The organism is Pseudomonas sp. FW305-7 (genome assembly GCF_058786735.1).
The window spans coordinates 1-57,671 of the sequence record NZ_JBYSZA010000005.1; the positions used below are offsets into that span (position 1 = coordinate 1).

The 57,671-nt window shown below is 59.3% G+C and carries 51 protein-coding genes and 2 tRNA genes (1 of these 53 running past the window's edge); 20 read left to right on the forward strand and 33 right to left on the reverse strand.

Translation table 11 applies throughout. From position 1 onward, the window contains the following. Window positions 1-2 precede the first annotated feature (2 nt). From AC3WMT_RS08525 to rluD, 5 genes are all read right to left on the reverse strand, one after another. Window positions 3-76 (reverse strand) — tRNA-Pro (locus tag AC3WMT_RS08525). Window positions 77-85: 9 nt separating this feature from the next. Continuing rightward, window positions 86-161 (reverse strand) — tRNA-Asn (locus AC3WMT_RS08530). Between the two features lie 296 nt (window positions 162-457). Further along, a complete protein-coding gene (gene clpB / locus AC3WMT_RS08535) occupies window positions 458-3,022 on the reverse strand; it encodes an ATP-dependent chaperone ClpB (protein ID WP_103303580.1) in 2,565 nt (854 codons plus the stop codon). Between the two features lie 131 nt (window positions 3,023-3,153). Beyond that, window positions 3,154-3,876 carry a peptidoglycan editing factor PgeF gene (pgeF, locus tag AC3WMT_RS08540; protein ID WP_103303581.1) on the reverse strand — a complete coding sequence of 241 codons (723 nt, stop codon included), beginning with the start codon at window positions 3,874-3,876 and terminating at the stop codon, window positions 3,154-3,156. Then, window positions 3,873-4,835, reverse strand: coding sequence for a 23S rRNA pseudouridine(1911/1915/1917) synthase RluD (gene rluD / locus AC3WMT_RS08545; protein WP_103303582.1), 963 nt, complete (start codon window positions 4,833-4,835; stop codon window positions 3,873-3,875). Before rluD ends, pgeF begins: the two co-directional genes overlap by 4 nt. A 151-nt stretch (window positions 4,836-4,986) precedes the next feature. Here rluD and AC3WMT_RS08550 point away from each other — a divergent pair, with 151 nt between their 5' ends. The 4 genes from AC3WMT_RS08550 to AC3WMT_RS08565 all read left to right on the forward strand — a co-directional run bounded on the left by AC3WMT_RS08550 (window position 4,987) and on the right by AC3WMT_RS08565 (window position 9,285). Beyond that, window positions 4,987-6,003, forward strand: coding sequence for an outer membrane protein assembly factor BamD (locus tag AC3WMT_RS08550; RefSeq protein WP_093434846.1), 1,017 nt, complete (start codon window positions 4,987-4,989; stop codon window positions 6,001-6,003). 126 nt (window positions 6,004-6,129) lie between these two features. Next, window positions 6,130-6,363 (forward strand): PP0621 family protein, encoded by a 234-nt coding sequence (locus tag AC3WMT_RS08555; protein WP_103303583.1) that lies wholly within the window; start codon window positions 6,130-6,132, stop codon window positions 6,361-6,363. Then, window positions 6,353-7,942, forward strand: coding sequence for a sensor histidine kinase (locus AC3WMT_RS08560; RefSeq protein WP_103303584.1), 1,590 nt, complete (start codon window positions 6,353-6,355; stop codon window positions 7,940-7,942). Before AC3WMT_RS08555 ends, AC3WMT_RS08560 begins: the two co-directional genes overlap by 11 nt. Continuing rightward, on the forward strand, window positions 7,939-9,285 hold the full coding sequence (locus AC3WMT_RS08565) for a sigma-54-dependent transcriptional regulator (protein WP_103303585.1): 1,347 nt from the start codon (window positions 7,939-7,941) through the stop codon (window positions 9,283-9,285). The genes AC3WMT_RS08560 and AC3WMT_RS08565 overlap by 4 nt, the downstream gene beginning before the upstream one ends. Before the next feature lie 58 nt (window positions 9,286-9,343). Here the strand turns inward: AC3WMT_RS08565 and thiO are convergent, their stop codons facing one another. The 7 genes from thiO to AC3WMT_RS08600 are packed head-to-tail and all read right to left on the reverse strand — an operon-like array spanning window position 9,344 to window position 16,109. Continuing rightward, entirely contained in the window at window positions 9,344-10,444 is a 1,101-nt protein-coding gene (gene thiO, locus AC3WMT_RS08570) for a glycine oxidase ThiO (protein WP_103303586.1), read from the reverse strand. A gap of 57 nt (window positions 10,445-10,501) precedes the next feature. Further along, the gene (locus tag AC3WMT_RS08575; RefSeq protein ID WP_103303587.1) at window positions 10,502-10,903 is read right to left on the reverse strand and encodes a type IV pilin protein; all 402 of its coding nucleotides are present in this window, start codon (window positions 10,901-10,903) and stop codon (window positions 10,502-10,504) included. Window positions 10,904-10,918: 15 nt separating this feature from the next. Next, window positions 10,919-14,002 (reverse strand): pilus assembly protein, encoded by a 3,084-nt coding sequence (locus AC3WMT_RS08580; RefSeq protein ID WP_103303588.1) that lies wholly within the window; start codon window positions 14,000-14,002, stop codon window positions 10,919-10,921. Further along, a complete protein-coding gene (locus AC3WMT_RS08585) occupies window positions 13,989-14,468 on the reverse strand; it encodes a pilus assembly PilX family protein (protein ID WP_103303589.1) in 480 nt (159 codons plus the stop codon). The genes AC3WMT_RS08580 and AC3WMT_RS08585 overlap by 14 nt, the downstream gene beginning before the upstream one ends. 11 nt (window positions 14,469-14,479) lie before the next feature. After that, the gene (locus AC3WMT_RS08590) at window positions 14,480-15,193 is read right to left on the reverse strand and encodes a PilW family protein (RefSeq protein WP_103303590.1); all 714 of its coding nucleotides are present in this window, start codon (window positions 15,191-15,193) and stop codon (window positions 14,480-14,482) included. Then, a complete protein-coding gene (gene pilV / locus AC3WMT_RS08595; RefSeq protein WP_103303591.1) occupies window positions 15,190-15,639 on the reverse strand; it encodes a type IV pilus modification protein PilV in 450 nt (149 codons plus the stop codon). The genes AC3WMT_RS08590 and pilV overlap by 4 nt, the downstream gene beginning before the upstream one ends. Beyond that, window positions 15,636-16,109 (reverse strand): GspH/FimT family pseudopilin, encoded by a 474-nt coding sequence (locus AC3WMT_RS08600; RefSeq protein WP_103303592.1) that lies wholly within the window; start codon window positions 16,107-16,109, stop codon window positions 15,636-15,638. The genes pilV and AC3WMT_RS08600 overlap by 4 nt, the downstream gene beginning before the upstream one ends. A 130-nt stretch (window positions 16,110-16,239) precedes the next feature. Between AC3WMT_RS08600 and AC3WMT_RS08605 the strand changes: the two genes are divergently transcribed. After that, window positions 16,240-16,794, forward strand: coding sequence for a GspH/FimT family pseudopilin (locus AC3WMT_RS08605; RefSeq protein WP_103303593.1), 555 nt, complete (start codon window positions 16,240-16,242; stop codon window positions 16,792-16,794). On the opposite strand, the gene ispH is transcribed toward AC3WMT_RS08605, so the two are convergent. From ispH to murJ, 6 genes are all read right to left on the reverse strand, one after another. Continuing rightward, complete coding sequence (gene ispH / locus AC3WMT_RS08610) at window positions 16,766-17,710, reverse strand: 4-hydroxy-3-methylbut-2-enyl diphosphate reductase (RefSeq protein ID WP_103303594.1); 945 nt, start codon at window positions 17,708-17,710, stop codon at window positions 16,766-16,768. The two genes, AC3WMT_RS08605 and ispH, sit on opposite strands and share 29 nt — an antisense overlap. A gap of 230 nt (window positions 17,711-17,940) precedes the next feature. Beyond that, complete coding sequence (fkpB, locus tag AC3WMT_RS08615; protein WP_177431389.1) at window positions 17,941-18,378, reverse strand: FKBP-type peptidyl-prolyl cis-trans isomerase; 438 nt, start codon at window positions 18,376-18,378, stop codon at window positions 17,941-17,943. Between the two features lie 7 nt (window positions 18,379-18,385). Beyond that, on the reverse strand, window positions 18,386-18,898 hold the full coding sequence (gene lspA / locus AC3WMT_RS08620; RefSeq protein WP_103303596.1) for a signal peptidase II: 513 nt from the start codon (window positions 18,896-18,898) through the stop codon (window positions 18,386-18,388). After that, window positions 18,891-21,722, reverse strand: coding sequence for an isoleucine--tRNA ligase (ileS, locus tag AC3WMT_RS08625; RefSeq protein ID WP_103303597.1), 2,832 nt, complete (start codon window positions 21,720-21,722; stop codon window positions 18,891-18,893). Before ileS ends, lspA begins: the two co-directional genes overlap by 8 nt. A 13-nt stretch (window positions 21,723-21,735) precedes the next feature. After that, window positions 21,736-22,674, reverse strand: a complete 939-nt coding sequence (ribF, locus tag AC3WMT_RS08630; RefSeq protein WP_177431386.1) for a bifunctional riboflavin kinase/FAD synthetase — start codon at window positions 22,672-22,674, stop codon at window positions 21,736-21,738. A gap of 129 nt (window positions 22,675-22,803) precedes the next feature. Then, entirely contained in the window at window positions 22,804-24,342 is a 1,539-nt protein-coding gene (gene murJ, locus AC3WMT_RS08635) for a murein biosynthesis integral membrane protein MurJ (RefSeq protein WP_103303599.1), read from the reverse strand. Window positions 24,343-24,594: 252 nt separating this feature from the next. Between murJ and rpsT the strand changes: the two genes are divergently transcribed. Beyond that, window positions 24,595-24,867 carry a 30S ribosomal protein S20 gene (rpsT, locus tag AC3WMT_RS08640; RefSeq protein WP_003228351.1) on the forward strand — a complete coding sequence of 91 codons (273 nt, stop codon included), beginning with the start codon at window positions 24,595-24,597 and terminating at the stop codon, window positions 24,865-24,867. Between the two features lie 124 nt (window positions 24,868-24,991). Here the strand turns inward: rpsT and AC3WMT_RS08645 are convergent, their stop codons facing one another. The 5 genes from AC3WMT_RS08645 to rplU form a co-directional block, all read right to left on the reverse strand. Then, on the reverse strand, window positions 24,992-25,459 hold the full coding sequence (locus AC3WMT_RS08645; protein WP_103303600.1) for a CreA family protein: 468 nt from the start codon (window positions 25,457-25,459) through the stop codon (window positions 24,992-24,994). A 10-nt stretch (window positions 25,460-25,469) separates the two neighbouring features. After that, window positions 25,470-26,588: a glutamate 5-kinase gene (proB, locus tag AC3WMT_RS08650; protein ID WP_103303601.1), complete on the reverse strand. Its 1,119-nt coding sequence runs from the start codon at window positions 26,586-26,588 to the stop codon at window positions 25,470-25,472. A gap of 123 nt (window positions 26,589-26,711) precedes the next feature. After that, on the reverse strand, window positions 26,712-27,935 hold the full coding sequence (cgtA, locus tag AC3WMT_RS08655; protein WP_103303602.1) for an Obg family GTPase CgtA: 1,224 nt from the start codon (window positions 27,933-27,935) through the stop codon (window positions 26,712-26,714). 193 nt (window positions 27,936-28,128) lie between these two features. Then, on the reverse strand, window positions 28,129-28,386 hold the full coding sequence (gene rpmA / locus AC3WMT_RS08660) for a 50S ribosomal protein L27 (protein ID WP_003176049.1): 258 nt from the start codon (window positions 28,384-28,386) through the stop codon (window positions 28,129-28,131). 35 nt (window positions 28,387-28,421) lie between these two features. Next, a complete protein-coding gene (gene rplU / locus AC3WMT_RS08665) occupies window positions 28,422-28,736 on the reverse strand; it encodes a 50S ribosomal protein L21 (protein ID WP_007950961.1) in 315 nt (104 codons plus the stop codon). A gap of 240 nt (window positions 28,737-28,976) precedes the next feature. Here rplU and AC3WMT_RS08670 point away from each other — a divergent pair, with 240 nt between their 5' ends. The 3 genes from AC3WMT_RS08670 (at window position 28,977) to AC3WMT_RS08680 (ending at window position 30,874) form a co-directional block, all read left to right on the forward strand. Beyond that, on the forward strand, window positions 28,977-29,945 hold the full coding sequence (locus AC3WMT_RS08670) for a polyprenyl synthetase family protein (RefSeq protein ID WP_007950962.1): 969 nt from the start codon (window positions 28,977-28,979) through the stop codon (window positions 29,943-29,945). Window positions 29,946-30,069: 124 nt separating this feature from the next. Beyond that, window positions 30,070-30,411 (forward strand): zinc ribbon domain-containing protein YjdM, encoded by a 342-nt coding sequence (locus AC3WMT_RS08675; RefSeq protein WP_003228364.1) that lies wholly within the window; start codon window positions 30,070-30,072, stop codon window positions 30,409-30,411. A gap of 205 nt (window positions 30,412-30,616) precedes the next feature. Then, window positions 30,617-30,874, forward strand: a complete 258-nt coding sequence (locus AC3WMT_RS08680; protein ID WP_034153845.1) for a PA4570 family protein — start codon at window positions 30,617-30,619, stop codon at window positions 30,872-30,874. 132 nt (window positions 30,875-31,006) lie between these two features. Here AC3WMT_RS08680 and bamJ read toward each other — a convergent pair whose 3' ends face one another. The 3 genes from bamJ to AC3WMT_RS08695 all read right to left on the reverse strand — a co-directional run bounded on the left by bamJ (window position 31,007) and on the right by AC3WMT_RS08695 (window position 32,677). After that, window positions 31,007-31,624, reverse strand: coding sequence for a BamJ family beta-barrel-assembly machinery protein (gene bamJ / locus AC3WMT_RS08685; RefSeq protein WP_103303603.1), 618 nt, complete (start codon window positions 31,622-31,624; stop codon window positions 31,007-31,009). Window positions 31,625-31,746: 122 nt separating this feature from the next. Continuing rightward, the gene (locus AC3WMT_RS08690; RefSeq protein WP_103303604.1) at window positions 31,747-32,052 is read right to left on the reverse strand and encodes a DUF6482 family protein; all 306 of its coding nucleotides are present in this window, start codon (window positions 32,050-32,052) and stop codon (window positions 31,747-31,749) included. Window positions 32,053-32,188: 136 nt separating this feature from the next. After that, window positions 32,189-32,677 (reverse strand): TIGR00645 family protein, encoded by a 489-nt coding sequence (locus AC3WMT_RS08695; RefSeq protein WP_103303605.1) that lies wholly within the window; start codon window positions 32,675-32,677, stop codon window positions 32,189-32,191. Window positions 32,678-32,842: 165 nt separating this feature from the next. Here AC3WMT_RS08695 and AC3WMT_RS08700 point away from each other — a divergent pair, with 165 nt between their 5' ends. Then, window positions 32,843-34,672 (forward strand): hypothetical protein, encoded by a 1,830-nt coding sequence (locus tag AC3WMT_RS08700; protein WP_103303606.1) that lies wholly within the window; start codon window positions 32,843-32,845, stop codon window positions 34,670-34,672. A gap of 39 nt (window positions 34,673-34,711) precedes the next feature. Here the strand turns inward: AC3WMT_RS08700 and AC3WMT_RS08705 are convergent, their stop codons facing one another. Continuing rightward, window positions 34,712-35,029 (reverse strand): PA4575 family protein, encoded by a 318-nt coding sequence (locus AC3WMT_RS08705; RefSeq protein WP_103303607.1) that lies wholly within the window; start codon window positions 35,027-35,029, stop codon window positions 34,712-34,714. A 323-nt stretch (window positions 35,030-35,352) separates the two neighbouring features. Further along, window positions 35,353-37,791, reverse strand: coding sequence for a Lon protease family protein (locus AC3WMT_RS08710; RefSeq protein WP_103303608.1), 2,439 nt, complete (start codon window positions 37,789-37,791; stop codon window positions 35,353-35,355). 300 nt (window positions 37,792-38,091) lie between these two features. Here AC3WMT_RS08710 and AC3WMT_RS08715 point away from each other — a divergent pair, with 300 nt between their 5' ends. From AC3WMT_RS08715 to AC3WMT_RS08730, 4 genes are all read left to right on the forward strand, one after another. After that, window positions 38,092-38,580, forward strand: a complete 489-nt coding sequence (locus tag AC3WMT_RS08715; RefSeq protein WP_007909797.1) for a DUF3015 domain-containing protein — start codon at window positions 38,092-38,094, stop codon at window positions 38,578-38,580. Window positions 38,581-38,885: 305 nt separating this feature from the next. Beyond that, entirely contained in the window at window positions 38,886-40,739 is a 1,854-nt protein-coding gene (locus AC3WMT_RS08720; RefSeq protein WP_103303609.1) for an Lnb N-terminal periplasmic domain-containing protein, read from the forward strand. 214 nt (window positions 40,740-40,953) lie between these two features. After that, the gene (locus tag AC3WMT_RS08725; protein WP_103303610.1) at window positions 40,954-41,310 is read left to right on the forward strand and encodes a hypothetical protein; all 357 of its coding nucleotides are present in this window, start codon (window positions 40,954-40,956) and stop codon (window positions 41,308-41,310) included. Between the two features lie 70 nt (window positions 41,311-41,380). Next, window positions 41,381-41,851 carry a GreA/GreB family elongation factor gene (locus tag AC3WMT_RS08730; RefSeq protein ID WP_103303611.1) on the forward strand — a complete coding sequence of 157 codons (471 nt, stop codon included), beginning with the start codon at window positions 41,381-41,383 and terminating at the stop codon, window positions 41,849-41,851. 20 nt (window positions 41,852-41,871) lie between these two features. Here AC3WMT_RS08730 and gdhA read toward each other — a convergent pair whose 3' ends face one another. Further along, complete coding sequence (gene gdhA / locus AC3WMT_RS08735) at window positions 41,872-43,209, reverse strand: NADP-specific glutamate dehydrogenase (RefSeq protein WP_103303612.1); 1,338 nt, start codon at window positions 43,207-43,209, stop codon at window positions 41,872-41,874. A 374-nt stretch (window positions 43,210-43,583) separates the two neighbouring features. Beyond that, window positions 43,584-45,248: an energy-dependent translational throttle protein EttA gene (ettA, locus tag AC3WMT_RS08740; RefSeq protein ID WP_093434780.1), complete on the reverse strand. Its 1,665-nt coding sequence runs from the start codon at window positions 45,246-45,248 to the stop codon at window positions 43,584-43,586. A 294-nt stretch (window positions 45,249-45,542) separates the two neighbouring features. Here ettA and morA point away from each other — a divergent pair, with 294 nt between their 5' ends. The 5 genes from morA to AC3WMT_RS08765 all read left to right on the forward strand — a co-directional run bounded on the left by morA (window position 45,543) and on the right by AC3WMT_RS08765 (window position 53,998). Next, window positions 45,543-49,391 carry a cyclic di-GMP receptor MorA gene (gene morA / locus AC3WMT_RS08745; protein WP_103303613.1) on the forward strand — a complete coding sequence of 1,283 codons (3,849 nt, stop codon included), beginning with the start codon at window positions 45,543-45,545 and terminating at the stop codon, window positions 49,389-49,391. A gap of 239 nt (window positions 49,392-49,630) precedes the next feature. After that, window positions 49,631-50,884, forward strand: a complete 1,254-nt coding sequence (glyA, locus tag AC3WMT_RS08750) for a serine hydroxymethyltransferase (protein ID WP_103303614.1) — start codon at window positions 49,631-49,633, stop codon at window positions 50,882-50,884. Window positions 50,885-51,160: 276 nt separating this feature from the next. Continuing rightward, entirely contained in the window at window positions 51,161-52,474 is a 1,314-nt protein-coding gene (locus AC3WMT_RS08755; protein WP_103303615.1) for a C4-dicarboxylate transporter DctA, read from the forward strand. Window positions 52,475-52,558: 84 nt separating this feature from the next. After that, the gene (locus tag AC3WMT_RS08760) at window positions 52,559-53,263 is read left to right on the forward strand and encodes a FadR/GntR family transcriptional regulator (RefSeq protein ID WP_103303616.1); all 705 of its coding nucleotides are present in this window, start codon (window positions 52,559-52,561) and stop codon (window positions 53,261-53,263) included. Between the two features lie 24 nt (window positions 53,264-53,287). After that, on the forward strand, window positions 53,288-53,998 hold the full coding sequence (locus tag AC3WMT_RS08765; protein ID WP_103303617.1) for a GntR family transcriptional regulator: 711 nt from the start codon (window positions 53,288-53,290) through the stop codon (window positions 53,996-53,998). A 104-nt stretch (window positions 53,999-54,102) separates the two neighbouring features. On the opposite strand, the gene yjiA is transcribed toward AC3WMT_RS08765, so the two are convergent. The 3 genes from yjiA to AC3WMT_RS08780 all read right to left on the reverse strand — a co-directional run bounded on the left by yjiA (window position 54,103) and on the right by AC3WMT_RS08780 (window position 57,507). Beyond that, window positions 54,103-55,074 carry a GTPase gene (yjiA, locus tag AC3WMT_RS08770; protein WP_103303618.1) on the reverse strand — a complete coding sequence of 324 codons (972 nt, stop codon included), beginning with the start codon at window positions 55,072-55,074 and terminating at the stop codon, window positions 54,103-54,105. A 153-nt stretch (window positions 55,075-55,227) separates the two neighbouring features. Then, window positions 55,228-55,425 (reverse strand): YbdD/YjiX family protein, encoded by a 198-nt coding sequence (locus AC3WMT_RS08775; protein WP_003228401.1) that lies wholly within the window; start codon window positions 55,423-55,425, stop codon window positions 55,228-55,230. A 15-nt stretch (window positions 55,426-55,440) separates the two neighbouring features. Next, window positions 55,441-57,507 (reverse strand): carbon starvation CstA family protein, encoded by a 2,067-nt coding sequence (locus AC3WMT_RS08780; RefSeq protein ID WP_103303619.1) that lies wholly within the window; start codon window positions 57,505-57,507, stop codon window positions 55,441-55,443. 159 nt (window positions 57,508-57,666) lie between these two features. On the opposite strand from AC3WMT_RS08780, the gene AC3WMT_RS08785 reads away from it, so the two are divergent. Continuing rightward, window positions 57,667-57,671 carry the beginning of a PilZ domain-containing protein gene (locus AC3WMT_RS08785; protein ID WP_103303620.1) on the forward strand. 364 nt of this gene lie beyond the right edge of the window, so 5 of the gene's 369 nt are visible here — the first part of the coding sequence; its start codon is at window positions 57,667-57,669; its stop codon lies off the right edge, out of view.

Consider the following 57,671-nt stretch of genomic DNA (forward strand, 5'->3'; position numbering starts at 1 on the left):
GGTCGGGGTAAGGGGATTCGAACTCCTGACATCCTGCTCCCAAAGCAGGCGCGCTACCGGACTGCGCTATACCCCGGCTTGAAATTGGCTCCGTGACCAGGACTCGAACCTGGGACCCAATGATTAACAGTCATTTGCTCTACCGACTGAGCTATCACGGAACTACATATTTCAATTTACAACGGTGAAACTTACAGCTCTTAGACTTCGTTCGCATCGCTGCGTTCGTGTGTCTGAGGCGCGCTATTCTACAACCTAGATCACCTCTGTCAACCCCCTAAATTGCTTTCAAGTTAATGATTTGCAACTTATTTCAGATTTCTGCTCAGTGAGCTGAAACCCTGTGGGTGACTGACTGCGGGGCGCACTTTACAAGCCTTTTCCTTTGAGTTCAACAGCCTAACGAAAAAAAAGGCCCCACGATGTGGGGCCTTCCAATTTTCATTGACGCCTGGACTCAGTTGAAAACGATTTCGTCGTTCTCGACAGTGCCGGTCGCCGTGTCGCCTGGCATGAAGTGACCCGAGAGGATCAACTGCGCCAGCGGGTTTTCGATCCAGCGTTGAATCGCACGTTTCAAAGGACGCGCGCCATAGACCGGGTCGTAACCGACAGCAATCAGCTTGTCCATTGCTTCCGGACTCAGCTCCAGTCTCAATTCACGCTCGGCCAGACGCGCACGCAGACGACCCAACTGGATCTCGGTAATGCCCGCGATCTGATCCCGCGCCAGTGGCTCGAAGATCACCACCTCGTCGACCCGGTTGATGAACTCCGGACGGAAGTGCGACGTCAGCGCATCCATTACCGCTGCACGCTGCGCCTCACGATCACCGACCAGTTCCTGGATCTGCACCGAACCGAGGTTAGAGGTCATGACGATCACGGTATTGCGGAAATCCACCGTGCGGCCATGGCTGTCAGTCAGGCGACCATCCTCAAGCACCTGCAGGAGAATGTTGAACACATCCGGGTGCGCCTTCTCGACTTCGTCCAGCAGGATCACCGAGTAAGGCTTGCGGCGTACCGCTTCGGTCAGATAACCACCCTCTTCGTAACCGACGTATCCCGGTGGCGCACCGATCAAGCGAGCCACGGAATGTTTCTCCATGAACTCGGACATGTCGATCCGCACCATCGCCTCTTCGGTATCAAAGAGGAATTCGGCCAGCGCCTTGCACAGCTCGGTTTTACCGACACCGGTTGGGCCGAGGAACATGAACGAGCCGCTCGGGCGATTCGGGTCGGACAACCCGGCACGCGAACGCCGCACTGCGTTGGCCACCGCCACCACGGCTTCGTCCTGACCGATCACACGTTGGTGCAACAGGCTTTCCATCTTCATCAGCTTGTCGCGCTCGCCTTCGAGCATTTTCGACACGGGGATGCCGGTCCACTTCGAGACGACTTCAGCGATTTCTTCCTCAGTCACCTTGCTGCGCAGCAGCTGGTTTTCGCTCTTGCCGTGCTGATCGACCATTTGCAGACTGCGCTCCAGATCCGGGATCACCCCGTACTGCAACTCGGCCATGCGGTTCAGGTCGCCTTTGCGGCGTGCAGCTTCCAGTTCCTGACGCGACTGTTCGATCTTCTGCTGAATCTGCGCAGAACCCTGCACCTCGGCCTTTTCCGAGTTCCAGATTTCTTCCAGATCCGAGTACTCACGCTCGTGACGCTCGATTTCTTCCTGAAGTTTTTCCAAGCGTTTCTTCGCCGCGTCGTCGCTTTCTTTCTTCAGCGCCTGGGATTCCACCTTGAGCTGAATCAGGCGACGTTCCAGACGATCAAGCACTTCCGGCTTGGAATCGATTTCCATACGGATACGGCTCGCGGCTTCGTCGATCAGATCGATGGCCTTGTCCGGCAGTTGCCGATCAGTGATGTAACGATGGCTGAGCTTCGCTGCCGCGATGATCGCGCCGTCGGTGATCGCCACCTTGTGGTGAACCTCGTAACGCTCCTTGAGGCCACGCAGGATGGCGATGGTGTCTTCTTCGCTTGGCTCATCCACCAGAACTTTCTGGAAGCGTCGCTCGAGCGCTGCGTCCTTCTCTATATATTGGCGATACTCGTTGAGCGTGGTCGCGCCGACGCAATGCAACTCGCCGCGAGCCAGTGCAGGCTTGAGCATGTTGCCGGCGTCCATCGAACCTTCGCCCTTACCGGCGCCGACCATGGTGTGCAGTTCGTCGATGAACAGAATGATCTGCCCTTCCTGCTTCGACAGCTCGTTAAGCAGCGATTTCAGGCGTTCTTCGAACTCACCGCGATACTTCGCACCGGCAATCAGCGCGCCCATGTCCAGCGACAGCAGACGCTTGCCTTTGAGGCCATCCGGCACTTCGCCGTTGATGATGCGCTGGGCCAGACCTTCGGCGATGGCGGTTTTACCCACACCAGGCTCACCGATCAGCACCGGGTTGTTTTTGGTGCGGCGTTGCAGAACCTGAATGGTGCGACGAATTTCGTCGTCACGGCCGATCACCGGGTCAAGCTTGCCGTCTTCGGCACGCTTGGTCAGGTCAACGGTGTACTTGTCCAACGCCTGACGCGACTCTTCGTGGTTGGCGTCATTGACAGCCTCACCGCCGCGCAGGTTGTTGATCGCGTTTTCCAGGGCTTTCTTGCTCACGCCCTGGCCGAGCAGCAACTTGCCGAGCTTGCTGTTCTCGTCCATCGCGGCGAGCAACACCAGTTCGCTGGAAATGAACTGGTCGCCCTTCTGCTGGGCCAGGCGATCGGCCTGATTGAGCAGGCGCGCCAGATCCTGCGACATATTGACGTCGCCGGTCGGATTCTGGATTTTCGGTAATTGGTCGAGCTCTTTGGTCAGCTCTTTGCGCAAGCTGTTGACGTCGAAGCCCACCTGCATCAGCAGAGGTTTGATCGAACCACCCTGCTGTTCAAGCATGGCTTGCATCAAATGCGCTGGCTCGATGGCCGGATGATCGTGGCCAACGGCCAGGGATTGGGCGTCGGATAACGCCAACTGTAATTTGCTGGTTAAACGGTCTATACGCATGGGTCACCTTCCTTTTGAGCAGGCCGGACCTAAGAAACCATCCTGAATAAAGAAACCTGCCAGATACCACTGTAGATGCGGTCGATTCTGGGAGATTCAAGCGTCAGAGAGTTGATTCAGGTCAGGCAAGTCTAGCGGGTGAGCCAAACGAGGGAGGCAAAGCGACCGGTGCGCGACGCACGGCGGTAAGAAAAGAAGCGCGGATCGTTCACGGTGCAGAAACCGCCGCCATAAACCGCAGTGACACCTCGCTCAGCCAGACGCAGGCGCGCCAGCATATAGATGTCAGCCATGAACTTGCCGGCATTGCTGCTCGGTACAAAGGCATCGGCTGCTTCAGGCAATTGATTGATGAAGACCTCCAGAACTTCCGGGCCAACTTCAAATGCTTGCGGACCGATGGCCGGACCGAGCCAGACCAGTACGTCTTCTGCCGGTACATCCAACGTGTCGAGCGTCGCTTCCAGCACGCCCGCCGCCAGACCACGCCAACCGGCGTGCGCAGCGGCTACGCGAGTACCCGCGCGGTCGCAGAACAATGCCGGCAAGCAATCAGCCGTCATCGCCGCACAGGCAATTCCGGGGGTGGCCGTCCAACTGGCGTCGGCGGTCGCCACCACGCCTGGATCAGCATGGGCCACGGTGATTCCGTGCACTTGCTGCAACCAGGCAGGCTTTATAGAGAAGTGCTCAGTCAGACGCCGACGGTTCTCGGCAACGTCCTGCGGGCGGTCATCAACATGATCGCCCAGATTGAGACTGTCGAACGGCGCCTCGCTGACACCGCCCTCGCGGGTGGTGACACAGGCCCTGACGCTGGCCGGCGCGGGCCAGTCCGGCGTCAGCCAGTTCATCCGACGAAAGCCTCGCGATCCTGCTTGAGCAGGGTCAACAGCCAGACGAAGTCTTCCGGCAACGGCGATTCCCAGCTCATGCGCTGACCGCTCGTCGGGTGATCGAGTTCAAGGAACCGCGCGTGCAGAGCCTGCCGCGGGAAGTTCTTGAGGGTTTCGACCATGTTCAGGTTCGCCGCCGGCGGAATGCGGAAACGACCGCCGTACGCCGGGTCGCCCACCAACGGGAAGTTGATGTGCGCCATGTGTACGCGGATCTGGTGAGTTCGGCCGGTTTCCAGCTTCACCCGTACGTGGGTGTGGGAACGGAAACGCTCCAGCACGCGGTAGTGGCTGACGGCAGGCTTGCCGCCCTCCATCACCGCCATGCGCTGGCGCTGCTGGCCGTGACGACCGATCGGCGCGTTGATCTTGCCGCCGGCAGTCACTACGCCAATCACGATGCATTCGTAGATCCGGCTGACACTGCGGCTCTGCAACTGCGCAACCAGTTTTGTCTGTGCCTGAATGGTCTTGGCCACCACCATCAGACCGGTGGTGTCCTTGTCCAGACGATGCACGATACCGGCGCGCGGGACATTGATGATGTCCGGCACATGGTGCAGCAAGGCGTTGAGCAAGGTGCCATCGGCGTGACCGGCAGCCGGGTGCACCACCAGGCCCGCAGGCTTGTTGATTACCAGGATGTCGTCATCTTCATAGACGATGTCGAGCTCGATGTCCTGGGCGATCCACTCGCCCTGGGCTTCCTGCTCGGCAGTCAGCTCAAGGATGGCACCGCCATGCACGATGTCGCGAGGGCGGATGACCGCCCCGTCCACAGTCAGGCGACCTTCTTTGATCCAGGCGGAAAGGCGCGAGCGAGAGTGCTCAGCGAAGAGTTGGGCAGCGACTTGATCGAGGCGTTGGCCGCCCAATTCGGACGGCACCTCTGCGCGAAGTTCAATTTTATCGGACATGCTCTGACTGTGCGTCGGCACAGCTTTTGGTTTCGGCTGCGCGCTTGTGGTTAAATACGGCGTCTTTTGCCCCGAGGCTTTTCAACGGGGCGCTCATCATAACAGGACGGCCCCGCCCAAGACAGCGGCCGTCATAGGGACGCAAGCCGCCATGCAAGTGAAACACCTGCTGCTGATCGCCATCCTCGCATTGACCGCTGCTTGCTCATCGAAGGAAGTCGTAGACGAAAACCTCAGCGAAGCCGAGCTGTATCAGCAGGCTCAGACTGACCTGGACAACAACAGCTACACCAGCGCCACAGCCAAGCTGAAGGCTCTGGAGTCGCGTTATCCGTTCGGTCGCTACGCCGATCAGGCGCAGCTGGAACTGATCTACGCCAACTACAAGAACGCCGAGCCGGAAGCTGCAAAGTCCGCCGCCGAGCGTTTCATTCGTTTGCATCCGCAGCACCCGAACGTGGATTACGCGTACTATCTCAAAGGTCTGACTTCTTTCGACCAGGACGTCGGCCTGCTGGCGCGCTTCCTGCCGCTGGACATGACCAAGCGTGACCCGGGCGCCGCGCGCGACTCCTACAACGAGTTCGCCCAGCTGACCAGTCGTTACCCGAACAGCCGCTACGCGCCGGACGCCAAGCAGCGCATGATTTACCTGCGCAACCTGCTGGCGGCCTACGAGATCCACGTGGCCGACTACTACCTGACCCGTCAGGCTTACGTCGCCGCCGCCAACCGTGGCCGTTACGTAGTGGAAAACTTCCAGGAAACCCCATCGGTCGGCGACGGCCTGGCGGTCATGACTGAAGCCTACCAGCGTCTGCACCTGGACGATCTGGCGGCCACCAGCCTGGAAACCCTGAAGCTCAACTACCCGAACCACCCGAGCCTGCAAGACGGCCAGTTCGTGCCACGGGTTGCCGAGGCCGACAACCGTTCGTTCCTGAGCAAGGCGACTTTGGGTCTGATCGAGTCGCGTCCACCGCTGCCGCCGGGCGAAACCCGCGCCAACCAGGACGTGCAGAAGCAGTTCCAGGACGCGAAAGATGCGATCCCGAACGAGCTCAAGCCTAAAGACGAGAACGGCGACGTGATCGAAGAGCCGGAGCCGGAATCGAGCAACACCGACCGCTCGTGGTTCAGCTACATGACTTTCGGCGTGTTCGACTGATCACACCGGATGTACGGAAAAGGGAGATCTGCGGATCTCCCTTTTTCATTTCCGCGCTTTAATCCGCTGTGCGCTGGTCAGGTCCTTGGCTAAACTGCCGGATCATCAATCGAAAAGCTGCTCATCATGCTTCGTTTATTATTCTGGATCGCCCTGATTTTTGCTGCGGTATGGCTGTGGCGCAAATTCAAGGCCCCTGCATCGTCCGCGCCCTCCCCTCGCCAGCAAGACGCTTCGCCGATGGTGCGCTGCGCCCATTGTGGCGTACACCTGCCCCGTGATCGTGCGCTGAGCCTTCAACAACAGTGGTATTGCAGCCAGGCTCACCTCGAGCAAGGCCCGGGTGCCAGTGATCGCTGAGGTCGCCAACGCCGATCAGAAACAGGCTCAGCGTCTGCTGCGCCTTTATCATCTTTACCGTTTGAGTGTCGGCATCACGCTGGTGCTGCTGATCTCCAGCAATATGGACAATCGCCTGCTGACGTCGGCCAACGACGATCTGCTGCGCGGCGGCAGTTGGCTGTATCTGGTGCTGAACATCCTGCTGGTGGTGTTCCTTGAGAACACCCGGCGCCCGGCCCAGCTATTCAGTCTGGCGCTGGTGGATGTGCTGCTGTTGTGTGGCCTGTTCTATGCGGCGGGTGGCGTGGCGAGTGCCCTCGGCAATTTGCTGGTGGTCTCGGTGGCGATCAGCAACACCCTGCTGCGCCGACGCATCGGCCTGCTGATCGCGGCCATTGGCGCCCTCGGCATTGTCGCCTTGAGCTTTCTGCTGAGTTTCAGCCATCCCCTGAGCGCCAATGAATATTTGCAGGCCGGCACCCTTGGCGCATTGTGTTTTGCCGCGTCGTTGCTGGTGCAGGGGCTGATCCGGCGACTGGAAGTCAGTGAAACCCTGGCCGAGCAGAAAGCCAGTGAAGTGGTCGGACTGGAAGCCCTCAACGCGCTGATCCTGCAACGCATGCGCACCGGGATTCTGGTACTCGACGCGCAACGTCGGGTGCAACTGGCCAACCAGAGCGCGCAGACCTTGCTCGCGCAGTCGCATCTTCAAGGCCATTTGATCGACGATTACTCCACCGCGCTGGTCGATCGCCTGCAACTGTGGATGAACAACCCGACCCTGCGTCCGCAAAGCCTGAAAATCCCCGGTAACGGCCTGGAACTGCAGCCGAGCTTTATCGCCCTCGAACAGAGCCCCAACCAGCAAACCCTGGTGTTTCTCGAAGACCTCGCGCAAATCGCCCAACAGGCCCAGCAACTGAAACTCGCTGCGCTGGGGCGTTTGACCGCCGGTATCTCTCACGAAATTCGCAATCCACTGGGCGCCATCAGTCACGCCGCGCAGTTGCTGGGCGAATCCGAGGAACTCGATGGCGCAGATCGGCGTCTGACGCAGATTATTCAAGATCACTCCAAACGCATGAATCGAGTCATCGAAAACGTCCTGCAACTGTCTCGTCGCCAGCAGAGCGCACCGCAACGCCTGGATCTCAAACCATGGCTGGAAAACTTCGTCGCCGAAAGCCGCGAACAGGCCACCGAGCGCCAGCAGATTCATTTGCGGATCCACTCGGGCGACTTCACCACCCTGATGGACCCGAATCAGCTCACACAAATTCTCGACAATCTGTTACGTAATGGCTGGCGTCACAGCGGACTTCTGCACGAGCAAGCCGAAGTCTGGCTGGCCTTGTTCATTGACCCCGACAGCCAGTTGGCGGTGCTCGAAGTGCAGGACAACGGCCCTGGCGTGGCGCTTGATGAACAGGCCCATCTATTCGAACCGTTCTTCACCACCAGCAGCCAGGGCACCGGCCTTGGGCTTTATCTGTCCCGTGAGCTGTGCGAAAGCAACCAGGCGCGCCTAGACTTCAAACCACGCCAAGGCGGCGGCTGCTTTCGCATCACCTTTGCTCACGGACGGAAACAAAGTTGAACACGAGCCCACGGCAAAAAATCCTCATCGTCGACGACGAACCGGATATCCGCGAACTCCTGGAAATCACCCTGGGACGGATGAAACTCGACACCTTCAGCGCACGCAATCTGACGGAAGCCCAGGCGCTGTTGCACCGCGAAACGTTCGACCTGTGCCTGACCGACATGCGCCTGCCCGACGGCACGGGTCTGGAGTTGGTACAGCACATCCAGCAACGTTATCCACAATTGCCGGTGGCGATGATCACCGCCTATGGCAGCCTCGAAACGGCAATCAACGCGTTAAAGGCCGGGGCGTTCGACTTCCTCACCAAACCGGTGGACCTGACCCGGCTGCGCGAACTGGTCGCAACGGCCCTGCGCATGCCGGCGGAGGGAGGCGTTTCGACCACGATTGATCGACGGCTGCTGGGTGATTCATTGCCAATGCGTAATCTGCGCAAGCAAATCGACAAGCTCGCTCGCAGCCAGGCACCGGTGTACATCAGCGGCGAATCCGGCAGTGGCAAAGAGTTGGTGGCGCGACTGATCCACGAACAAGGCCCGCGTGCCGGTCAGCCATTTGTGCCGGTGAACTGCGGGGCGATTCCGTCGGAGCTGATGGAAAGCGAGTTTTTCGGCCATCGCAAAGGCAGCTTCACCGGGGCTGTCGAGGACAAACCGGGGCTGTTTCAAGCCGCGCAGGGCGGCACGCTATTTCTTGATGAGGTGGCGGACTTGCCACTGTCGATGCAGGTGAAACTGCTGCGAGCAATTCAGGAGAAAGCCGTGCGCAGCGTGGGCGGTCAGCAGGAAACCGTGGTTGATGTGCGGATTCTCTGTGCAACCCACAAGGACCTCGATGCGGAGGTCACCGCCGAGCGCTTTCGCCAGGACCTCTATTACCGTCTCAACGTGATCGAACTGCGTGTGCCGTCCCTGCGCGAACGCCGCGATGACATTGAAGTGCTAGCGGCGCACATGCTCAAGCGCTTGGCCAAGGATACCGGTCAACCGGCGGCACGCCTGCATCCGCAGGCCCTGGAGGCACTGAAGAGTTATCGCTTTCCGGGCAATGTACGGGAACTGGAAAACGTCCTCGAACGGGCACATACCTTGTGCGAGAACCGCGTGATCGAGACTGAAGATCTACGATTGAGCGAGGGTAACTGCACGGCGGATGGCGCGATTGCCGATCTGACGCAGATCGACAATCTGGAAGATTATCTGGAGAACGTCGAACGCAAACTGATCTTGCAGGCACTGGAGGAAACCCGCTGGAACCGGACGGCGGCTGCGCAGCGGTTGAGCCTGTCGTTCAGGTCGATGCGTTATCGCCTGAAAAAACTCGGTCTGGACTGAAGACCTCATCGCGGGCTTGCCCGCGATGGCGGCCTTACAGAAACCCATAAACATCAGACTAGATGCGCCCGGTCGGCGCATACGGCGCCGGATCAATAATCGGCGTGCGCCCCAGCATCACATCGGCAAACAACTGACACGACGCCGGCGCCAGCACCAAGCCGTTGCGGTAATGACCGCAGTTCAGCCACAAGCCCTCATGCCCCGGCACACGGCCAATGTACGGAATCCCTTCGGGTGATCCTGGCCGCAATCCAGCCCAATGCCCGACCACTTCGGCATCCGCCAAAGCAGGTATCAGCTCCTCGGCCGAAGCCTTGAGGCTTTGCAGCGCCACATCGGTCGGCGTCTTGTCGTAGCCTTCGTGCTCCAGCGTACTGCCGATCAGGATGTGACCATCACGACGCGGAATCGCATAACGCCCCTTGGCCAGCACCATGCTCGGCAGGAAATCCGCCGCACATTTGTAAAGGATCATCTGGCCCTTGACCGGTTCGACCGGCAACGACAGGTTCAACGTCTTGAGCAGATCGCCGCTCCACGCACCCGCGGTCAGCACCACCTCATCGCCAGAGATCACGCCCGTGGACGTCTGTACGCCAACCACCCGCTCATCCTCGCGAACAAACCCGCTGACTTCGCACTGCTCGTGAATGGTCACGTTCGGCAGCGCCAACAGCGCGGCTTTCAGTGATTTGACCAAACGCGGGTTTCTGACATTGGCCACATCGGCCATGTAGATCGCTCTCGAAAATCCACTGCCAAGCACTGGAACTGCGTCGTGCGCCGCCGAGATATCCACAGCCCGCAACGGGCGATTTTCGCGCTCGGCCCAGGCCAGGGCTTCAGCTTCGTCATCCAGATCCAGCCAATACAGGCCGGTGGTGTGAACCTCAGGATCAACCCCGGTATCAGCCAACAGGCGCTCGCCGAGCTGTGGATAAAAATCCTGCGACCAATGCGCCAGCGCGGTGACTGCCGGGCTGTAGCGCCACGGATACAGCGGAGAAACGATGCCGCCACCGGCCCAGGACGATTCCTGGCCGACGCTCGAACGATCCAGCAGCACCACGCTGCGCACTTCGGAAGCAAGATTGTAGGCGGTCAGCAGGCCAATCACCCCGCCACCGACAATCACCACTTGCTGTTGCCTGGTCATGTTTGATCCAACCGTAAAAAAGACAGTGGGCGCAAAAGGCGCCCGAAAGAAAGCGCCTCAGCGGCCCCAGCAATCCTTGGTGGTCAGCCCGGTAGTCGCGTTGTTCATGCTTCTGACACCCGTGTTGGTCAGGGTGAAATCCCCGCACTTGTCAGTCGCCATGGCCGTGCCCGTCTTGCGGGTAGCAGTCAGCAGGAAGGTCTGGTCGGTGATGGTCGGCGTGATCGTATAAAAATCGTTGCCTGCACTCAGACCGGTGATGCCGGTGTAGATATTGTTCTTGGTGTAGAAACGTTCGAGGCTCTGCGCCTGTTCCGACAGCAGCGATACCACTTCGGCGCGACGGCCCTTCTTCACGTATTCGGTGTAGCTTGGAATGCCGATGGTGAGCATGATCCCGATGATCGCAATCACAATCATGATTTCGATCAGGGTAAAGCCTCGGTTGGATCTGCGCATGCCTCAAACTCTCGCTTACTGTATTTGTCGCCACATGATACGACGGCTGCCGCCGCCGGATTTTTCCACCAGGGTGGTAATGCCGCCACTGGAGTCGTTCACAATCTTGCGCGTTGCGCCGTTGACGATGGCGTTCAGGGTCGGAATGCCGCCGGTGAATATCACGCCACTGGAAATCGTGTCATTGCTGTCGACCACACCATCGTTGTTGGTATCGAGCACCGCGTAGTTGAGCATCTTACCGCTGAACGCATCGAGTTCGACCAGTTTGCCAGTGCCGAAGCTGGAACAGGGGTCGGTGGTGTCGACGCTCGCCGTGGTGAAGATGATCCGCCCAAGCACCAGACTGGCCTGATTGATTACCCGCTCGCCAGTCAGCGCGTTGTTATACACCAACGGCAGGTACCAACCCTTCTCGCCCGGGTACGTCGTGTCGTTCTGGGTCGTGGTGATGAATTGCCCGGTACTGCCAGAGAACACGCCCGTCACTGCCTGTGCCTGCAAACTGCTGACGGTGAGCTGCCCCGAGCCACCATCGGCATCCCACACCGAGTAGAACGCCTGCAAATCCTTGTTGGTCTTGTCGGCGGTTTCGTTGAACTTGCCGGTGCCGACGAAAATCTGTTTGCCGCCCAGAGAATTGTCAGCCAGCAACGGTTGCGCAGTAATTGGCTGAGTCGCCCCACCCGCCGTTGTGAATAACGGCTTGCCGGAAAACGCCACGCCCCAACTGTCGGTCGATGTCGCGCTCAGGTCGAACTTCCACAGTCGCCCTTTCAAGTCACCGCCATAGGCAGCCTGCACGACATTCTGCGAATTGACCTTGAGCTTCACCGAGGACAGGCCGTTGGTGGTTTCCGTACTGTCGATGACGATTTTCTTGATCAGTGACCCATCCCGCACATCCAGCACATACAGCGCCGCCACGCCCGAGTTGCTGCCGTAACCGTTGGCGATAAAGGCTGCCCAACGCCCATCGGCCAAGCGTGCCACTTCCGGCCGCGCATAGGCGTAACCCAGATCATTAAAAGCGTTGGCGGTGCTGGCGGTGGCCGGTGCACTGACTTCCCAAAGTGCGCGAAGAACGTTGCCCGCCGAAGCGTCGAACAGTTGCAATGCATAGAATGTCTTGCCGCCAGCACCGGTGCCGCCGATGGCGAGGGTTTTCCAGGCACTGTTGAGTTGCGCGTCAAACACGCCAACCTGACCGTCCACCAGAAACTTGTGGCTGACGCCGTTGATGTAGGTCGGATCGGCAATCAGGCGCAGAGACGGCAACACGCTGGACGGCATGTAGGCGTAACGCCGGGTGCCGTTGGCCGAGTTGATCACGTTGACGAAACCGTCGTTGGCGTTCACCACCAGACTGGCACTCATGTTCGCCGCCTTAGTGGTCAGGTAACTGGTGTAAGTGGTATCGCCAGACAGGTCGGAGGCGGTTTTATCCGTAGGTGAAGCCAGCACCAGTGGCGAGTTGATGATGTCGCCCAGCAACACACTGCGCACCTTGAGCCCGGTCTTGTTGGTGCCTTTGCTCCATTCCACCAGATCATTGCCGGTGATGCCGGTGGGCAGACCTTGGCCCAGCGTGGTCTGTTGTGTCGCGGAAAAATTGCCGTAAGCCAGCGTCACCGCCACGTTGCTGGTGGTATTCCACGACTGGTAAGCCGGCGCGGTAGCGCTCGGAACGATGGTGGTGTCGGTGGTCCAGAGGGTCGCAGATGTATTGACTGCGCCCGCCGAGTTAAAGCCGAAGGACTTGATCGTGCCACGCCAGTCCTTGGGGTCGTAACTGGTCTGGAAATAACTGGTGCCGCTGGCCAGTGTGGTGCCGCTGGTGACACCACTGCCCCCGGAACCGGCCTTGGAGGTGATGTCGCTGAGTGCCGACGACAGTGCGGCATTGAGACCGGTGCTGTCGGTCGCCTGATAGTAGCGGCCCTGCCCGTAACTCGCCGCATCCGAGAGCATGTCGTTATCAGCGGTGAAACCCACGGTGTAGGTGTTCATGTTCTGCTTGGGAAAATCCACCGCGTTCCAGCTCTTGCCTGCCGCGTCGGTGCCGGTCGAGCGCATGTCGATATCGAAGGCGAATTTGGCGATGTCATCCAGATACAGCGTGTCGCCTTCGTTATCGCCATTGAGGTTATTGCCGTCATTGTTGACGCCATCCCAGTTGGGCAAGCGGCTGCCGCCTAAGGGGTCGTTGGTCGGGAACGTACGGTCGTAGGTCGGCAAACCGTCGGTGATCACCACGCCATAGTTTCTCTGGCAGCGGTACTGAATCGGGCTGGTATAGGTGGCTGGCGTGGAGTTGTAATACGGCGCCATGCCGCGCATGTAGCGGGTGATTTCGTAATAGGTTTCGGCCAATGGCGTGTTGGCCACGGCACTCAAGTTATTGATCGCTGAAATGAGCGCGTTGTAGTTGGTGTCCGCCTGGGCCTGGGTGACGCTGCCGGATACTGGCGACAGATCGGCGATGGAACGGGCAATGTAGCCACCATTGCCGGAGTTGTTGCTGGTGGCCGGATTGAACGTCGACAGGCCCATGCGCAGGGTCCGGTTACTGGTAACCAGCGCCGTGGAAACGTTGCGCGCAACGTTAATGCGGTAGTCGTTGGGGATTGCCCCGTTGGTGAAATCCCGGATGCCGTTATTGATGGCCAGCCCGACCACGTAAGAAATGTAATCCCCTGAATAGCGGGTGTTGCCGCTGCCCACAGGATCCGGCAGTTTCAGGCATAGCGGCGCCAGGCTGTTGTTGTAGAACGCGTATGCCCCGCCGGAACACCCCGAAGTCGGCAAGCTCGATAGAAATATCGGATCACCGGTGATCGCCGTCGAACTCAGGCACAAGCCGAGCAACGCGTTACATTGCCGGGCCGGTGTGCGATCGACAGTCGGATCGAACCCCGCCGCGTAAATGATGCTGTTCATACTCCCCGAGTCGTCGATCAGCAGCATGACGTTGGGTGGCACCGCCGCCGCACTCAGCAGTGGCGAGTCGGACGGCGTGAACGCCCAGGCCGGTGCGGCCAGATACAAACTCATCAGTATGCCAATCAGCAGCGATCCGCAGCGTTCAATACTTCGCATAGACACTCTCCACCACGCTACGCGAAGTGCCGGCAATGCCGACAGCGGTCACCCGATACAGCGTTGCCGAAGTGTTGCTCGGTACATTGACGGCGGTGAGTGTCGTCCCGATGTTCTGCACACCATAAAAGCCATTGCCCGCTGCGATCCAGGTCACCCCCGAGGTCGAATTGAGCCCCGCCGCACTGACCACTGATGACTCTGCCGGCGGCGCACATTGCGTCGTGCCGCTGCACACCGCCAACGAATAACTGTCCAGTTGCACTGCGCTCTCGCCCACGCGCAACGCTGCTTCGGCGGTCTGGAACGACTGATTGCGCAGGCTCACGCTACCGGCCATTTTTTCCTGCAGGTTGGCACTCTGCATCGACGACAGCCCGATCAGCGTCAGCAGCAGCAGAAACACCAGACTGACCAGAAGCACCATGCCGCGCTGTGCCTGACGCTGATGCAAAGAAATCATCATCGCTCAGGCCCTCATTGCAAGCGGTTGCGCAAGGCGGCAACCACGTTGAAGGTTTGATTGCTCACCCGGTTATTCGGATCGGTGAGGGTCAGGCTCAGACGCACACTGCGAATACGTGCCGGATCGCTGGGATTGGCGCTGTAAGTCGATGCCGCGACATCCGTCGCAGAACTGGCCAGACCAAACGTCACGTTGAACGCACTGACGTTGTTGACCAGCACCTGCTGGGTTGGCGTACCGCTGCCGGTACCCATCAGGATCTGGTTGTTACTGAAGTTGTAGATCAGACGCCGGATCGGGAAAGCGATCTGCCCGGTCGCCGGACTCCGCAAGCCGGTATAGGCCGTCGCGCTGTTACGGCAATCGGACAGCACCGTCCAGGTAGGCGTGCCACCGCCACTGCCGACATCCGAGGTCACCAGGGTCAGTTTGAGATTGGCATTGTCCCAACTGATCGGTGTGATCTGCGCCGCATTGAAATCCCCGGCCGTGCTCGAGTCGGTGATAGTGCCTAGGCATCCGAACATGCCCACCATGCGTATTTCCTGAATCATCTTGCTCAACACAAAACGTGCGTCCTCCTGCATGGCGGCGGCGCTGTTCTGACTGACATAAGTGTTTTTTGCCGCGATGAACGTCTGCACCACGCCCAATACCACGATCAGCCCCAGTGCCAGAGCGATCAGCAATTCAATCAGACCGAAACCCTGGTTTTGGCGCTTCATGGTGTGGCCACCGGATCCACCGCAGCGCGGCTGCTCAGCACAAAACTGCGCTGGGCACTGGCGGTATTCGCTGCCCGGGCGTCACTCCAGGTGATGGTGATCGTGTAGACCCGTTGGTTGAGAGTGATGCTGCCGGTGGCCGTCGGCCCGCCGAAATTGACGATGTTGGTGGTGAAGTCGTAGAGATCCTGATCACGTGTCACGCCGAGGTTACCGGAGGTCGGTGGCGTGACCGTGTAATCGGCGCCGGAGTTGGCGCGGATGCGGTCCATCATGTCGTAGGCGATGAAACTGGCCTGACTGGTCATGCGTGAACTGTCGGTGTACTTCAGTGCATTCAATTGCACCGCCGCCGCCCCCAGCAGTCCGACCGTCAGAATCAGCAACGCGACCAACACTTCAATCAGCGTCATGCCTTGCTGTACGCCCTTGCTCCCTGCCCTCATCCGCAACTTCCACCCAGTTGAATTCGTCCGTTCAAACACACGTTCAGCGTCCTGCTTTGCGTGCCCAACGTGTAACTGATGGCCACCGCCGTGGACGGCGCCGCCAGACCTCCCAGATTGTTGAAATCCAGCGCGGTCACTCCAGAGGTTAGCGTCAGAGTCGCACCACTGCTCATTGCCGGAACAACCCGCAACACATTGGCCGGAGTGCCAGTACTGTCGTAGACCGACAATTCGCCGGTCCAGACGCTGCCCCCGGCGGTTGGCCGCAGGCGGGTGGTCACGCCTCGATCAATGGCCTCAAGTCTTGCGAAATTGATTGCCCGCTGCAGGTCGCCCATTTCCGTATCGGCTTTGCTGCCTTGTATCGAGCGGGTAAATGCCGGCACCGCCAGAGTGATCATGATCACGAAGATGGCAATCGCGACCAGCAACTCGATCAGCGTGAAACCTTTTGTACGATGATCCATCGGTGCCCTCCGTTGCCGTCGGCTATACCTGCTTCTACACGCTAGAACATTCAACCGACCTGTGTCGGTTGATTTGCCCTGCCCGGCGCACGGATCGCGTCAACCACCGCACTCCATGGAGGGAGTTTTCATGTCGCAACAGGGATTCAGCCTGATCGAACTGCTTATGGGACTGGCGATTGGCGCAATTGTTCTGCTGCTGGTCAGTCCGGCGTTTGCCACACTCACGGAGTCGAACCATCGGGATGAGGCCGCGCAATCCCTGCTCTACGGTATTCGCCATGCCCGAACGCTGGCGCTCACCCACAATCAGAGTGTGGTGATTCATGCCATCAACGGCGACTGGGGTCAGGGCTGGCGGATCGTGCTGGATATCAGCGGCAAGGGGCCGGGAGACAGCAGCAATCCGCTGCTGGTAGAGCGTGCGATTGACGCGAAGGTGCCCATTGTCGGCAACTGGTCGGTGAGTCGTTATGTGCGGTTCAGCAATCTGGGCCAACCGCTGATGCCCGGGCGGGCCTTTCAGGCAGGGACTTTACATGTCTGTTCGATTCGCGAGCCGGTCAGCCAGCATCAGATCGTACTGGCGGCGACCGGTCGGGTGCGCCTGGGCAGTGACAAGACTGAACAGGCGCTGTGTCAGAAAACCAAAAACGTCAGATCGAACGGACGCGCAGCTCTTTAGGCATCGAGAACGTGATGTTCTCTTCGCGACCGGCCAGCTCATCGGCACCGGTAGCGCCCCAGGCCTGCAACTGCTGAATCACACCACGCACCAGGACTTCCGGAGCAGAGGCACCGGCGGTGATGCCGATGCGCTCGACGCCATCGAACCAGCTCTTTTGCAGGTCTTCGGCGCCGTCGATCAGGTAGGCCGGTGTGGCCATGCGTTCAGCGAGCTCACGCAAGCGGTTGGAGTTGGAACTGTTCGGGCTGCCGACCACCAGCACCACGTCGCATTCGTCGGCCAGTTGCTTGACCGCGTCCTGACGGTTTTGCGTGGCGTAGCAAATGTCGTCCTTGCGTGGGCCGCCGATAGCCGGGAAGCGCGTGCGCAACGCATCGATGACCCGGCTGGTGTCATCCATCGACAGGGTGGTCTGGGTGACAAAGGCCAGCTTTTCCGGGTTATGCACTTGCAGTTCGGCGACGTCTTTTTCGTCTTCGACGAGATAGATCGCGCCACCGTTGCTGGCGTCGTACTGACCCATGGTGCCTTCGACTTCCGGGTGACCGGCGTGGCCGATCAGGATGCATTCACGCCCGTCGCGGCTGTATTTCGCCACTTCGATATGCACCTTGGTCACCAGTGGGCAAGTGGCGTCAAACACCTTCAGGCCACGGCCGGCGGCCTCGGTGCGCACGGCTTGCGATACGCCGTGAGCACTGAAAATCACGATGACATCGTCCGGCACCTGATCCAGTTCTTCGACGAAAACCGCGCCACGACTGCGCAGGTCTTCGACGACGAACTTGTTGTGCACCACTTCATGACGCACGTAGATCGGCGGCCCGAAAACTTCCAGGGCGCGGTTGACGATTTCGATCGCCCGGTCCACGCCGGCGCAGAAGCCACGGGGGTTGGCGAGTTTGATTTGCATGCTGTGCCTCGTGTCTTGCGCGCAAGAAAATAGATCATTGCAGTCCCTGTGGGAGCGGGCTTGTTGTGGCGAGGGGATTTATCCCCGATCGATTACGAAGCAATCGTAAAACCCGACAGCGCTTTCCCGTTAAAGATCTCGGTGCCTGGTTTTGGGAAGCTTCGCCCCCCATCGAGGATGAATCCCCTCACCACAACAAGTCCACTTCCACAGTGGCTATGCGTTGTTGCTTACAGCGCTTTGACGTTGATGATCTCGACGTCAAAGGTCAGCGTCTTCCCCGCCAGCGGGTGGTTGAAGTCGACGGTCACTTGCGCGTCATCGAATTCTTTCACCACGCCCGGCAGCTCAGTATTGGCCGCATCGTTGAAGATCACCAGCAAACCCGGCGACAGTTCCATGTCGGCAAACTGCGAACGCGGAATAACCTGCACGTTCTGCGGGTTCGGCTGGCCGAAGGCGTTTTCCGGCTCGACGGTCAGCGTACGCTTGTCACCGGCCTTGAAACCGAACAGCGCCGCTTCGAAACCCGGCAGCAGGTTGCCGTCGCCGACCTTGAAGGTCGCCGGGGCCTTGTCGAACGTACTGTCGACGGTGTCGCCGTTCTCCAGGCGCAATGCAAAGTGCAAAGTGACTTCCGTGTTCTGGCCGATGCGTTGCTCAGCCAATACCTGTTCAGTCATGAACGGCTTCTCCGGTCTTTTTACTTTTGAACATATCCAGTGCCAGCATCACCGCACCCACGGTGATGGCGCTGTCGGCGAAGTTGAACGCCGGGAAGTACCAGCGATTCTGCCAGTGCACCAGAATGAAATCGATCACATGGCCCAGGGCAATGCGGTCATACAGATTGCCCAGCGCCCCGCCCAGCACCAGCGCCAAAGCGATGGCCAGCCAGGTTTCGTTACGGCCAAGACGTTTGAGCCAGACCACCAGCACCGCACTGACCACAATCGCGATCAGGGCGAACAACCAGCGCTGCCAGCCGGAGCTGTCAGCCAGGAAGCTGAACGCAGCGCCGGTGTTGTAGGCCAGGGTCCAGCTGAAGTAATCGGGAATGATCACGATCTGCTGGAACATTTCGAGCTTGCCTTCGAAGTAGAACTTGCTGGCCTGGTCGATGACCAGAACCAGCAAACTCAACCAGAGCCAGCTCAACCGTCCGAAACGGCCAAGGGAATCAGGCATAGTGACGAACCTCGCCTGCGCCGCTGATGTTGTCGACGCAACGACCGCAGATCTCCGGATGCTCCGGGTTCACGCCGACGTCTTCACGGCAGTGCCAGCAACGGGCGCATTTCGGGAAGGCCGATTTGACGATCTGCAGCTTCAGGCCGCTCACTTCGGTGACCACCGCGTCAGCCGGAGCCTGTACAAACGGCGCGACGCTGGCGGTCGAAGTGATCAGAACGAAGCGCAGTTCGTTGCTCAGCTTGGCCAGATCGGCGCTCAGCGCCTCTTCGGCGAACAGCGTCACTTCGGCCTGCAGGTTGCCACCGACGGCCTTGGCCGCGCGCTGGATTTCCATCTCTTTGTTGACCGCAACCTTCACTTCCATGATGCGATCCCAGTAGGCGCGACCCAGCTCGAAGCCTTCCGGCAGCTCGGTCAGACCCTCATACCAGGTGTTGAGCATGACGGATTCATTCCGCTCGCCCGGCAGGTACTGCCACAGCTCGTCGGCGGTGAACGCCAGGATCGGTGCGATCCAGCGCACCAGCGCTTCGGAGATATGGAACAGCGCGGTCTGGCACGAACGACGAGCCTTGCTGTCGGCGCCAGTGGTGTACTGACGGTCCTTGATGATGTCGAGGTAGAAACCACCCAGCTCCTGCACGCAGAAGTTGTGGATCTTCGAGTAGACGTTCCAGAAACGATATTCGCCGTAATGCTCTTGCAACTCGCGTTGCAGCAGCAGGGTGCGGTCTACCGCCCAACGATCCAGCGCGAGCATTTCTTCAGCCGGCAGGATGTCAGTGGCCGGGTTGAAGCCGGTCAGGTTCGAGAGCAGGAAGCGCGCGGTGTTACGGATACGACGATAGGCGTCCGCGCTGCGTTGCAGGATCTGTTCGGAAACCGCCATTTCACCGGAGTAGTCGGTCGAAGCCACCCACAGACGCATGATGTCGGCGCCCAGAGTGTCGTTGACTTTCTGCGGCGCGATCACGTTGCCCAGCGACTTGGACATCTTGCGGCCGGACTCGTCGACGGTGAAACCGTGGGTCAGCAGCTCGCGGTACGGCGCGTGGTTGTCGATGGCGCAACCGGTCAGCAGCGACGAGTGGAACCAGCCACGGTGCTGGTCGGAACCTTCCAGGTACAGGTCGGCACGCGGGCCGGTCTCGTGCCCCATCGGATGCGAACCGCGCAGGACGTGCCAGTGCGTGGTACCCGAATCGAACCAGACGTCGAGGGTGTCGCTGATCTTGTCGTACTGCGGCGCTTCATCACCCAGCAGTTCGGCGGCGTCGAGCTTGAACCAGGCTTCGATGCCTTCGACTTCAACGCGCTTGGCGACTTCTTCCATCAGCTCGACAGTGCGCGGGTGCAGTTCGCCGCTTTCCTTGTTGAGGAAGAACGGGATTGGCACGCCCCAGTTGCGCTGACGGGAGATGCACCAGTCCGGACGGTTGGCGATCATCGAGTGCAGACGCGCCTGGCCCCAGGCCGGAACGAACTTGGTGTCTTCGATGGCTTTGAGCGAGCGCACACGCAGGGTGTCGCCGCTGACCGGCTCTTTGTCCATGCCGATGAACCACTGCGCGGTGGCGCGGTAAATCAGCGGGGTCTTGTGGCGCCAGCAGTGCATGTAGCTGTGCTCGATGACGGTGGTGTGCATCAGCGCACCGACTTCGGTCAGCTTGTCGACGATGGCCGGGTTGGCCTTCCAGATGAACTGACCACCGAAGAATTCCAGCGACGGCACGTAAACGCCGTTGCTCTGCACCGGATTAAGGATGTCGTCGTTGACCATGCCGTACTTCTTGCAGGTCACGAAGTCGTCCACACCGTAGGCCGGAGCGGAATGAACCACGCCGGTGCCGGCGCCCAGTTCGACGTAGTCAGCCAGATACACTGGCGACAGACGGTCGTAGAACGGGTGACGGAAGTTGATCAGTTCCAGTTCTTTACCGGTGGTGGTCGCGATGACCGAGCCTTCGACGCCATAGCGCGCCAGGCAGGCCTCAACCAGCTCTTCTGCCAGCACCAGCAGCTTGTCGCCGATATCAACCAGCGCGTAGTTGAATTCCGGGTGAACGTTCAGTGCCTGGTTGGCCGGGATGGTCCACGGGGTGGTGGTCCAGATCACGATCGAGGCAGGCTTGCTCAGCGACGGCAGACCGAACGCGGCGGCCAGTTTGGCCTCGTCAGCGATCGGGAAAGCCACGTCGATGGTCGAGGACTTCTTGTTCTCGTACTCGACTTCGGCTTCGGCCAGGGCCGAACCGCAGTCGAAGCACCAGTTCACTGGCTTGAGGCCCTTGAACACGAAACCGCCCTTGACGATTTCGGCGAGGGCACGGATTTCACCGGCCTCGTTCTTGAAGTCCATGGTCTTGTACGGATTGGCGAAGTCGCCCAGCACGCCGAGGCGGATGAACTCGGTCTTCTGCCCTTCGATCTGCTCGGTGGCGTAGGCACGGCACAGTTCGCGGGTCTTGTCCGCGCCCAGGTTCTTGCCGTGGGTCACTTCAACCTTGTGCTCGATCGGCAGGCCGTGGCAGTCCCAACCCGGAACATACGGCGCGTCGAAACCCGAAAGGGTTTTCGAGCGGATGATCATGTCCTTGAGAATCTTGTTCAGTGCGTGACCGATGTGGATCGTGCCGTTGGCATACGGAGGGCCGTCGTGCAGGACGAACTTCGGACGATCCTTGCCAATCTCGCGCAACTTTCCGTACAGGCCAATACTGTCCCAGCGCTGCAGGATCTGCGGTTCGCGCTGTGGCAGGCCGGCCTTCATTGGGAAGGCGGTGTCCGGAAGGTTAAGCGTGGCTTTATAGTCGGTCATTTAAGGCTCTTCATTAGCGATGGGCGCTAGGTGCGGCTAGTGCACGGGCGGTGGCGACATCCGCATTGATCGCCGTTTTCAATGCCTCCAGAGAGGCGAATCGCTGCTCTTCACGCAGCTTTTGGTGGAAAACCACCGTCAAACGCCGGTCATACAGATCGCCGGCAAAATCTAAAAGATGCACTTCAAGGTGGGCCTTGCCATCACCTTGCACCGTGGGCCGCACGCCGATATTGGCGACGCCGGGCCAGGTTTTGCCGTCAATATCGACATCCACCAGATACACCCCGGTGAACGGCACGCGACGACGCTTGAGTTGAATGTTTGCCGTGGGCGTACCCAGTTGCCGGGCCAGTTTCTGGCCATGCAGCACGCGACCGGCGATGCGGTACGGCCGACCGAGCAAACGTTCGGCCAAGGCGAAATCAGCGGCAGCCAACGCGTTGCGCACCTGGGTGCTGCTGACGCGAATGCCGTCCAGCTCGACGGTTTGCGCAGCTTCAACGGTGAAGCCGTGAACTTGCCCGGCCTGCAACAGAAAATCGAAATCGCCGAGGCGATCGCAGCCGAAGCGGAAGTCGTCACCCACTTCCAGATGTTGTACGCCGAGGCCGTCCACCAGAATGGTATCGACGAACTCACTGGCGCTGAGCTTGCTCAAGCGCTGGTTGAATGCCAGGCACAGAACCCGGTCAACGCCTTCGGCCGCCAGCAGTTGCAGCTTGTCGCGCAACCGGGCCAGACGCGCCGGCGCGGTCTCTGGCGCAAAGAATTCCCGTGGCTGCGGCTCGAAAATCACCACGCAGCTGGGTACGCCCAACTCATGCGCACGCTCACGCAGTCGGGCCAGGATAGCCTGGTGACCACGGTGAACACCGTCAAAGTTGCCAATAGTGGCGACGCAGCCCCGATGCTGGGGGCGCAAGTTGTGGAGGCCTCGAACCAGCTGCATAACGCGCTTCTTGCTCATAAAGTGGTCGATTATAACCACACCCGACGGTCGACGACAGGCAACACCGTAACGCAAAGTGATCGAGCCGACAAAACTGCCGGCCCGCGCCCGTTCATAAAGGGTGAAACCTCAGCTCAAGGCCTTGCGATTGAAGTCGCGCAGGCGGAAACCGAGCAGCAGCAACATACCGAAATAAGCGACCACACCGGCAACCACCAAAGCGCCAAGACGCAGGAAGCGCTCAAGCATGTGGCCTTGATCCCACGCGGGCATGAAATGCATGCCGATCAGCAATACTGCGGACATTACCACCACAGCCACTACCAGTTTGAAGCCGAACATGTACCAACCCGGTTGCGGTTGATACATCTTTTGTTTGCGCAATTGATAGAACAGCAGCCCGGCATTCAGGCACGCGCCGGCACTGATCGCGAGCGCCAGGCCGGCGTGCGCCAACGGGCCAATCAATACCAGGTTGAATAATTGAGTGACCACCAAGGTGAAGATCGCGATTTTCACCGGGGTACGAATGTTCTGTTGCGCATAAAAGCCCGGCGCCAGCACTTTGATCACGATAATCCCGAGCAGACCGACAGAATAGGCAATCAGCGCCCGCTGGGTCATTTCGGCATCGAAGCCACTGAACTGACCGTACTGGAACAGCGATACGGTCAACGGTTCAGCGAGAATCCCCAGCGCCAGTGCACACGGCAGCACCAGCACAAAGCACAGACGCAGACCCCAATCGAGGATTCGCGAATACTCATGGCGATCCTTGCTGGCGTAGGTTTTCGCCAGCGTCGGCAGCAGAATGGTGCCCAGCGCCACGCCGAGCACGCCGGATGGCAATTCCATCAAGCGGTCGGCGTAATACATCCACGACACCGAGCCCGCGACCAGAAACGAGGCGAAGATGGTGTTGATAATCAGCGAAATCTGACTGACCGACACGCCGAGGATCGCCGGCAACATCTGCTTCATCACCCGCCAGACGCCGGTATCGCGCAGGTTCAGGCGCGGCAACACCAACATACCGATCTTTTTCAGGTGCGGCAGTTGATAAAGCAGTTGCGCCAGACCGCCCACCAGCACGGCCCAGCCCAAGGCCATGACCGGCGGATCGAAGTACGGCGTCAGGAACAGCGAAAACACGATCATGCTGACGTTAAGCAGGGTCGGCACAAACGCCGGCACCGAAAAGCGGTTCCAGGTATTGAGAATCGCACCGGCCAGCGACGACAGCGAGATCAGCAATATATAAGGGAACGTCACCCGCAACAGATCGGAGGTGAGCTGGAATTTTTCCGGTGTGTCGGTGAAACCGGGCGCCGTGGCCCAGATCACCCAGGGCGCCGCGATCATGCCCAGCGCAGTGACCACGGCCAACACCAAGGTCAGCAACCCCGAAACGTAGGCAATGAATGTGCGTGTCGCCTCCTCGCCCTGTTGGCTTTTGTATTCGGCCAGAATCGGCACAAATGCCTGCGAGAAAGCGCCCTCGGCGAAGATCCGCCGCAGCAGATTGGGCAATTTGAAGGCAATAAAGAAGGCATCCGTCGCCATCCCGGCGCCGAATGTGCGAGCAATCAGCGTGTCACGAACAAACCCCAAAACACGGGAAAGCATCGTGATAGAGCTGACGGCGGCCAACGATTTGAGCAGATTCATTGAGGGAATTTGTGCCTGTCGATAAACAGCAGGCGAACAAAGCGCCTACTTGTGCGATACTCCGCGCCGCAGCAGCACAGAGCCAAAGCTCGCGAGTTTACAGGTCAAGCGCCGGAAATAAATATCCCGCCTCTTTATACCTACCACTTAGCGGAACGTTTCAAGTGCCCTTGACAAGACTTCAACTCATCGGCATGATTCGCGGCCTATTTTGTTTGCTATTTCCTAAAAAGTCTTTCGAGGAGCTCGACGGTGGCCAACTCACCTTCCGCCAAAAAACGTGCAAAACAGGCTGAGAAGCGTCGCAGCCACAACGCCAGCCTGCGTTCCATGGTTCGCACCTACATCAAGAATGTAGTTAAAGCCATCGACGCAAAAGACGCTGAAAAAGCTCAAGCTGCATACGTTCTGGCTGTGCCAGTTATCGACCGTATGGCCGATAAAGGCATCATCCACAAGAACAAGGCTGCTCGCCATAAGAGCCGCCTGAATGGCCACGTTAAAGCGCTGAAAGAAGCTGCTTAATCGACGTAGTCATTAAAAAACCGACCTCAGGGTCGGTTTTTTATTGCCTGCGATTTGGTAAATCCCGCTCATAAAAAATGGGAGGGGACTCATCCCCTCCCACATTGCACATCTGATTTGCGCGTTATTGCTGAACCGGCACCCACGGCAGAATCGGGATGGCGGTCACCGCATTCTGCGGACTACCCTCGATCACGCGATCGCTGTAGACCAGATACACCAGCGTGTTGCGCTTCTTGTCGAGGAAGCGCACCACCTGCATGGTCTTGAACACCAGCGACGTGCGCTCCTTGAACACCTCGTCACCATCCTTCAGCTCACCTTTGAACTTGATCGGACCCACCTGACGGCAGGCGATCGAGGCTTCGGCGCGATCCTCAGCCAGACCCAAGCCACCTTTCACGCCGCCAGTCTTGGCGCGCGATAGATAGCAGGTCACACCCTCGACCTTCGGATCATCAAACGCCTCGACCACGATCCGATCATTTGGACCGACAAGCTTGAACACTGTCGATACCTGACCGATTTCTTCGGCCGAGGCCAGCAACGGCAACGCCATCAACAGACCCAACAATCCTTTTGCTATACGCATCAAGTTTTCCTTAAACCAGAATCAGGTTGTCACGATGAACCAATTCCGGCTCAGCCATGTAACCCAGCAAACCGACAATCGCCTCTGACGACTGACCGATAATTTTTTGCGCTTCCAGCGCACTGTAATTGGCGAGACCACGGGCGATTTCACGACCATCCGGCGCCACACAGACCACCATCTCACCGCGACGGAAACTGCCCTGCACCAACTTCACACCCACTGGCAGCAAGCTCTTGTTGCCTTGGGATAACGCCGACACTGCCCCATCATCCAACACCAGCGTGCCGCGAGTCTGCAGATGCCCAGCCAGCCACTGCTTGCGCGCCGCGAGCATGCCACGCTCAGGCGACAGCAAGGTGCCGATACGCTCACCCGCCTTCAGGCGATCAAGTACACGCTCAAGACGCCCACCGACAATGATGGTATGCGCACCGGAACGCGCAGCCAGACGCGCCGCACGCAACTTGGTCTGCATGCCGCCCCGCCCCAGCGCACCGCCAGTTCCACCCGCAACCGCATCCAGAGCCGGATCATCGGCGCGAGCCTCATAAATCAGCTGAGCCTCGGGATTGTTACGCGGATCAGCGTCGAACATGCCATCGCGATCCGTGAGAATCACCAGCAAATCGGCTTCAACCAGGTTGGCCACCAGCGCTGCCAGCGTGTCGTTGTCACCAAAACGGATTTCATCAGTGACCACGGTGTCGTTTTCATTGATCACCGGAATGACTTTCAGCTCGACCAGCGCACGCAAGGTGCTGCGGGCGTTCAGGTAGCGCTTGCGATCGGAGAGGTCGTCGTGAGTCAGGAGAATCTGCGCAGTGTGCCGACCATGCTCGGCGAAGCTCGACTCCCAAGCCTGCACCAGCCCCATCTGGCCAATTGCCGCGGCCGCCTGGAGCTCGTGCATCGCACTGGGTCGTGCGGTCCAGCCCAAACGGCTCATGCCGGCCGCCACTGCCCCGGAGGACACCAGCACCAACTCGACGCCGGCCTCATGCAAGGCCACCATCTGCTCGACCCAAACACTCATTGCCGCACGATCCAGCCCTTTGCCATCAGCTGTCAGCAAAGCGCTGCCGATCTTCACGACCCAACGCTGCGCACCTGTCACCTTGCTCCGCATCATCTTCAACCTTAGCTTGAGGGCAGCGCGACCCAGCGCCACCCATGACGTTATTTGTGACTTGCGATTTCCAGATACTAAAACGCCGCTCGATTGAGCGGCGCTTAAGTTTACTGCAACGAATCAGTCGCGCACGTAAATGATTTCCGGACCGTCTTCGTCATCCACATCTTCTTCGTCCCAATCATCGTCACCGATGTCGTGGACCGACTTCACGCCACTGCGACGCAGGGCACGCTTGTCATCCAGCGCCTGCAGTTGCGCACGCGCCTCGTCTTCGATGCGCTGGTCGAGATCGGCCAACTCTTCTTTGTAAGCCGGATCATTGGCCAGACGATCAGCACGATCTTCCATGTAACGCATGATGTCATGGCACAGACGCTCGGTACCGATCTTGGCGATGGCCGAGATCACGTAAACCGGACCAGTCCATTCCAGGCGATCAACGATTTCCTTGACGCGCTCTTCGTGCTCTTCTTCAAGGATCTGGTCGCACTTGTTCAGCACCAGCCAGCGATCACGCTCAGCCAGGGACGGGCTGAACTTGATCAGTTCGTTGACGATCACTTCCGCGGCATCCGGTGCACTGGTGTCATCCAGCGGCGCCATGTCGACGAGGTGCAGCAACAGACGCGTACGCGCCAAGTGCTTGAGGAAGCGGATACCCAGGCCAGCACCGTCGGAAGCACCTTCGATCAGACCCGGAATGTCGGCCACGACGAAGCTCTTCCAGCGATCGACGCTGACCACACCGAGGTTTGGCACCAACGTGGTGAACGGGTAGTCGGCAACTTTCGGCTTGGCGGCAGAGACCGAGCGAATGAAGGTACTTTTACCGGCGTTCGGCAAGCCCAGCAGACCCACGTCAGCCAGTACTTTCATTTCCAGTTTCAGGTCACGCTGCTCACCCGGCTTACCCGGCGTGGTCTGGCGTGGCGCACGGTTGGTACTGGATTTGAAACGGGTGTTACCCAGACCGTGCCAACCGCCCTGTACGACCATCAACTTCTGACCGGCCTTGGTCAGGTCGCCGATGACTTCCTGAGTCGCCGAGTCGATCACGGTTGTGCCGACCGGAACGCGCAGGATCAGGTCCTCACCTTTCTTGCCGGTGCAATCGGTGCTGCCGCCGTTGGAACCACGCTCGGCATCGAAGTGCCGGGTGTAACGGTAGTCGACCAGGGTGTTGAGGTTTTCGTCAGCCATCATGTAGATAGAGCCGCCATCACCACCATCACCACCGTTCGGACCACCGTTTTCGATGAACTTTTCCCGACGGAAACTCATGGCGCCATTGCCGCCATCACCAGCCTTTACGCGAATCGATACTTCATCAACAAACTTCATAACCAACGCCTCTCGCCATACGGACGAGCCGAAAAACAATCAAGACATAAGACTCTTGCAAAAATGAGCGCAGCGACCCCAAAACACGACCTGCATCGCACGCCGACAGCCCATACAAACAGTTTTGCAAGAGACTCACCCCACAAACGAAAAAGCCCCGTCGCAAGACAGGGCTCTTCCAGCGATCTCGCGATTAAGCCGCGACAACGCTCACGTAACGGCGGTTGAACGCGCCTTTTACTTCAAACTTGATCACGCCTTCGATTTTAGCGAAGAGGGTGTGATCCTTACCCATGCCTACACCGTAACCGGCGTGGAATTGGGTACCGCGCTGACGCACGATGATGTTGCCCGGAATGATTTTCTGGCCGCCATACATCTTGACGCCAAGGCGTTTGGCTTCTGAGTCGCGACCGTTACGGGTACTACCACCAGCTTTTTTGTGTGCCATGAGTTCAATTCTCCTAGTGAGGAATTAGGCTGAAATTAAGCCTGAATACCGGTGATTTTGATCTCGGTGTACCACTGGCGGTGGCCCATACGCTTCATGTGGTGCTTACGACGACGGAACTTGATGATGCGGACTTTATCGTGACGACCTTGGGAGATCACTTCAGCCACAACAGTAGCGCCAGCAACAACTGGAGCGCCGATGTTTACGTCGTCGCCATTGGCAACCAACAGAACGCGATCAAAGGTAACGGATTCGCCAGTAGCGACTTCCAGTTTTTCGATCTTCAGGTATTCACCTGGGGCGACTTTGTACTGCTTGCCGCCAGTAACGATTACTGCATAAGACATGGTATTTCTCCGATAATCCTGCTCACCCAGCTCTTTATAAGAAGAGGTATTGGCTGGCATGGCTGCATGGGGCTGGAAGGCCCGCTTGCAATTGCGTAAGGCAGGTGCTGCCCAGGAAGTTCAGGGTGCGCGATTGTACGCAAGGCGCCGCAGGCTTGCAAGTAGCCGTCCATCGCGCCTTGACAGGTCTGGATGGGGGTCCTAGCATGCCGCGCAACCCTTCTGGAGCGACTCTCGCTGATGCAACCCCAAGCTTTCTACCGCGCGGTGGCGGACGATTTTAGCGCCGTCGACGGCATCATCAAGAAGCAGCTGACTTCCCGAGTGCCGCTGGTATCGAAAATCGGCGATTACATCACCTCGGCCGGCGGCAAACGTCTGCGTCCTTTATTAGTGCTGCTGTGTGGCAAGGCCCTGGGTCGCGAAGGCGACGACATGCGCCTGCTCGCCGCCACCATCGAATTCCTCCACACCGCGACCCTGCTGCATGACGACGTCGTCGACATGTCCGGCATGCGCCGTGGCCGCTCGACCGCCAACGCCATGTGGGGCAATGCCCCAAGCGTGCTGGTCGGCGATTTCCTGTACTCACGCTCGTTCGAGATGATGGTCGAACTGGGCTCGATGCCGGTCATGAAGATCCTGTCCCAGGCCACGCGCATCATCGCCGAAGGCGAAGTGTTGCAGCTGTCCAAGGTTCGTGACGCCAGCACCACCGAAGAAACCTACATGGAAGTCATCCGCGGCAAGACCGCGATGCTTTTCGAAGCCTCGACCCACAGCGCCGCTGCGCTGGCCGGTGCCACCGCCGAGCAGAGCGAAGCCTTGCGCACCTTCGGTGATCACCTGGGTGTGGCGTTCCAACTGGTCGACGACCTGCTCGACTACAAGGGCGACGCCGAAACCCTGGGCAAGAACGTCGGTGACGATCTGGCCGAAGGCAAACCGACCCTGCCGCTGATCTACACCATGCGCGAAGGCACGCCTGAACAGGCAGCCCTGGTGCGTCAGGCGATCCAGAAAGGCGGGATTGAAGATCTGGAAAGCATCCGCATCGCCGTGGAAGCTTCCGGTTCTTTGGAATACACCGCGCAACTGGCCCGTGATTACGTGGCCCGTGCGATCAAGTGCCTTGACGCGCTGCCGGCCAGCGAGTATCGCGATGCGCTGGTTGAATTAAGTGAGTTTGCGGTCGCCCGCACACACTGATCATCCCGAGCAATCAAGGGCCGCAGCCTTCTCCGAAGCCTGCGGCTTTTTGTTGCCTGCCCGCTTGCCGCTAAAACCTTATACAATGTGCGACTTTTAGCGATCCACATCCCAAGGAGCCTTAGTGAGCACGTTGCCACCCTGCCCGAAATGCAATTCCGAATACACCTATGAAGACGGCGCGCAACTGATCTGCCCGGAGTGCGCCCACGAGTGGTCGGCCAATGGCGAAGCCGAAGTGGCCTCTGACGATGCAGTGAAGAAAGACTCGGTCGGCAATGTCCTGCAAGACGGCGACACCATCACCGTGATCAAGGACTTGAAGGTCAAGGGCACCTCGCTGGTGGTCAAGGTCGGCACCAAGGTCAAGAACATCCGCCTGTGCGATGGCGACCATGACATCGACTGCAAGATCGACGGTATCGGCCCAATGAAACTCAAATCCGAGTTCGTCAGAAAAGTCTGAACCTGTTGTGATCCATCCCGCGCCCGACGTGGGATGGAGCTTCACCCTCCCCGCTTTCCCCTAGCCAATTCACGCAATAGCCAAACGCCAGCCGTTTTGACCTTACGCAATCTTTACCCGGAAAAATTCACAATCTGCCAATAGGCACTTGCTATTTGATGAATAAGAATTATTCTCATTGAAACCTTTCAAGGAGATTAGAACCATGACTTATTTGATCGACGCGTGGCTGGATCGCCCACACCCTTACCTCAGAATCCTCCATCGGGAGACCGGTGAAGTCTGTGCGGTGCTTGAAGAAGAAGCCTTGCATGAACTGCAGGATCAGGGGGATCTGGACGTCAGCAGCCTGAATTCCAGTGAGCCGCTGGTGCTCAAGGAGCTAGTGCGCAATCTGTTCCTGTTCTGCTACGCCCGGGCGTTGCGCCCGACCAGCGAACTGCATCACAAGATAGAACTATGAAACGCGGTAAAAACTGTAGGAGTGAGCCTGCTCGCGAAAGCGGTGTGTCAGACAACACATCAGTCGACTGAAAACACGCCATAGCGAGCAGGCTCACTCCTACATCAGCCCGCCATCAAGGCAGGCCAGGTCTTACAGAACGTCGAGCAGTTCGACGTCAAACACCAGAACGCTGTGCGGCGGGATGCTGCCAACGCCTTGCGCGCCGTAAGCCAGCTCGCTCGGCACGTACAGACGCCATTTGCTGCCGGCATTCATCAGTTGCAGGGCTTCGGTCCAGCCAGGGATCACGCCGCCAACCGGGAATTCTGCAGGCTGGCCGCGCTCGTAGGAGCTGTCGAACACGGTGCCGTCGATCAGCGTGCCGTGGTAGTGAGTACGCACCTGGTCTTCACGGGTCGGCTTGGCGCCTTCGCCCTGAGTCAGCACTTCGAATTGCAGGCCGGAAGCCAGAGTGGTGATGCCGTCACGCTTGGCGTTTTCAGCCAGGAAGGCCAGGCCTTCGCCAGCAGCGGCTTCAGCCTTGGCAGCGGCTTCGGCTTGCATGATCTCGCGGATCACTTTGAAGCTGGCGGACATTTCTTCCTGACCCACACGGCTTTCCTTACCGGCGAAAGCGTCGGTCAGACCGGCCAGGATCGCGTCCAGGCTGACACCCGGTGGCGGGTTGTCGCGCAGCTGGTCACCCAACTGACGGCCGATGCCGTAGCTGACGCGGGTTTCGTCGGTGGACAGATTTACTTCGGACATGACACTGCTCCGCTGTGCGGACGGCGACAAGACTTGCCGTGCGTGCACAGCGCGTCCCGGCGCGCCCGGAACCAAAAGGGCGAGCAGACTAGCACAGATGCCAGACCTGTGGCGCGCAAGGCCTACAGGGCCGAGCGCCAGGCAAGCGGTACTTTCAGGCTTTCCTCGCCACTGGCGCCGAGGCCACACATTTCATCGTGTACCGAGGTGTGTACGAGGTTGAACGGCAACACCGGGAAACTGTGCAAAAGATCCCGTGCGTGCTCGACCGAACGTAGCGTCAGCATGTTGCCCTTGAGATCACTCAACGGGTACGCCGCGCCATGCATCCGCGCTTCGAGCAGGTAAATCCCGCCCTCCATGGAGATCAGGTTCAGCTCATCAACCTTTTTGGCGATGGCAAACGCATTCAACTCTTGCAGGTTCATGAACACACCTCACGCAGTGGCGAGCCAAGACGTCTACAGGGATATGCCCGCGCGCAACAAAGCACAAGCCACAAACGACACCGCCCGTCTGTTTCGCAACAGACGGGCGGTGTTTTTTGCAGCGATCAAAACGTGATCAGTGCTTGGTGACCTTGTCCAGATAACCCATCGCGCAAGCCGAGAGCACGAAGGTCATGTGAATGATCACGTACCACTTCAGGTGCTCGGGATCGACGTTCTTGGCATCCATGAAAATCCGCAACAGGTGGATCGAGGAGATCGCCACGATCGAGGCCGCCACTTTCATCTTCAACGACGAAGAATCCATGGTGCCCAGCCAGTTGAGCTTTTCCTTGCCTTCATCGATGTCCAGTTGCGAGACGAAATTCTCGTAGCCGGAGATCATCACCATGACCAGCAAGCCGCCCACCAGAGCCATATCGATCAGCGACAGCAACACCAGAATCAGATCCGATTCAGCCATCGAGAACACATTGGGAATGACGTGGAAAACTTCCTGGAAGAACTTCAGCGCCAGCGCCAGCAACCCGAGGGAGAGCCCGAAGTAGATCGGCGCCAACAGCCAGCGCGAGGTGTACATTGCGTTTTCGATAAAGCGTTCCATTGAATCTCACACATGGGGTGGGGGTGGTAATCGGCGGCGAGTATACCAGCCACCTGTGACACCCAGAAACTGCCCGAAAATCCGTCACCTGCGCGTGTGTGGCATTTTTTTCTGCTAGTGTCCAAACCATTGACAGCTCAGCGACAGCGGACAGGACGAGTGGAAATGGATGTGCGATTGCCGATAACGACTGCCGGAATTTGCTTGACCCTGCTCCTCGGCGGTTGCTCGCCCGGTGACGAGAAGCATGCGCTCAGCCTGGAAGAAAAAACCGCAAAATTCGAACAGTCACTCGATGCCATCAGCGATCCGAAGCTCAAGGACGCCGTCACCGAACTCGGCGGCTCGCTGCTGTTGCTTGAACGCGCCCAGCTCAAACTCGACAGCATGGTGGCAAAAACCGAATACGGTGAAGACGCCCTCGGCATCCTCAAGCACTACCCTGCCCCGCAGGCGCTGGTCGATACCTTCATCAATGGTTTGTTCGTGCTGCACAAGGACGCCAGTTCCGATTACCTCACGGATCTGCAACCGGTCTTCCCGTTCAACCTCAACATTCCCGGCGGCTTCCTGTTTCCCCATGGCGTGGAATGGCAATCGGTCACCCTGAGCAACAAGCGCGTCATTGCTTACCAGCCGGAGTGGTCGGAAACCGATCCAGGCATTCAGTTAAGCCCATCAAGTTCCAACGTCACCAATCCCGATGACCTGACCGTGACCTACCCGTTCATCGACGGTCTCGACGTGGACAAGAAAACCCAGCCACAACCGGTGAGCCTGCAAGGCAAAGTGGAAGTGATCGCGCCGCGACGTCTGTTCAGTTTCGACCTGAGTAAAAAGGATGTCGGTCAGACGCGTACCGATGACAACCTCAGCGTCAAAGTGCTGAAACTGGAAAAGAACTACGCCGAGGTCGAATTCAGCAACAACCTGCCATTGGCTCCGGAAGTCGCCGACGCCCAGCTCAATCCGCTGATCGTTCAGGCCCGCGACGCCACCGGGCAATATCTGGCGCGTGCCGGCTCGATCAACGAAAGCCCGGAGCAGGTGTCCTTCTACGAAAAACAACTGGCACACCTGCAACAGCAGAAGACCTGGAGCGACACGCTGGAAAAACAGCTCGGCGACGAACAGCAAGCCTTCGATCAACAGCACCCGCGCCGTTACAACAAGGTCTACTTCAACGGCCCGATCGAAACCCTGGAAGTCAGTGTGCTCGACTTCTCGGCAGTCACCGTGACCCGCAAAACGCTGGATCTGCCCATTCGCGCGTTCCATCAGCACACCACGGAAAAAGCCATCCAGCCGCTGGATCTGCCGGTGGTGGTGTATGACGATCTGGCCGTGAACTGGCTCAAAGGCGCAAGCCTCACTGAAGAGCAGTTGAAGGCTGGCATCCGTGTCCATCAATCGGTGGAAGACCCAAGCGCCGCGCGCATCGAGTTTTCCCATCGCCGCACCTTCAACGATGAACTGCTCGGCGATGACTTCAACCCCGGTGAAAGCCCGGTGACATTCTTCACCGAAAAACGCAGCGGCAAACTCGATGAACCCATCGAACTGCCGCCCGAGGCTTATCAGGTTGATCCGCTGCGAGCGACGATCACCTACGATTTGAATCTGTTCCCGGAAACCCCGGCGATCGCCGTTGGCTCGATGCCGCTGTTTCTGGCAACGGTCGACAAGAAATCCTACGACGGCAAGTCTCTGCCCAAAGGCCTGGAGATCAAGAACAACACGCTGGTGGTGGACCTGAAACTGTTCCCCGCCAACGAGTGGCGATTCTTCGTCAAGGACGACAGTGGCAATTACCTGAAGCAGATTCTTTCGGTCAGCCACGACGCGAGCGCAGAAGGCCCGGCGCTGTTTGGCGTGCATTATTTTTATGGCCATCCAACTCACGTGGAGACCTATCAGCGAACCGACCTCGCCACCGTGCAATACGGTTTTGAGGTCAAACTCGACAAGGCGCAGATGCCTGATTCGGCACCCTGAAAAGATCGCAACCTGCAGCAGTCCCTGCGCAGATCTGCGTCAATTGAGGCTGCGGCCTCGGCCACCGTTGATCTGCCGCAGCTGGGCTTGCAGGTGCAGGCTCCAGATCTGCGGGTCGTCGGCCAACTGATAGCCGTGCATCGTCAGACTTTCAACGATGGTGTCGAGGATTGACTCGGCGGCGATCGGTCCGTGAAACGGGCCCTGAGCTTTGATGGCGGAAGGTTGTTCGCCGGCCATGCCGGCAGCGAAGAGCAGCGTCCACATGCCGTTATCGCCGGCCAACGGTTTGATGGCGCATTCGATGCGGGTCACAAGACCCAGGCATTGACGGGTGAGGCAGAGGTTGCGCGACATGGCGGCGACCCTCGGTGAAGCCGGTATTCAGCCCTCACGGGAGGACTGGCTCGATCCAGTGATACTGTCGATATCCTTGAGCTGAGAATAGAAGAAAAGTCCGCCGCGCAAGCCGGATAGAACCAAAAGGCGCCGAATGGTCATTGTGTGAATATTGGCGCCAGAGTGATGGCACATTTCCCGAAGATCACTGCAAAAACCAATGTGGAAAACAAATGCAGGAGTGAGCCTGCTCTCGATGGCAACGTGTCAGGCAACATTTTTGCCGACTGACACACCGCCATCGCGAGCAGGCTCACTCCTACAGTTTGACCGCGCCAGGCTTAAGCGGGTTTGGCTTCGGCCAATGCTTCCTGCGCCAATTCCTTCTCGGCTTCCTTGAGGTCTTCTTCGCTGATCATTTCGGCGATGTCGCGCAAGCGCTCGACCACCCGCGCGTTGATGCTGCCTTCAGGGAATTCGCCCTTCTCGTTCGGCGTACCCGCCGGCTCGCCGGCCAGCAGACTCAACGCCTCATCAGCCTGACACACCGCGTAAACGTGGAATTGCCCGGCGCGCACCGCCGCCAGCACTTTCTCATCCAACATCAGTGTCGCCACGTTGGCCTGCGGAATGATCGCGCCCTGCTCGCCCGTCAGACCGCGTGCTTCGCAGAGACGGAAGAAGCCTTCGATCTTCTCGTTGACCCCGCCGACCGCCTGCACCTCACCGAACTGGTTGATCGAACCGGTGATCGCGAAACACTGCTTGAGCGGGGTTTTCGACAGCGCCGAAATCAGCGTGCACGCCTCGCCCAGCGACGCACTGTCGCCATCGACGTAACCGTAGGATTGCTCCAGCGCGATGCTCGCGGAAATCGCCAATGGGAATTCCTGGGCGTAACGGCTACCCAGATAACCGGTGAGGATCATCACGCCTTTGGAGTGGATCGGCTGGCCAAGGTTGACCTCTCGCTCGATGTCGACGATGCCGCTGCCGCCCGGGTACACCGTGGCGGAAATCCGCGCCGGCACACCGAACGCCGAGTCGCCGACCTCAAGCACCGTCAGACCGTTGCACTTGCCGACCGCCGCGCCATCGGTGTCGATCAGAATGATCCCGGCGAGCATGTCGTCGAGAATCCGCGCCGAGACACGCCCGGTGCGGGTCGCCTTGGCTTTCAGGGCTCGCTCGATGTGCCCGGCATCAGTCATTTCATCGCCAGCCAGATGACGGATGAAATCCGCTTCGCTGACCAGTTGGAACAGATCGCCGATACGCGCCGACAAACGCCCCTGATGTTCGGCCAGACGCGCGCTGTAAGTGGCCAGGCGCGCCACGGCATCTGCAGTCAACGGCGCCATGCCTTCTTCCGAAGTACGGGTTTTCAACAGCTGGGCGAACTGCTCCAGGCTCTCGTCGACCATCGGAATGTCTTCGTCGAAATCGACCAGAACGCGGAACATCTCCTGAAAGTCCGGATCAAGGTCTTGCAACGTGTAATACAGCGACCGCGCACCGATGATGATGACTTTGACCTGCAACGGAATGTGCTGCGGGTTGAGCGTCACGGTGGCGAAGCGGCCCATCTCGCCCAGTGGCGATTCCATTTTCAGCTTGCGCGATTGCAGGGCGCGCTTGAGCGCGTCCCACACGAACGGCTCGCTGAGCATTTTTTCTGCTTCAAGGATCAGGAACCCCCCGTTGGCGCGGTGCAATGCCCCCGGACGTAGCTGACGATAGGTGGTGTAGAGCGCGCCCTGATCAGTGGTGTATTCGATGCGGCCGAACAGATTTTCATAGGTCGGATGCGGCTCGAACACCACCGGCGCACCGCCGCTGGCCGGATGACCGACCACCAGGCTTGGTGCGTATTGCTCTTCCAGCAGCTTGCGCGCGACGGCGTCGGTCTTGCTGTCGTCGACCAGTTGCTCGACAACGGTTTTCAGCAGATACACCTGCATCGCTTGCAGATAACCGCAGACAGCAGCATTTTCTGCGTACTTCTCCGACAGTGGCGACAGCAACGGCTGCAAGGCCAGCGTGATGGTTTCTTCGTTGAGCGAACGCAGTTGGTTGTTCGACTCGCGCTTCCACTGCGGCAGGCTGGCGAGTTCTTCGTTCAGGCGCTCTTCGAGGCCGGAGATGTCATCGTGAAAACGCTCGCGATCAGCCTCCGGCAATTGCGAAAACTCGGCTTCATCCAGCGCCTTGCCATCAAGCATCGGCGTGAACGCGATGTTGCTGCTGTCGCGGTACAGGGCGACGTCTTTTTCCAGGGCCAGACGCTCGATGATGTCGAGGGCCTTGTCGTAGCGCTGGTTGAAAGCGCGGTCGATGGCGCTTTTCTTTTGCTGGTAGGACGGGTGCTCGAACACCGCCGGAAAAGTCGCCAGCAGGTTGTCGATCAAACCGTTGATGTCACCGATGAATGCGCCGGCCGTGCCCGATGGCAGTTCCAGGGCGCGGGGCTCGCGCGGTTCATCGAAGTTGTTGACGTAGACCCAGTCGGCCGGGGTCTGCAGGCGCTTGCCTTCGGCCTTCAGGTAGCGTTTGACGAACGAGAAGCGACCGGTACCGGGCTCGCCCATGACAAAGACGTTGTAACCGGGGCGTGGCATGGCCACACCGAACTGCAAGGCTTCGACCGCGCGTTCCTGGCCGAGCACACCGCGAAAGGGCTCCAGATCATTGGTGGTAGTGAAGCTGAACTGTTCAGCGGAAAACGGACGGGTCAGCGCTTCGGGCGCTAGACGCAAGCTGGCAGCAACAGGATCAGGCATCGGGCTTCCTTAACAATCAGGCGGGGCAGATAGCGGCATTCTGGCGCTGCCCGTGCCCCACTGGCAAGGCGCGCCATGTGACAAAGCATAGACAACTCGCCCTCTGCGCAGCAGGCCCCCGGAAAACGGGCTTATGACCAAATCTTTTGTAAAAAATCACGGAACTGCGGGAACGTGCCTAAACTCCAAACTGCGCGGCTGGAACTAATACCGGCCCACTGGCTTCGTTTGGGTCTGTTTCGTACAGAGCTTGGGGGCCAGAACCCTGTCCATTGGTATGCACACAAAGAGAACAAAGCTATGAAACGGATTCTTCTCGGTACTCTCTTCACCGCTGTATCCATCAACGCAATGGCGCAAGCCCCGGGCGGCCCGGATTGCGGTTGGGGCAACATGCTGTTCGAAGGTCAGCGTGGCACCCCGGCGCATTTCCTCGCTTCCACCACCAACGGCACTTCCGGTAACGCCACCTTCGGCATGACTTCCGGCACCAACGGCTGCTCGACCAACGCATCGCTGACCTACGGCGGCAAATCCTGGTTTGCCATGAATGGCATGATGAACGAGCTGTCCGAAGACATGGCCAAGGGCAACGGCGAAGCGCTGACGACCTACGCCGTGGTACTGGGCGTGGCGCCGGAAGACCGTGCGCACTTTGCTGCCGTCACTCACGAGCACTTCCAGCAGATCTTCAGCAAGGCTGACGTGACCGCTGAAGACGTGCATACCAACACCCTGGCCGTTCTGAAATCAGACCCACGTCTGGCCAAGTACGCGACTCAGGCTTAAGCTCGGCCTCACCCGCTTCCTTCGGGAAGCGGGTTTTGTTTTTTGAACGTGCCCTTCCCGGGCAATACCAGAAAAGTCATGCTTGACGGTGACCTGTGGCGAGGGGATTTATCCCCGATCGGCTGCGAAGCAGTCGTGAAACCTTTGCATGCGGTGTATCTGATGCAATGGAGTTGCAGGGATGGGGGCTACTGCGTAGCCCATCGGGGATAAATCCTCTCGCCACGGGGTATGAGTTTCCCCGCTGACTGCTCGGTATTCCCGCCATTCGGGCTTTTGTTTCTTCCTTGTTTAAGTTGCCAACTATGCTCAAACGCCTTGCCTGGCTGGCGCTCTGTGTCTGCGCCCCGCTGTCCGCCGCGCCAAACATCGACCCTCAACGTTTGCAGCAACTGGCCAACGACCGTTTCTGGATTTCCCTCGGACACTACGAAACCGCCAAACTCGGCGGCTGGCGCAGCTATGTCAGCGACAGGAAATTCTTTCTCGCCCCTGATGGCAATGAGCACCCCGATCACGAACTGGCCGCTACGGTGCAGGCGCTGTACGCCCCGGCCAGCCTCGGCGAGCAACATGCACAATGCGTTTATCCCGCCCGTACCCGTTGGCTGAAGGCGCAACTAAACCTCACCGATCTGCCGACGCCCGCGTGCGCCGAGTACAAAAAGTGGTTCAAGGATGTCTCCCCGCACAGCGCTGTGATGATCTTCCCGGCGGCTTATCTGAACAGCCCGTCATCGATGTTCGGCCATACCCTGCTGCGCATCGATCAGGCTGACGTGCAAAGCGACAAGACCTCGCTGCTCAGTTACGCGATCAACTTCGGCGCCTATATCGAAGGTTCCGACAACAGCATTCTCTACGCTTGGAAAGGCTTGATGGGCGGCTATCCCGGCCTGTTCGCGCTGGTGCCGTACCAGGAAAAACTCTCCGAATACCGCAGCCTGGAAAACCGCGACCTGTGGGAATACCGGCTGAACCTGACGCAAGAAGAAACCGCACGCATGGTCGAGCATGTGTGGGAGTTGAAGCAGATCCAGTTCGACTATTTCTTCTTCGACGAAAACTGCTCGTATCGTCTGCTTGAACTGCTGCAAGTGGCGCGCCCGAGCCTGCGCCTGACCGAGCAATTCCCGCTGACCGCGATCCCCACCGACACGGTCAAAGCGGTGAAAGAGGCCGGGCTGGTGGAAAGCATCGAATACCGTCCTTCCCGCGAGCGTGAATTGCTCAGCCGTGCCGAGCCGCTGAGTGGCGAAGAACAGCAATGGGTATTGAAGGTCAGCGCCGATCAACAGCAGCTGCAAGACCCGGCCTTCAAAGCCCTGCCCCGCGCCCGCCAAGCCTTGATCATCGACGCGGCTTACCGCTTGGAACGCTATCGCGCCAACGGTCAGGAACGCGATCCGCAGCGGGCGCAACGGAGTTTCGAACTGCTGCGGGCGATCAATAAAAACCCGGCACCGGATCTGGAAATCCCACAACCCGGTCTGCCCGAAGACGGCCACGAATCACGCACCTGGCAGGCCGGAATCGGCACACGGGGCGATCGTGCTTTCGGCGAGTATGGCTTGCGCATGGCTTACCACGACCTGAACGACAACGCCGAAAGTTTCCCGCTGGGTGCGCAGATCGAAATCCTGCAGATGAAACTGCGCCAGTACGAAGGCAATCACTGGCAGTTCCAGCAACTCGATCTCGCGACCATTCGTTCGCTGACACCGCGCAATGAGTTGTTGCAGCCGCTGTCATGGCAAGTCACCGGCGGGCTTGAGCGTGTACCGGGCAAGCATGACGACGAAACGCTGGTCAGCCACGTCAATGGTGGCGGGGGTGGCACCTGGCAATTGGGCGAAGACGTGCTGGGTTTCGCCCTCGGTACGGTGCGGGTTGAACACAACAATGACTTCGCCGGTTTCATCGCTCCGGCGGCCGGCTTCAACAGTGGCGTGCTGTGGAAGAACCCGCTGGGCAATCTGAGTGTGGAGGCCAAGGGTGATTACTTCACCAACGGCGAAGTGCGCCGCAGCCTGAGCCTTAATCAGCAGTGGGAATTGTCGCGCAACCTTGGTTTGCGCCTGAGTGCGCAGCGTGAGTTCAGCCACGTCGCGACGCCAGAGACGGAAGTCATGCTCGAAGTGAAGTGGTATCACTACTGATCAGGCACATCGCAGAACCTGTGGGAGCGGGCTTGCCCGCGATAGCGGACTGTCAGCCGACAAAGATGTTGAGTCTGATGGCCTCATCGCGGGCAAGCCCGCTCCCACAGGGTTCTCCGGTGTTCAACGAAATACTTACATGTCTTTCACCAACGTCCGACGAATCCGCTTCTAGACTTTCCCTATCAGCCGTGTGACGGCGCGGGAGAGTGCGATGTGGCGGTGTGCGGGTTTGCTGGGGGTTTTGCTGTTGCTGGGTGGTTGCCAATCCACCCATGAAGATCTGATCGCCAAAGGTTATCCACCGGCCTTCGCCGACGGTTTCGATGACGGTTGTGTCAGTGGCCGGCAGGCTGCCGGTTCGATCAGCGGCGAGTTTCGCAAGAATGTGCCGCGCTATCTGAAGGACAAGCAATACGCCGACGGCTGGACCGATGGCTTCCGCCAGTGTCAGGCAATGCTGGAAAACAAGGATCGCGAAGACTACCGCAACGAACACTGGGACCAACGTGAGCGCGCCTGGCAGCAGCAGAAAGATCAGGACGCCGGGCGGGCCTATCGCTCGCAATAGGTCGCTTGCAGACATCCAGTGAAACCAAATGCCTGCGACCATGGCCAGACTCTATAAAGAGGAGGACACCATGAGCCGCGCTTTCGTCAACGAAGACAACGCCGCCGCGCAAGCCGATCAACCGGTCGAACGCCACGTCAGCGAACAGCCCAATTACGTCACGCCGCAAGGTCTGGCGCAGTTGCAGGCCAAAGTCGCCGAGCTGCAAGCGCTGCACGCCGAGCAATCGGCCAAGGGAGACCAGGCCGACAAACAACGCCAGGCCGATCTGGAGCGGGATTTGCGCTATTTCAATCAACGCCTGAGCAGCGCTCAGGTGGCTGTCGCCGCCACCTCCACCCACAAGGTGCAGATTGGCAGTTGGGTGACCTACGCCGACGAACACGACACCGAACGCCGGGTGCAACTGGTCGGTGAAGATCAGGCCGACGCCAGCAAAGGCCTGATCAATTGGGGCTCTCCGTTGGGCCGGGCATTGCTTGGCGCCCGGCTCAACGATGAGGTGCTGTGGCAGCGCCCCGCTGGCGATCAAGTGATTTAAGTGATCCGCATCGAACCGGCTTAAACCACGCCTTGGGCCAGCATCGCATCGGCGACTTTGACGAAGCCGGCGATGTTCGCGCCTTTGACGTAGTTGATCCGCCCGTTATCTTCGCCGTAATGCACGCACGCGTGGTGGATCGACTGCATGATCGCGTGGAGTTTGCTGTCGACCTCTCCGGCCGTCCACAACAGGCGCATGGCGTTCTGCGACATCTCCAGACCGCTCACCGCCACGCCGCCGGCATTCGATGCCTTGCCAGGCGCGAACAGAATCCCGGCCTCGATAAAGATATCCACAGCCTCCAGCGTGGTCGGCATGTTCGCGCCTTCGGCCACGCACACGCAACCGTTGCGCAGCAAAGTGCGAGCGGCTTCGGCGTCGAGTTCATTCTGAGTGGCGCATGGCAGCGCGATGTCGCATTGCAGCGACCACGGGTGCTGACCGGCGCGGAACTCCAGACCGAATGCCGTGGCCAATTCGCTGATGCGGCCGCGCTTGACGTTTTTCAGTTCCAGCAGCGCCAGCCATTGCTCTTCGCTCAGGCCTGCCTCGCAGTACAGCGTGCCTTCGGAGTCGGACAGCGAAATCACCTTGCCGCCCAGATCCATGACCTTGCGCGCCGCGTACTGCGCAACGTTGCCGGAACCGGAGATCGCCACGCGTTTGCCTTCGACGGTTTGCTCACGACGCTTAAGCATCTCTTCCGCGAAATACACGCAACCGAAACCGGTGGCTTCCGGGCGAATCAGGCTGCCGCCATACGTCATGCCTTTGCCGGTCAGCACGCTGGTGAACTGGTTGCTCAGGCGCTTGTACTGGCCGAAGAGGAAACCAATCTCCCGCGCGCCGACGCCGATGTCACCGGCCGGCACATCGACGTCCGAACCGATGTGACGGTACAGCTCACTCATGAACGCCTGGCAGAAACGCATGACTTCGGCATCGCTCTTGCCCTTCGGATCGAAGTCCGAACCACCCTTGCCGCCGCCCATGGGCAGCGAAGTCAGGGAATTCTTGAAGGTCTGTTCAAAGGCGAGAAACTTCAACACGCCCATGTTCACTGATGGGTGGAAACGCAAGCCGCCCTTGTACGGGCCGATGGCGCTGTTCATCTGAATGCGGAAACCGCGATTGACCTGAACCTTGCCTTGATCGTCGACCCACGACACGCGAAACACCACCGCTCGCTCCGGCTCGCAAATGCGTTCCAGAATCCCCGAGGTCAGGTAATGCGGATTGGCTTCGAGAAACGGCCACAGACTGCGCAGGACTTCTTCGACGGCCTGGTGGAATTCAGGCTGATCCGGGTCACGTTTTTTCAGCCGGGCGAGGAAGGATTCGACGGATTCGATCATGGGAAAAGTCTCGGCAAATTTATTGTCGTTGGAAGAGATTGAGCCGGACTGTAACAAACGAATTGCGCACAGGAACAGAGCAAAATGTCGCAGTTATGAAATTAAATGGTGCACAGGATATAAATCGGTTCGTTTTTTGCCCTGATTTCGCACCTGAATAGGGAGACGAAATTCAAGTCATGCACCAACAGTTACACCGCCATCGCTGGCAAGCCAGCTCCCACCGTTTCCAGCGGCGTTCACAAAAATCAGGGCATGACAAAAATCCTGTGGGAGCTGGCTTGCCAGCGATGAATCCCACTCGGTCAACCTGAAAACCCAGGCAAAAAAAAACGGAGCCCGAAGGCTCCGCTTTTTCATGCAACCAACCCGAATCAGGCCAGTTTCTTGTGACGTACCCGGTGTGGCTGGGCAGCTGCTTCGCCGAGACGCTTTTTGCGATCGGCTTCGTACTCGGTGTAGTTACCTTCGAAGAAGATCGCTTGCGAGTCGTCTTCGTACGCCAGGATGTGTGTCGCCACGCGGTCAAGGAACCACCGATCGTGAGAGATCACAATGGCGGCGCCCGGGAAGTCCAGCAGGGCTTCTTCCAGGGAACGCAGGGTTTCAACGTCGAGGTCGTTGGACGGTTCGTCGAGCAGCAGGACGTTGCCGCCCTCCTTCAGGGTCAGCGCCAGGTGCAGACGACCGCGCTCACCACCGGACAGGTCCTTGACGAACTTCTGCTGGTCGCCGCCCTTGAAGTTGAAGCGACCGACATAGGTACGCGACGGGATCTCGTAGTTGCCGATGCGAATCTGGTCGGAACCGTCGGAGATCTGCTGGAACACAGTCTTGCTGCCATCCAGGTCATCGCGGCTCTGATCGACGCAGGCCAGTTGCACGGTTTCGCCGACTTCGATGCTGCCCGAATCCGGTTGTTCCTTGCCCATCAGCATGCGGAACAGGGTCGACTTACCGGCACCGTTACCGCCGATCACGCCGACGATGGCGCCTTTAGGCATGGAGAACGACAGGTTGTCGATCAACACGCGATCGCCGTAGCCCTTGGTGACGTTCTTGAATTCGATGACCTTGTCGCCCAGGCGTGGACCGGCCGGGATGTAGATCTCGTTGGTTTCCGAACGCTTCTGGAATTCCTGCGATTGCATTTCTTCGAAGCGTTGCAGACGTGCCTTGGATTTCGACTGGCGGGCTTTGGCGCCTTTGCGCACCCACTCCAGTTCTTCCTTCATGGCTTTTTCGTGCGCCGACTGCTGCTTGGATTCAGCGGCCAGACGATCGGACTTGGCTTCAAGCCAACCCGAGTAGTTGCCTTCGTATGGAATGCCCGCGCCGCGGTCGAGTTCGAGAATCCAGCCGGCGACGTTGTCGAGGAAGTAACGGTCGTGCGTGATCGCTACCACGGTGCCCGGGAAGTCGTGCAGGAAGTGCTCCAGCCACGCAACGGAATCGGCGTCCAAGTGGTTGGTCGGTTCGTCGAGCAGCAGCATGTCCGGGGCGGACAGCAGCAGGCGGCACAGGGCCACACGACGCTTCTCACCACCCGACAGATGTTCTACTTTGGCGTCCCAGGCCGGCAGACGCAGCGCATCGGCGGCGACTTCCAGTTGGCGCTCAAGGTTGTGACCGTCGCTGGCCTGCAGGATCGCTTCGAGTTTGGCCTGCTCGGCGGCGAGTTTGTCGAAGTCGGCATCCGGATCGGCGTAAGCCGCGTAGACCTCGTCCAGACGCGCTTGCGCATCCTTGATCACGCTGACCGCTTCCTCAACCACTTCACGCACGGTCTTGGTCGGATCAAGTTGTGGCTCTTGCGGCAGATAACCGATGTTCAGGTCCGGCATCGGACGGGCTTCGCCCTCGAACTCGGTGTCGACGCCGGCCATGATTTTCAGCAGCGTGGACTTACCCGAACCGTTGAGGCCGAGTACGCCGATCTTGGCGCCGGGGAAGAAGGACAGCGAAATGTTTTTGAGGATTTCCCGCTTCGGCGGAACAACTTTGCCCAGCCGATGCATGGTGAAGACGTATTGAGCCATGGAGAACCTTGGGTCAGTGACAGATGAATGATTGGAGCGCAGGCGATGCCCGGCCAGGCCGATGCGCGTCGTTCACTTGATCACTTGTTGGCCATCAAGGCGTGCGCGCTAAAAAAACCTGAGTCTAGGAGCTGGAACGCTCCCGCGTAACCGGCAAAGCTACCTTAATGACGGAAGGCAGTCCAGCCGCGAGGGGCTGGCACTTCGCCACAACTCAAGGCATGCTAGCCGCCCTTCGGGCGTCCGGCTTATAGTGCACGTCGCGCCAGTCCAGCCAAACCGCAGGATTACAGCTTGTCCAACGTTACCCCGCCAGCTTCTGTGAGCGCGTCCAATCCGGGGACCGGCTCGCCCCTGCGCGGCACATTAAAGGGTGCGCTGGCGACGCTCGTGCTTTTGCTATTGGCGTTGCTGTTCTGGCAACTGCTTGACCAACTGCGCGAAACCCAGAAAAACCAGCGCCAGTACACCATCGACTACACCGCCGACCTCGCCTCGCAGGTCAGCCTGAACATGGCGCTGAACGCGCAAATCGCCCTCAATCTGCTACCGATCGTCGAACAACCGCAATCGGCCGACGAACAGCAGCAATTGCTACGCAAGCTCCAGCAATCGTTACCGGACTTGCGCAGTCTGGCGTTACTCAGCCCCTCCGGCAAAATCATCAGCGACAGCGCCGCCGACAGCTCCGACGCCGTCTACCTCACCGAACTGGTGCGGCGCAGCCATGCCCAGGCGCATTACTTCAGTAACGCCGACGACGGTTCGACGGTGCATCTGTTACTCCACCAGGCCAGTGGCAGCACCCGTGGTTATTGGGCCTTGCGCCTGACACCGACGTTCTTTGATTCACTGACCAAACAGAGTGAAACCGGACTGCGCCCGTTGTGGCTGGTGGAAAACCGCATCAACCACCAGATCATCAGTCGCGACGAAGCCCTGCCGTCGGCCAAACCCGGCGTCCTCAGCCCTGACGATCTGGCCAACACCGTGCTCACCGTGCCGCTGAGCAGCAGCGATTGGCAATTGCGCGGGCTGTTCGACCGCCAGCGTGTGCTCGAAGAACTGCTGCCGGCGTTCATCGGCAAATGCCTGCTGGGCCTGGCCTTCTCGATGCTGCCGGTGATCGCCTTGCTGAACATGCGCCGCCGTCAGCGCCAGGTGCATGAAGGGCGTCGACGTTATCAGGACATTTTCGAGGGCACCGGTGTTGCCCTTTGCGTACTTGATTTGTCCGGACTGAAACAGGTTTTCGAACGTGCGCAGATCCAGACCAGCGATCAGCTCAAGGCCTGGCTCGACCAACCGCAGCAGCGCCAGCAATTACTTCAGGAGCTGCGCGTCACCGAGGTCAATCAGGTGGCGCTGCAACTGCTCAACGTCAATTCCTGCGAGCACGCCTGGCAACTGTTGATCGACGGTCATCCGCACCGTCACTGCGCGATTGGCAACCAGGTGCTCGACGCCGTGCTCCAGCAGCAAAAGCAGCTGGAACTGGAAATCAAACTGCCGGACATCAACGGTCGCGACCAGCACCTGTGGATGGTCCTGCGCCTGCCCACCGAACAGCATGACTACAAAGCGGTAATCCTCAGCATCAACGACATCACCAGCCGCAAGCTGGTCGAGTTGTCGCTGCTGGAGCGCGAAGGCTTCTGGTCGGACGTGGTGCGTACCGTGCCGGATCACCTGTACGTGCAAGATGTGATCAGCCAGCGGATGATTTTCAGCAACCACCACCTCGGCCAGACCCTCGGTTACAACCGCTCCGAATTGCATCAGATGGGCGAATACTTCTGGGAAATTCTCCTGCACCCGGAAGACGCCGATTACTACCACCGCTCGCGGCAGATGCAGCGCCACGCCGGTTACAGTCAGTTGCTGCAATGTCAGTTACGTTTCCGTCATCGCGATGGCGAGTGGCGGCGCTTCGACATCCGTGAACAGGCACTGGCGCGCGACAAGCACGATCAGGTCACGCGCATCATCGGCGTGGCCAAGGACATCACCGAACAGATCGAGGCCAGCGAATCGCTGCGCGACAGCGAGCAGCGCTACCGCATGCTCGCCGAAAGCATCAGTGACGTGATTTTCTCCACCGACAGCAAGCTCTCGCTGAACTACGTCAGCCCCTCGGTGCAGGCGGTGCTGGGCTACGACGCCGAGTGGATTTTCCAGAACGGCTGGCAATCGACCATCGCCAATCCGCAGCAACTGAGTGGCATCTACAGCTTGATGGATCGGGTCAGCAAGGCGCTGGACAAACCCGAGCAACTGGCGCTGTTGCGCAATCAAGTGCAGACGCAACTGTTCCTGTTCGACTGCCTGCGCGCCGACGGCCGCAAGATCCCGATCGAACTGCGTCTGGTGTTGGTTTGGGATGAACACGGTGCGTTTGAAGGCGTGCTCGGTGTCGGTCGCGACATCAGCCAGCAACGCCGCGCCGAGAAAGACCTGCGCATGGCCGCCACGGTGTTCGAACACTCGACCTCGGCGATTCTGATCACCGACCCGGCCGGTTATATCGTCCAGGCCAACGAAGCGTTCAGCAGGGTCAGCGGTTACGCGGTGAGCGAGGTGCTCGACCAGTTGCCGAACATGCTCACCGTCGACGAACAGCAGGACGCGCACCTGCGCTACGTGCTCAAGCAATTGCACTTGCACAACACCTGGGAAGGCGAAGTCTGGCTCAAGCGCCGTAACGGCGAGCATTATCCGGCGTGGGTCGGCATCACCGCCGTGCTCGACGACGAAGGCGACCTGGCCAGTTACGTGTGTTTCTTCAGCGACATCAGCGAGCGCAAGGCCAGCGAGCAGCGCATCCATCGCCTCGCCTATTACGACGCCCTGACCCACCTGCCCAACCGCACGCTGTTCCAGGATCGCCTGCACACCGCGCTGCAATCGGCCGAACGGCAGAAGTCGTGGGTGGTGCTGATGTTCCTTGACCTCGACCGCTTCAAACCGATCAACGATTCCCTCGGCCATGCCGCCGGCGACCGCATGTTGAAAGACATGGCCACGCGCCTGCTGGCCTGCGTCGATGATGACGACACCGTGGCGCGCATGGGCGGCGATGAGTTCACCTTGCTCCTGCAACACCGCTCCAGCCGCGAGATGGCGCTGAACCGGGCGATTCATGTCGCCGAGCAGATTCTCGCCAGCCTCGTGCGTCCATTCGTACTGGAAAGTCGCGAGTTCTTCGTCACCGCGAGCATCGGCATCGCCCTGAGCCCGCAAGATGGCAACGAACTCAGCCAGTTGATGAAGAACGCCGACACCGCGATGTACCACGCCAAGGAGCGCGGCAAGAACAACTTCCAGTTCTATCAGGCCGACATGAACGCCAGTGCGCTCGAACGCCTGGAACTCGAAAGCGACCTGCGCCACGCCCTGGAGCAGAACGAATTCGTCCTGTATTACCAGCCGCAGTTCAGCGGCGACGGCAAACGCCTGACCGGCGCCGAAGCCTTGCTGCGCTGGCGCCATCCGCGTCGAGGGCTGGTGCCGCCGGGGGATTTCATTCCGGTGCTGGAAGAGCTCGGGCTGGTGGTGGACGTCGGCGACTGGGTGATCAGCGAGGCTTGCCGTCAGCTCAAGACCTGGCACCAGAACCGAGTGCGCGTGCCGAAGGTGTCGGTAAACATTTCCGCCAGGCAGTTCTCCGACGGCCAGCTCGGCACGCGAATCGCCACGATCCTGCGCGAAACCGGCCTGCCGCCGGCGTGCCTGGAGCTGGAACTGACTGAAAGTATTTTGATGCGTGAAGTCAGCGAAGCGATGCAGATTCTCGCCGGCCTGAAAAACCTTGGCCTGAGCATTGCGGTCGACGACTTTGGCACCGGTTACTCATCGCTGAACTACCTCAAGCAATTCCCGATCGACGTGCTGAAGATCGACCGCACCTTCGTCGACGGCCTGCCGTCCGGTGAGCAGGACGCGCAGATCGCCCGGGCAATCATCGCCATGGCCCACAGCCTGAATCTGGCGGTAATCGCTGAAGGCGTGGAAACCCATGAGCAACTGGACTTCCTGCGTGAGCATGGTTGCGATGAGGTTCAGGGGTATCTGTTCGGGCGGCCGATGCCGGCGAGCCGGTTCGAGGCGCAGTTCAGCAATGACGCGCTCTTCATGTTCGACTGAACATCTGCGGTGCGGCCTTCGCGAGCAGGCTCGCTCCCACAGGAATTGATGTCGATCACAAAATCGCAGGCCTGCCTCGATTACTGTGGGAGCTGGCTTGCCAGCGATGGGGCCAGCAAAAGCACCGCACATCTGTCATGAACGCCACTTGTCTGCGACATGATGTCGTTTCATATGCCATCCAAAACCCATTGGGTTAGAATGCCCCCCTTTTCTGCCCCCGATCCTTGAGGACCGCCATGTTCAGCCGTGATTTGACTATTGCCAAGTACGACGCCGATCTTTTTGCCGCCATGGAGCAAGAAGCTCAGCGCCAGGAAGAACACATCGAGCTGATCGCTTCGGAAAACTACACCAGCCCAGCGGTGATGGAGGCTCAAGGCTCGGTTCTGACCAACAAGTACGCCGAAGGCTACCCGGGCAAGCGTTACTACGGTGGTTGCGAGTTCGTCGACGTTGTTGAGCAACTGGCCATCGACCGCGCCAAAGAGCTGTTCGGCGCCGATTACGCCAACGTTCAGCCGCACGCCGGTTCGCAAGCCAACGCCGCTGTTTACCTGGCCCTGCTGCAAGGTGGCGACACCATCCTGGGCATGAGCCTGGCCCACGGTGGTCACCTGACCCACGGCGCCAGCGTTTCCTCCTCCGGCAAGCTGTACAACGCCGTGCAGTACGGCATCGACGCCAACGGCCTGATCGACTACGACGAAGTCGAGCGTCTGGCGGTTGAGCACAAGCCGAAAATGATCGTGGCCGGTTTCTCTGCCTACTCGCAGATCCTGGACTTCCCGCGTTTCCGCGCCATTGCTGACAAAGTCGGTGCCTACCTGTTCGTCGACATGGCTCACGTAGCCGGTCTGGTCGCCGCTGGCGTCTACCCGAACCCGGTGCCTTTCGCTGACGTCGTGACCACCACCACGCACAAGACCCTGCGCGGTCCACGTGGCGGCCTGATCCTGGCGCGCGCCAACGCCGAGATCGAGAAGAAGCTGAACTCCGCGGTATTCCCGGGCGCCCAGGGCGGTCCGCTGGAGCACGTGATCGCCGCTAAAGCGATCTGCTTCAAGGAAGCGCTGCAGCCTGAGTTCAAGGCCTACCAGGAACAAGTGGTGCTGAACGCCCAGGCCATGGCCGAAGTGTTCATCGAGCGCGGTTTCGACGTGGTTTCGGGCGGTACCAAAAACCACCTGTTCCTGCTGTCGCTGATCAAGCAGGACATCTCCGGTAAAGACGCCGACGCCGCTCTGGGCAAAGCGTTCATCACCGTGAACAAAAACTCCGTGCCAAACGATCCACGCTCGCCGTTCGTTACTTCCGGCCTGCGTTTCGGTACCCCGGCTGTGACCACTCGCGGCTTCAAGCAAGCCGAGTGCAAAGAGCTGGCCGGCTGGATCTGCGACATCCTGGCAGACCTGAACAACGAAGCGGTGATCGACGCCGTTCGTGAGAAAGTCAAAGCCATCTGCAAGAAACTGCCGGTATACGGCGCGTAATTGCGACGTTAAATCTGCAGCATGAAAAACCGGCCAAGTGATTGGCCGGTTTTTTTTCGCCTGAATTTTTTCAAACGCTTGAACCGCTCAAGAATGGGACTTACCGCACAACTGGTCAGACCGGTCATGCCAATTCGTCATTTTTCACTTGCGATCTCGAAAAAACAGCGCCTAGACTGCACCCGCACTGGACATACCGGTAAGACCACAATAATTAAGTCCTGAATCTGATGCGCCAAGCGCACGGCAGCCAGGACACCGACCAGGATTCCTCCCATGCTCAGATGGTGCTCCCGTTCAATCTTCCTCCAAGTGGTTCTCGGACTGATGCTCGGCATCGTCTGCGGGCTGACCCTTCCTGAATACTCGGCCCAGCTCAAACCGCTCGGCGACGGTTTCATCAAACTGATCAAGATGCTCATCGGCCTGATCGTGTTCTGCGTGGTGGTCAGCGGCATCAGTGGCGCGGGCGATCTGAAGAAGGTTGGCCGGATCGGTCTCAAATCGGTGATCTATTTTGAAGTGTTGACCACCATCGCGCTGGTGATCGGCCTGGTATTCGCCTTCAGCACCGGCATCGGCAGCGGCGCGAATATCCATCTGGAGCAGCTGTCCGCCGCCGACATGGGCGACATCGCCGAGCGCGGTCAACACATGCACACCACCACGCAGTTCCTGATGGATCTGATCCCGACTTCGGTGATCGGCGCATTTGCCGACAACAACATCCTGCAAGTGCTGCTGTTTTCGGTGCTGTTCGGCAGTGCGTTGAATCTGGTCGGTGAAGCGGCGTCGGGCATCTCGCGACTGATCAACGAACTGAGCCACGTGATCTTCCGGATCATGGGCATGATCGTGCGTCTGGCGCCAATCGGCGTATTCGGCGCCATCGCCTTCACCACCAGCAAATATGGCCTCGACTCGCTGCAACATCTGGGCAGTCTGGTCGGCCTGTTTTATCTGACCTGCATCGCGTTCGTCAGCGTGATTCTCGGTCTGGTGATGCGCGCCTCCGGCCTGCGCATGTGGCCGCTGCTGAAATATCTGCGCGAAGAATTGCTGATCGTCATGGGCACCGCGTCCTCCGATGCCGTGCTGCCGCAGATCATGCGCAAACTTGAACACTTGGGTATCGGCAGCTCGACCGTCGGCCTGGTGATCCCCACGGGCTACTCGTTCAACCTCGACGGTTTCTCGATCTACCTCACCCTGGCCATCGTGTTCATCGCCAACGCGACCGGCACGCCGCTGGCCATGACCGACCTGCTGACGATTCTGCTGGTGTCACTGATCACTTCCAAAGGCGCCCACGGGATTCCCGGTTCGGCGCTGGTGATTCTCGCGGCGACGCTGACGGCGATCCCGGCGATTCCGGTGGTCGGTCTGGTGCTGGTGCTGGCGGTGGACTGGTTCATGGGCATCGGCCGGGCACTGACTAACCTGATCGGCAACTGCGTCGCCACCGTGGCCATCGCCCGTTGGGAAAAAGACATCGACGTACAACGAGCCAACAAAGTACTGAGCGGCCAGCAGGGCTACACCTTTCAGCCGCGTAAAACAGCAACTCCGGCGCACCAGCAAGAGTTCTGATTTTCAACCCTGCCGGGATGGCCGCTGGCTGTGATCTTTTGATCTGGCTTGCGGCGTCTCTCGCAGGCACATGGAGCTAGACCAGTGATAACCACATCAACCGTCGTCAACTCAGTCGTAGAAAAACTCCGCGCGGCATTGGCCCGTGGTCAGTGGCGCTCCGGCGACATGCTGCCGGGTCAGCGCGAATTGGCCGAACAACTGGGCATCAGCCGCCCAAGCCTGCGCGAAGCGGTGATCGTCCTGGAAACCCTCGGCCTCGTCCGCTCGATGCCGGGCAAAGGCGTGGTGGTGCTCGACGCGCAACTGAGCGACAGCCAAAGCCACGACAGCGCAGTGGCCGGCGCCAGCCTCGAAGACGTGCTGCAACTGCGTTATACCCTTGAACCGTTCATCGTCGGCCTGGTTGCACAGTCGATCAGCAGCAAGGAAGTCGGCCAGTTGCGCCTGACCTTGATGGACATGCGCGAAGCCCTCGACGCGGGCGACAGCGAAGCCGGGGTCAGCGCCTACATCGCGTTCCATGAGGAACTGTTCACCCTGACCTCGAACCCGATTTTCCAGAGCGTGGTGCAGCAGACCAGCAATGCCCTCAAGCAGAGCGCCGAAGTGCTGCGCAACTCCCCGGAACACCTCGCCGAACGCCTCGAAGAAAACGAAGCCGTAGTGCGTGCAATCCGCAGCAAGAACAGCGCCCAGGCCAGCGCCGAAATGCGCCGGCACATTCTGCGCGAAGGTCAGCGCATGGGCATCGAGCTGAACATTCCGGAAGACAACTTGAGCAACTGAATTTCTTCACACTGGAGACCGGCCATGAACAGTCTTGCCACGCCGTCGCACAACCGCCAGATGTCGACTGCCCTGCCCTTCTCCCGCCTGCGAGCGCCGGTGGAGGATCTGTATCCACGGCTGTTCGATGCAATTCTGGAACAACGTATCGCACCCGCCAGCCGCTTCACCGAAGAGAGCCTCAAGCAGATGTTCGGTGTCAGCCGCGCAGATGTGCGGCGGGCGCTGACGCAGTTGGCACATGAGCACATCATCGTGCTGCGCGCCAATCACAGGCCACGCGTTGCCGAGCTGGACGCGGAGCACACAAGGCAGACGTTGCATGCCCGGCGACTTGCCGAAAGCACGCTGGTGCGGCTGGCTTGTCAGCGGCCGTCGGTTGAAGGGCTCAAGCGCCTGCGCGCCTTGATCGAACGTGAGCGTCAGGCCGTCGAGCAGGATCGGCGTGGCGCGGCCATTCGCTTGTCGGGGGAGTTTCATCTGCAATTGGCGCAGATGGCAGGAAATGCACCGTTGGCGCATTTTCTGCGAAGTCTGGTGCCGCTGACGTCGCTGGCAATTGCAAGGAGTTCGCGGAACACGCACAGCTGTTGCGCGTGGCAGGAGCATGTGGCGATTGTCGAGGCGATGGAATGTGGCGATGCTGCCAAGGCCGGGTTGCTGATGAATCGGCATCTGGATCATCTGGAGCAAGCCCTGCTGAGTTCACCCCTTGGGCATTGTGTTGCCGGGTAAATCGCTATCGCTGGCAAGCCAGCTCCCACAGGGTTCGAGCCCACCGCTAGAACTGTGGGAGCGGGCTTGCCCGCGATGGCGTCATCACGGGCACCGAGCAGCCCTCAGCCCGCCGCTACCCGCGCAAACCCCGCCCGAATTTTCTCTTCCGGCAGATCATCGGCAATAAACACAATCACACTTTCCCGCACCTCACCCTCGGCCCACTCGGTGTCCCAGTCGAAGCCGTACAACTTCAGAACGCCTTGGAATACCAACCGCCGATCTTCCCCGGCAATGTTCAGCACGCCCTTGTAACGCAGCAATTGCTTGCCGTGCTCTTCCAGCAATTCATTCATGAACTCGCTGAGCTGATCGATATCCAGCGGCTGATCGGTGCGCAGCACCAGACTGGAGATGCGATCGATGGACGGTGCTTTGCTCACCGGCCGCAGGCTCAACCCGCCGCCAAGGTCGGCATTGAGATTGAAGCCACGTACGTCGAGCAGTTCGGCCAGATCGATGTTGCCGTGCTGGACCACGCGGATCGGCGCGCGGCGGTTGATTCGGGTCAGACGCTCGCTCAACGCCGTGAATGCGGCTTCGTCGACCAGATCGGTCTTGCTTACTAGCAAGCGGTCGGCGAAACCAATCTGCGCCTGGGCGATGGTCTGGGTCAGATGATGCTCGGCGTGCGCGGCATCGACCAGCGTGATGATGCCGTCGAGCAGATAACGCTCGCGCAATTCTTCGTCGATAAAGAAGGTCTGCGCCACTGGCGCCGGATCGGCCAGGCCGGTGCATTCGATCACCAGGCGATCAAAGGCAATTTCGCCGCTGTCCAGCCTTTCGAGCAGCAAGTACAGGGCTTTGGTCAGATCAGTGTGGATGGTGCAGCAGACGCAGCCGTTGGCCAACGTCATGACTTGCACCGGCTCGTCGCCCAACAACTGGGTGTCGATACCGGCGTCGCTGAATTCGTTTTCGATCACGGCGATTTTCAGGCCGTGCTCGGCTTTCAACAGATGGCGCAGCAAGGTGGTCTTGCCCGCGCCGAGGAAACCGCTGAGTACCGTTACAGGTATGGGAGAAGACAAAACACGATCTCCTGAAAGAAACACAAAAACAAATGTGGGAGCGAGCCTGCTCGCGAAGGGGTCGTGTCAGTCGACATCATTGCTCGATGACACACCGCTTTCGCGAGTAAGCCCGCTCCCACAGGGGGATTGCATCAACCGAAGGCTGTCAGCTCAACAGCACTTCGGCCCACCCTTGCCACCGTAACGGGCTTCCTGACGTTCGCGAAAGAACATCTCATAGCTCATCACCGGTTTGTCCGGGTGCTTGGTTTGCATATGCTCGACGTAGGTGTCGTAGTCAGGCATGCCGACCATCAGGCGCGCAGCCTGACCGAGGTATTTACCGAGGCGACTCAGGTCATTGAACATGCTGCAATCCTCTGGTTACGCATCCGGCAGAGCCTGGAATGGCGATTCTTTGTCCGTACGCTCTTTTTTGCCCCAGGCGGCGATGCCGACCTTGAGTGCATAGAACAGGATGCTGAACACCACAAACAGGAACAGCGCGGTCAGCGTTGCGTTGGTGTAAGCGTTGAAGATCACGTGCTGCATCTGCTCAACGCTTTTTGCCGGTGCCAACACCTGACCATTGGCCAGCGCATCGCTGTATTTCTTGGCCAGCGACAGGAAGCCGATCGCCGGGTTGGCGTCGAACAGTTTGATGAAGCCTGCAGTCGTGGTGCAGATCAGCAGCCAGGTGGCTGGCAGCAGAGTGACCCAAATGTAGCGCTGACGCTTCATTTTGATCAGGACCACGGTGCCGAGCATCAGCGCGATACCGGCGAGCATCTGGTTGGAGATACCGAACAGTGGCCACAGGGTGTTGATACCGCCCAGTGGGTCGATCACGCCTTGGTACAGCAGCCAGCCCCACATCGCCACACAACCGGCGGTGGCGATCAGGTTGGCGGTCCACGATTCGGTACGTTTCAGCGCCGGAACGAAAGAGCCGAGCAGATCCTGCAACATGAAACGCCCGGCACGGGTGCCGGCGTCTACCGCAGTCAGGATAAACAGCGCTTCGAACAGGATCGCGAAGTGGTACCAGAACGCCATGGTGTTTTCACCCGGCAGGACACTGTGCAGGATCTGCGCGATACCGACCGCCAGGGTCGGCGCACCACCGGCACGGGCCAGGATGGTGGTTTCACCGATGTCATGCGCTACGGCTTGCAGCGCTTCCGGCGTAATCGCAAAGCCCCAACTGGAAACCACTTGCGCAACAGACACCACATCACTGCCGACGACGGCGGCCGGGCTGTTCATGGCGAAGTACACGCCAGGCTCGATCACCGAGGCAGCGACCATGGCCATGATGGCGACGAACGACTCCATCAGCATGCCGCCGTAACCGATGTAACGGGCGTTGGTTTCGTTATCCAGCAGCTTCGGCGTGGTGCCCGAAGAAATCAGCGCGTGGAACCCGGACACCGCACCGCAAGCGATGGTGATGAACAGGAACGGGAACAGGCCGCCCTTCCACACCGGGCCGGTGCCGTCGACGAACTGGGTCAGCGCGGGCATTTTCAGTTCGGGCATGGTCACCAGAATGCCGATCGCCAGAGCGATGATGGTGCCGATTTTCAGGAAGGTGGAGAGGTAGTCACGCGGCGCCAGAATCAGCCAGACCGGTAGCGACGCAGCGACGAAACCGTAGCCGACCAGCATCCAGGTAATTTGCACACCGGTGAAAGTGAAGGCCTTGGCCCACACCGGATCAGCGGCAATCTGCCCACCCAGCCAGATCGAACCCAGCAGCAGCAACACGCCGACCACGGAGATCTCGCCAATGCGGCCCGGACGGATGTAGCGCATGTATATGCCCATGAACATCGCGATCGGGATGGTTGCCATCACGGTGAAGATGCCCCACGGGCTCTCGGCCAGTGCCTTGACCACGATCAGCGCCAGCACCGCGAGGATGATGATCATGATCAGGAAGCAGCCGAACAGGGCAATGGTGCCGGGGACCCGGCCCATTTCTTCACGCACCATATCGCCCAGGGAACGGCCGTTGCGACGGGTCGACATGAACAGAACCATGAAGTCCTGCACCGCGCCCGCCAGCACCACGCCGGCAATCAGCCACAGCGTGCCGGGCAAGTAACCCATCTGCGCCGCCAGTACCGGGCCGACCAGAGGTCCCGCGCCAGCAATCGCTGCGAAGTGGTGACCGAAGAGAATGTGTTTGTTGGTCGGAACGTAGTCCAGACCGTCATTGTTGAGCACGGCGGGGGTGGCCCGACGCGGATCGAGCTGCATCACATTGTTTGCGATGAACAGGCTGTAGTAACGGTACGCAACCAGATAGATGGCCACGGCAGCGACCACAATCCACAAGGCGTTGATCGCCTCGCCTCGGCGCAATGCCACTACGCCCAGGGCGCACGCTCCTACGATTGCCAGCACTAGCCAGGGTAAGTGGCGTAGCAGGCTATTATTATTTTTCATTTTATTATTCCAGCCAGGGTGGACAAGAAAGACAGCCACCCCGAGTTTAGCGCTTACGGCGCCAAAGGCCATACCCCGACATTGGTCTAGACGCTTTACTGGTTGGCTCGCCCCCGCTTGCGGGGTCTATAGTCAGCAAACCTTCAGGAGGATTGCGCCATGAG

Excerpts from the sequence above, each read along its gene's own strand:
- rluD (WP_103303582.1), bottom strand. The coding sequence starts at position 4,835 with ATGTCCGATAAAATTGAACTTCGCGCAGAGGTGCCGTCCGAATTGGGC.
- lspA (WP_103303596.1), bottom strand. The coding sequence starts at position 18,898 with ATGCCTGATTCCCTTGGCCGTTTCGGACGGTTGAGCTGGCTCTGGTTG.
- rpmA (WP_003176049.1), bottom strand. The coding sequence starts at position 28,386 with ATGGCACACAAAAAAGCTGGTGGTAGTACCCGTAACGGTCGCGACTCA.
- AC3WMT_RS08710 (WP_103303608.1), bottom strand. The coding sequence starts at position 37,791 with ATGCCTGATCCTGTTGCTGCCAGCTTGCGTCTAGCGCCCGAAGCGCTG.
- AC3WMT_RS08605 (WP_103303593.1), top strand. The coding sequence starts at position 16,240 with ATGTCGCAACAGGGATTCAGCCTGATCGAACTGCTTATGGGACTGGCG.
- glyA (WP_103303614.1), top strand. The coding sequence starts at position 49,631 with ATGTTCAGCCGTGATTTGACTATTGCCAAGTACGACGCCGATCTTTTT.
- AC3WMT_RS08700 (WP_103303606.1), top strand. The coding sequence starts at position 32,843 with ATGGATGTGCGATTGCCGATAACGACTGCCGGAATTTGCTTGACCCTG.
- AC3WMT_RS08765 (WP_103303617.1), top strand. The coding sequence starts at position 53,288 with ATGAACAGTCTTGCCACGCCGTCGCACAACCGCCAGATGTCGACTGCC.
- pgeF (WP_103303581.1), bottom strand. The coding sequence starts at position 3,876 with ATGAACTGGCTGACGCCGGACTGGCCCGCGCCGGCCAGCGTCAGGGCC.
- AC3WMT_RS08730 (WP_103303611.1), top strand. The coding sequence starts at position 41,381 with ATGAGCCGCGCTTTCGTCAACGAAGACAACGCCGCCGCGCAAGCCGAT.
- AC3WMT_RS08720 (WP_103303609.1), top strand. The coding sequence starts at position 38,886 with ATGCTCAAACGCCTTGCCTGGCTGGCGCTCTGTGTCTGCGCCCCGCTG.
- murJ (WP_103303599.1), bottom strand. The coding sequence starts at position 24,342 with ATGAATCTGCTCAAATCGTTGGCCGCCGTCAGCTCTATCACGATGCTT.
- clpB (WP_103303580.1), bottom strand. The coding sequence starts at position 3,022 with ATGCGTATAGACCGTTTAACCAGCAAATTACAGTTGGCGTTATCCGAC.
- rplU (WP_007950961.1), bottom strand. The coding sequence starts at position 28,736 with ATGTCTTATGCAGTAATCGTTACTGGCGGCAAGCAGTACAAAGTCGCC.
- AC3WMT_RS08680 (WP_034153845.1), top strand. The coding sequence starts at position 30,617 with ATGACTTATTTGATCGACGCGTGGCTGGATCGCCCACACCCTTACCTC.
- AC3WMT_RS08690 (WP_103303604.1), bottom strand. The coding sequence starts at position 32,052 with ATGAACCTGCAAGAGTTGAATGCGTTTGCCATCGCCAAAAAGGTTGAT.
- AC3WMT_RS08645 (WP_103303600.1), bottom strand. The coding sequence starts at position 25,459 with ATGCGTATAGCAAAAGGATTGTTGGGTCTGTTGATGGCGTTGCCGTTG.
- AC3WMT_RS08590 (WP_103303590.1), bottom strand. The coding sequence starts at position 15,193 with ATGAAGCGCCAAAACCAGGGTTTCGGTCTGATTGAATTGCTGATCGCT.
- AC3WMT_RS08670 (WP_007950962.1), top strand. The coding sequence starts at position 28,977 with ATGCAACCCCAAGCTTTCTACCGCGCGGTGGCGGACGATTTTAGCGCC.
- AC3WMT_RS08600 (WP_103303592.1), bottom strand. The coding sequence starts at position 16,109 with ATGGATCATCGTACAAAAGGTTTCACGCTGATCGAGTTGCTGGTCGCG.
- ispH (WP_103303594.1), bottom strand. The coding sequence starts at position 17,710 with ATGCAAATCAAACTCGCCAACCCCCGTGGCTTCTGCGCCGGCGTGGAC.
- AC3WMT_RS08580 (WP_103303588.1), bottom strand. The coding sequence starts at position 14,002 with ATGCGAAGTATTGAACGCTGCGGATCGCTGCTGATTGGCATACTGATG.
- bamJ (WP_103303603.1), bottom strand. The coding sequence starts at position 31,624 with ATGTCCGAAGTAAATCTGTCCACCGACGAAACCCGCGTCAGCTACGGC.
- AC3WMT_RS08715 (WP_007909797.1), top strand. The coding sequence starts at position 38,092 with ATGAAACGGATTCTTCTCGGTACTCTCTTCACCGCTGTATCCATCAAC.
- AC3WMT_RS08705 (WP_103303607.1), bottom strand. The coding sequence starts at position 35,029 with ATGTCGCGCAACCTCTGCCTCACCCGTCAATGCCTGGGTCTTGTGACC.
- AC3WMT_RS08775 (WP_003228401.1), bottom strand. The coding sequence starts at position 55,425 with ATGTTCAATGACCTGAGTCGCCTCGGTAAATACCTCGGTCAGGCTGCG.
- proB (WP_103303601.1), bottom strand. The coding sequence starts at position 26,588 with ATGCGGAGCAAGGTGACAGGTGCGCAGCGTTGGGTCGTGAAGATCGGC.
- AC3WMT_RS08585 (WP_103303589.1), bottom strand. The coding sequence starts at position 14,468 with ATGATGATTTCTTTGCATCAGCGTCAGGCACAGCGCGGCATGGTGCTT.
- AC3WMT_RS08755 (WP_103303615.1), top strand. The coding sequence starts at position 51,161 with ATGCTCAGATGGTGCTCCCGTTCAATCTTCCTCCAAGTGGTTCTCGGA.
- AC3WMT_RS08550 (WP_093434846.1), top strand. The coding sequence starts at position 4,987 with ATGCAAGTGAAACACCTGCTGCTGATCGCCATCCTCGCATTGACCGCT.
- thiO (WP_103303586.1), bottom strand. The coding sequence starts at position 10,444 with ATGACCAGGCAACAGCAAGTGGTGATTGTCGGTGGCGGGGTGATTGGC.
- AC3WMT_RS08725 (WP_103303610.1), top strand. The coding sequence starts at position 40,954 with ATGTGGCGGTGTGCGGGTTTGCTGGGGGTTTTGCTGTTGCTGGGTGGT.
- ileS (WP_103303597.1), bottom strand. The coding sequence starts at position 21,722 with ATGACCGACTATAAAGCCACGCTTAACCTTCCGGACACCGCCTTCCCA.
- AC3WMT_RS08555 (WP_103303583.1), top strand. The coding sequence starts at position 6,130 with ATGCTTCGTTTATTATTCTGGATCGCCCTGATTTTTGCTGCGGTATGG.
- pilV (WP_103303591.1), bottom strand. The coding sequence starts at position 15,639 with ATGAGGGCAGGGAGCAAGGGCGTACAGCAAGGCATGACGCTGATTGAA.
- ettA (WP_093434780.1), bottom strand. The coding sequence starts at position 45,248 with ATGGCTCAATACGTCTTCACCATGCATCGGCTGGGCAAAGTTGTTCCG.
- ribF (WP_177431386.1), bottom strand. The coding sequence starts at position 22,674 with ATGCAGCTGGTTCGAGGCCTCCACAACTTGCGCCCCCAGCATCGGGGC.
- gdhA (WP_103303612.1), bottom strand. The coding sequence starts at position 43,209 with ATGATCGAATCCGTCGAATCCTTCCTCGCCCGGCTGAAAAAACGTGAC.
- AC3WMT_RS08695 (WP_103303605.1), bottom strand. The coding sequence starts at position 32,677 with ATGGAACGCTTTATCGAAAACGCAATGTACACCTCGCGCTGGCTGTTG.
- cgtA (WP_103303602.1), bottom strand. The coding sequence starts at position 27,935 with ATGAAGTTTGTTGATGAAGTATCGATTCGCGTAAAGGCTGGTGATGGC.
- AC3WMT_RS08780 (WP_103303619.1), bottom strand. The coding sequence starts at position 57,507 with ATGAAAAATAATAATAGCCTGCTACGCCACTTACCCTGGCTAGTGCTG.
- AC3WMT_RS08575 (WP_103303587.1), bottom strand. The coding sequence starts at position 10,903 with ATGCGCAGATCCAACCGAGGCTTTACCCTGATCGAAATCATGATTGTG.